This window comes from Sphingobium sp. (genome assembly GCA_023266575.1).
Lineage (GTDB): Bacteria > Pseudomonadota > Alphaproteobacteria > Sphingomonadales > Sphingomonadaceae > Sphingobium.
Genome location: JAHFPV010000001.1, coordinates 338,883 through 396,553, shown reverse-complemented (window position 1 = coordinate 396,553; position 57,671 = coordinate 338,883). Strand labels below are relative to the sequence as shown.

Sequence of the window (57,671 nt, the reverse complement as noted above, 5' to 3'; positions counted from 1 at the left end):
GAGCGTGTTGGGGTCGCCGCCCAGCGTCGACTTGACGATGACGTAAAGGCCCGCAGCGGCAGGATTGAGCTTGAACGTCGCGCTGTTGGTATAGCTCGCCCCCGGATCGAGCGGCGAGAGATTCTGGGAACTGCCAAGATCGAATATGTTGCGCGCATTTTCCAGCAACGGCGCATCGGACAGATAGACTTGGTCCATCCAGCCATTGGCCTGTGCATCCCCGGTTGACCGCACTGTCCAGTTGACGGTGAAATCATCGCCGCCCTTGGCCGAAACCGGGGCAGTTACATCCGTCACCGCAATGGCGCGCGTGCTGGAAACAGGCGGGGTGCCAACGATCTGGATCGCCCGGGCGCGATAATTGCTGCTCTGGATTTCGGCCGGATCGTCGGGATTGACGTTGATCGCCAGCGAATCTTCCAGCAGCGTCGCATAGGGATCGACCCAGGGCATGATATAATATGTGCCGGACACCACGCTGGCCGGCAGGGTCACGGTCAGTTCGCGGTCATAGCCCTGCCCTTCCACCAGCGGGCCGCCGGTGTAGGCAACGCTGGTGAGCAATATGTCGCCAAGGCCGGGATGCGGCCGGTTCTTGTCCCTGGTCAGCCAGATCTGCTCGGTCCATTGGCCAAGATTGCTGGTGCCCGCGCCACGATTGGTCACGGTATAGCGCACCGGCACGCTGTTGCCCTCGAACGCCTGGGCATTGGTGACGACATTGTCGACGACCAGATCGGCGAACGGCACCGGTTCGACATAAATCTGCTGCGCACGCACGTTGCTGGCGGTCGTGTCGTTCGGCCATTCGTCGATGGCGTTGCCGGTATCCGTGGCCACCAGCACGAACACATTGCCGCGGAATCGCAATGGCACGGTGAAGGTCGCGGAGCTGGACTCATAGCTTTCCAGCGAATCGAGCGCGATCGGATTGGCCAGCTGCGACACGAGAATGTCGTCGCCGCTGATCTTGTCATCCAGCGACAGCCAGACCTGATCGGTCCAGTTGCCATTGGCTTCGATCAGCCCCTGATTGATCACGGTGAAATCAACCGAGGCGGTGGCACCCGCTGTCACTCTGTCAGGCGCAATGATTTCGCTGATCTGCAAATCGGGACGCGGCAATACCGATACAAGGATGGATTGATCATCGACCGAACGGTTGTTCGCTTCTGCCGTATGCTCATAAACGGCGTCGGCTGCATCGGTGACGACAATCACCTCGAACCGGTCGCTGGTTTTGGCCGGCAGGCGCATTTCCTCGCGCCTTGTATAGCTGGTCCCCGCCGCCAGCGGGCCGGTATAGCTATAGGTGCCGATCAGCGTACCGGCGCCGCTATCGCCAGCCTTGCGCAGATAGACCCTGTCCACCCAGCTGCCTTCGGCTGCGCTCAGCCCTTCATTCTTCACCGTCCAGCTAATGTCGACCACGCCGCCCTCGACCCCATTGGTCGGCGCGGAGATGGCCGTGACGCGGAGATCGGGTGGCGGCGCAAGCGAGATGCTGATCGGGGCCGATGTACCGCTATTGTTGCCGGTAAAGGCAAATTCATAGGGCTGGTTGCCCGGATTTTCCCCGCCCGGCGCGATGACGACGATACGATAATCGCCCGCTATGCCATCTGGCAAAGTGAAGTTGGCGGTGCGGTCATAACTGTCCCCCACCCCTAAGAAACCGAGATGGTTGACGGAACCAAGCAGTATCCGGCCACTGCCGTCGGTCTTTTCCAGATAGACGCTGTCGAACCATTCGCCGGTGTTGGTCAGGCCGATGCCCTGATTGCTTTCCCGCCATGTCACATCGATGGACGTGCCCGATTGCGCCAATGTCGGCGCGACCACGCTTTCGATCTGGAGATCGGCCCAGGCAATGGGCGACACGTCAAAGAAGCCAGCCAATGCGGTCCGGTTCGCATCCGCGCCATTCTCAAACACCGCCTCCGTCGCGTCGGAACGGACGAACAGCGTGTAGCGACCATAGAATCCGGCAGGCAGAATCAGATCAAGGTTGGCGTCATAGCTATCGCCCAGTGCCAGCCCGCCCGAATGCACCAGCTCGCCCAGCAATATGTCATCGCCATCGCCAAATATATCATCACGCGACACATAGACGCGATCCGTCCAGCTGTCGGTGGTCCCCAGCCCGGTGCCGATATTGGTGACCGTCCAGCCGACAGTGACGCGCGCGGGATCGTTGATCGTCCGGGCTGGCGCGGTAACATTGCTGACCTCCAGGTCGGCATAAGGCGCAAGGCCCACAGTCAGCGCGACAGAGGCGCTATTGTTGGTTTCACCGACGTTGGTTTCAGGCACAGCGGCGGTGCTGTCGCTCTGCACGATGATGCGATATTCACCCGAAGCATCGATGGGCAGACGGACCGTGAGCGCGCCGTCGTACACTTCGCCAACGCCCAGGCTCGACCCGCGCACGACTTCGCCCAGTTTGATGTCCCCGGCACCCACTATGCCATCGCGGGAAAGCCAAAGGCTGTCGGTCCACCCGCCAATGCTGGCGCCGCTGCCGTCGTTGCGGACCTGCCAAGTCACGGCAATGTCGCTGTTGGATTGCGGATTGGCGCCGCCCGGCAGCGTGACGTTGATCGGCACCAGATCGGGATGGGTCAGAACAAGCGCGCCCGACGCGCCATCATTGTCCGCCTCTATGCCGCCTTCAAACACTTGCTGGCCCACATCGGCGCGGACAAGGATGTTATATGTGCCATCGGCGAGGTTCACCGGCAATGTGACCGACTGACGCACCTCATAGGTTTCACCCGGCGCAAGATCGAATGTGCGGACGATGCTGGCCAGCGTCGTCGCGCCCGAAACCGTCGTATCGTCATCCACATAGATGCGGTCGGCCCAGGGCGCGCTCGCGGTCACCGTGCCGCTGTTACGGATGATATAGCTGACCTCTACCGTTTCGCCCGGTCGCGCACCCGCAGGCGCAGTGACGCTTTCGACGACCAGATTGCCGGAAGGCGCGACAGCGAAGCGGACAGGGGTCGATACCCCGGCATTGTCGCCTTCAAGGCCATTTTCGAATACCGTGCTTCCGGCGTCCGTCACCAATATCAGGCGGTAATCGCCGCTGCGTCCGTCCTGCACGCGGGCCTGAACCGATACGGTATAGCTGTCGCCGATTGCCAGCCCGGCATCGCGCGACACTTCGGCCAACACCAGGTCATCCGCATCCGCGACGCCATCGGCCGACAGAACGAGCCGGTCGACATGACCGCCCGCAGCGGCGGCGTCACCGGTGTTGCGCACCCGCCACGACACCGTGAAGGGATCGCCGCCCAGCACGGTGGCAGTCGGGCCGGATATGGCCTCGGTCACCAGATTGGGCGCGCGGCTGGTAATGGCGAGGTTCGCAGGGCCACCGACATTGTCTGCCCGCGTATCCGGTTCGACAATGTCCTGCGCCGCATCGGCCACGACATAGATGCGATAATTGCCTGACGTGACGTTCGGCAGCGCCAGCGTGCCCGAACCATTATAGCTGCCACCTTCCGCAAGTCCGCCTGTTCGGGTCACATTGCCGAGTATGACATCGTCTGCATTGCCGATAACGGCGTCGCTGCTCAATATCACCCGGTCCGACCATGTAACACCGTCAGCCGTCGCCACACCGGCGTTCGTGACGGTCCAGCTGACCGTAATATTACCGCCGCCTAGGCCATTGGCGGGCGCGCTGACATTGCTGACGCGCAAATCTGCATATTGGCGCGCGGTAACGGCGACCGCCGCTTGCGCGCTATTATTACCCTCGGCGGCAACACCGGCCGCCGCCTCGCGCACGCTCGTCTGCCCGTTCGCATTGCTGTCGGCGATTATGGTGACGCGGATGTCGCCAACCGCGCGTTGCCCTTCGGGCAGGGTGAAGCTGGTGGTGCGGGCGCGGCTTTCCCCTGCCGCCAAAGCGCTGGTCGTGATGATCGTGCTGTTGAGCAGCGTCTCGCCGGTGGTGAGATTCTGCACCAGCAGGCGGTTGTCGAACCCTGCAAGGGTGCCGACATTGCCCAGATTGCTTTCGTTCCATGTCAGCGTGATGACGTCGCCCGAAGCGGGCGCGCTGTTGCTGATGGCCAGATTACGTATCTGGAGATCGGGCGCGGACGTGATGGTTTCCGCCGTGCTGTTGTTGGTTTCGCCAGTGGCGGTTATATTCGCTTCGGCGACCTGATCGAAAATATCGGTCACCACCGAAAATTCGAAAATGCCCTGCCCCACTATCCCGGCTGGCCATGTGATCTGTGCGGACCGTTGCGCCGCCTCCTCCGCGCCCAATGCGCCGGTGAAGCCCACCGTGGCGACCTGAACCTGCTGGCCGGTCATGACATTGCGCACGAAAACCCGTTCGCTAAAGTCCGCCGCCGTCGCACTGTTGCCCGCGTTTGTGGTGGTCCAGTTGACCGTGACGGTATCGCCGGGGTTCCAGCCGCCAGCCGGGTCCGCCGTAACGGCGGAAACGACAAGATCGCGGAACGGCGCCAGCTGGGACGTAAACTCCAGCGTCGCGGCATTGTTCGTTTCGGCGGTGCCCAGGATATTTTCTTCGCTGATCGTGTTGGCGACGTCGTTCGTCACCGTCACCCCGATCCGGCCAACGCCGCGATTGCCCGTGGGCAGCGTCAGCGTGGTTTGCCGCTGCCGTTCACCTTCCGCAGCGATCACTGTGCCGCTGTCATCCAGCAGGATGTTGCCGATAATCTCATTGGTATCCAGATTGCGCAGCAACACCCGGTCCTGCCACGCGCCATCGGTTGGTCGCGTCCCCTGATTGCGGGTTTTCCAGCTGATGGTAATCTCGCTGCCGGAACTGATCGTGCCGCTGCTGCTGACCGCAAGCTCGATCGGGATGAGGTCGGGCGAGGGCCGCACTTCCAGTGAGGAGATTCGGATAGGCGCGATCAACGTGTTTTCGATGACGTTGAAACTATAGGTCCCGACCGATGCGGCCTGCTGCACATAGCCCTCGATCAGCAGCGTGTAGGAACCGCTGTCGGGAAGGACCAGCGTGTCGACATCGTTCATGTCACCGGCAAAGAGCTGCCGGCCATTGGGCGCGATCAACCGCCAGTGGGTGGACACGCCCGCATAGCTGAGCCTGTCGAAGAAGAAGCGGTCGCCTGCTTCACCTTCAAACCGGTACATGTCGGTTTCGGCACCGGGGCTAAGCGTGCCATTGACCGGCACGCCCGGCGTGATCGGCAGCGCATCGGCGAGTTTTTGCAAACGGATGGAATAATCCCGGTCCGCCGTCGTGCCGCTTTCGATCCGCAGCACATGATCGCCTGCGGGCAGACGATAGACCACCTGGGCATTGGACCGGTCATAACTGTCCGTCTGGGTGAAGGGCAGCGCAGCAAAGTCACCGGCCGGGCCGGTCAGCCGCCAGCTGACATCGCCAAATGGCGACAGCGCATCGACATAGACCAGGGTTTCCTCGGTCAGCGTGAAAAGCAGATCTTCCCTTTGGCCGGGTTGATCGAGCTTGGAACTGATCGTCTCGCCCAGATCGATCGTGCGGCTCTTGTGGACCACCTTGTCGACCTGAAACTGGTAATCGACCGGGCCGCCTTCGCCGATCTGGCCTTCATAAGCCAGCGTGTAGACACCGGCCTTCTCAAGCGTGATGAAGCCGGTATCCGAGCGGTAATTGGCACTCATCGCCACCCGGCCATCGGGATCAAACAGCCGCCACTGCCCCGATCCGGGGCTGGAGATGAAATCGAAATAGATATTGTCACCGACAGCACCGGTGAATTTGTAAAGATTGGTGCTGTTGCCAGGCTCCAGCCGCCCGGTGGTCGGCGCGTTCAGCACAAGATCACTCGCCAGCGCCGTATCGAGCAGGCGGAAGGCAAAATCGCCGGTCAGATCATCATTGGCGTCGACCGTGATGGCGTAATCACCTGGCTCGAAAAATATCGCGCCCGGCGATGCGCCCGAATGAGCGTCGGCATTCTGGAAATGGCGCGAAAGGATCGTCCCGGAAGGTCCGGTCAAGGTCCATGCGAACTGGGTCGTATTGATCAGGCTGTCGAAGATCAGATATTGCGGGTCGCTGACGCTGAAGGTGTAACGCACCTTCGTGCCTGGCGCGGCGATCGTACCGTTGATCGTCTCACCGATGGTCAGCGGCGTGATGCTCTCGACCATGTCGACCACACGGAAACTCAGAGTCTGCGGCGCGGATGTGCCGACACGCCCTTCGATCAGGAGCGTATAGGTGCCGTCGAGCGGCAACAGCGGCTCCTCGACGTCGCCGACCCGCGTTGTGTTGAAAACCAGATTGCCGGCCGGGTCGATCAGCCGCCAGAAGGGATCGTTCGATCCGCTGAGCAGGTCGAAAAACAGCGCTTGTCCCGCCATAGCATCGAACCGGTATATTTCCGTCAGATTGCCGGGGGTGAGGGTGAGATCCTGCGTTTCGTTCAGGTTGATCGCTGTGCCGTCCGCCAGCGACGCCAGGCGGAATGAAAAGCTGCCGGTATTGGTGCCGGTAGCGGAAATGGCGACGCGATATGTGCCGGGGGCGAGCGTCATGACCGGATTGCCGGAAAATTCCGCAGAATCGGTGCCGTTGAAACTGCGCGGGGCGGGTGTCTGGGTCGGGCCGCTAATCTCCCAGCGCAGCGCGCCATTATTGGTCAGCGCATCGAAAACGACTGCGGTTTCTTCCGTCAGGGTAAATTCATAGCGCTGAACAGCGCCAGCCGCAGCAATCGAACCGCTGACTGCATCGTTGAGCGTCAGCGCCGTCATCGGCTGCGCCGCGGCGGTCATGGCGATGGCGAAATTATCGAAATCCTGATCGGCTGTCGCGCTGCCCTGACTGGCGCCCAGCACCAGCCGCCCGGCCTCCAATTCCATGCCGGCCACGAAGAAATCGGTGACAGCGGCGATGGTCGCGCCACCCTCCGGCGTGAGTTCGATCGTGACCAGCGATCCGCCATCGGTCCGCTCCACAACTATCCGCGCGCGCGCCCAATTGCCGCTCGCCAGCGTCAGGCCGGGATTGGCGATGTCGGTCAGCTTGACGCCATTATAATGGATGGAAATATGATTGGCGTTGACTTCGCCATTGCTCAGCGTGTCGAAACCGATGCCCAGCGCTCCGGCCAGATTGGCCTCCGGCGTCACCAGCATTCCCGGCCCGCCATTGCCATATTGGCTGACCGGCAGATAGAGCAGGCCAAAGCCGTCGGCATCTTCCGTCTGACCGGCGCGGCGGGTCAGGCGGAAATCGAAACCGAGATCGACGACATCCTGCCGCCCGCTGCCAGTGGCGGAGAAGGCTATCGAATTCTGGCTATTCACTTGCAGGGAATCGGTCAGCCTGATGACGTTATCCCCGCCATCAGCCAGTATTTGCGCCGCCGTCCCGCGATGATTGCCCAATATATAGGGCAGGCCCGCCACGTCGAAATTCTGGCTGGTCTGGCCACCGGCAGGCAGGATGGTCGGCTGATTGTAAATGAAGCTGTAGCTGCCATCCGTGGTCGCGGAACGCCGCCCTTCCACCAGCAAGGTGTAGGTGCCGGCCATCACCGCCGTCATCAGATCGGTATCGCCAAGACCCACAGGACCAAAAATCACCTGCCCCAGCGGGTCGATCAGACGCCAGCTATTGTTGCTGGACGAATTGCTGACCACATCGAAGCCGAAGCGCATACCGGCCGTCGCGGTGAAACGGAACATGTCCGTTTCCCGACCATTTTGGGCAATTGTGCGATTGAACGTGCCATCCGGCACCAGTTCCTCGGCAGATGCAAGGTCGAGCAGGCGGAAACTATAATCGCCGGTATTTTCCGCTGTCGCATCGATCGTCAGCGTATAGCTGCCCGCGCCAAGGCTCAGGACCGGATTGCCGCCAAAATCAAACCCGTCGGAATCATGCACATTGCGGCTGGCGACCTCGACACCATCGGGGCCACGCAACGTCCAGTTGAATATGGTCGCTGTCGTCAGCGCGTCGAATACCAGCTTGCTGGCCGCGCCGAGCGTGAAGCTGTAGGCGTCGCTTTCGCCGACCGTGCCGATCGATCCGTCCACACGCGACCCGATGGTCAGCGCCGCATTCTGCGTGGTGATGGGATAGACGCCAAACTGATAGTCGGCGACCGTCGCGGTATAGGCCCGTCCCTCGATCAGCAGCGAATAGACGCCGCTTATGGGGAGTTCCAGCCCGTCAATATTACCGACCGTATTGGGGCCGAATACTTCATTGCCGAACGGATCGATCAGCCGCCACCGCATGTCGTTGTGAACGGTGCCGCCGTCAAAGAAGAATGTTTCCCCCGCATTGGCAGCGAAGCGATAAATGTCGGTCTCGCTCGTGGGTGTCAGCGTTCCCGATACCGGCGAACCCAGCGTCAGTGGCGTACCAAGGGAAAGGTCACGCAAACGGAAGTTATAATTGCCCGTCACGCTGCCGACCGCGTCGATCTTCAGCTCATAATCCCCCGCACCCAGTCGCAGGACCGGCGACGCCGTGAAATCGGCGGAATCCGTGTCGCTAAAGCGCCGGGCACTCACAACCTCCCCTTGCGGGCCGGTCAGCGTCCAGTTGATGTCGCCCGAATTTGTCAGGCTGTCGAGCATGACCAACGTTTCGGCCGTCAGGCTGAAACTGTAGATATCGCTTTCGCCCGGCTGTGCGATGCGACCGGAAACACCATTTGGGTTGGTGGTGCGCAGCAGAGCGTCACCGCTCAATGCTATACTCTCAAAATCGAGCGCGTAGAGGAGACCGCTGGTCCCCGTCGCCGGCGGACTGGTCATCCCGGCGGCAACATCAGCCTCGCTGCGCGCAATGTCCCAGATGCGGAAGCTGTCGACTGCGCCTTCCCATTGGCCGTAGCTGGTCTCGACCTCCTCATACTGGCCGATCAGCAGCGGCTCGCCCGCATCGGCATTATTGCCGATCCTGATCGTTCCCGATGCCTGCTCCACCCCGTTCACGAGGATTTTCATCGCCCCGCCGTCACGGTCGGCCACCAGCGCGATATGCGCCCATTCACCTGCAGCGATCAGGCCGCCGCCAGTCTGGATCGACTGCACCCCGGACGCATCGCGCACCGCCGCCCAGACGGACCCGTTGCCGTTCACCGCAATCCGATAAGGTGACGTGCTATGGGTCGATTTGGCAACCAGCGACGTCCAGCTGTTGGTGAAGCGGTCGAGCTTAAACCAGCCTTCGACCGTCAGATTGCGGCTTGGCGATACCTCCGCACTGCTTGGCACTTCGACATAATCGACCCCACGCAGGGTGAGCGCATTGCCGCTCTTGCCGGGCTGAATCTGTGGTGCCTGGGGATTGGGGCCATCCAGCGTGATCGCCACCGGCGGAGTGGACGCAACCTTATAGGCAGCAAAGCGGAAATCCACCGGCCATTCACGCCAGACGCGCGGTTCGACGATCAGCGTATAGACGCCGCCGATCGCCAGTGCGCCACTTTCCCGTGACGCAAAGTCGACTGGGCCAAAAATCTGGCGGCCATAAGGATCGATCAGCCGATACGAAACCCTGTTGTTCGAATTGGTCACCTGCTGAACGTCGAGCAGCAGATTGTCGCCCGGATTGACGTTCAGCCGATAGGCGTAGCTTTCCGATGAACCGCTTGCCGTCTGCGAAATCGCGGTATCGAACGGCACCAGCGGCGCGGCGGACAGGTTGAGCAGGCGGAAGGCGAAGGCTCCGGTGGCAGCCCCCGTGCCATCGACCAATATGGTGTAGGTGCCCGGCTCAACCGTGAAAACGGGGTTGCGCCCGCCCAGTTCGTAACTGTCGCCATTGCGCAGATTGTTCGATATCGAAAAACCGCCCGGCCCGGTGACGGAAACGACCATCTGATCATTGTCATGCAGACTGTCGAACACCATCATCGTGCGTTCCGCGACGGTGAAAGTGTAGGTCCGCTTGTCGCCCGGCGTGTCGAGGCGTCCTTCGACCACGCCCTTGACGTTTGCAAGGTCGCGCAAAACCGGAATTGCCGCGCCGGTAACACTATTTGTCACGGCACCCGACGTCACCGCGTCCAGACCCAGTCGCAACGCCAGGCCTGTAGTGTCGGTCGGCGCGCCGACATTCATGGTCGCGGCGATCTGCGCCTCCGTGCGCCCGCTGCTCCAGACCCGCACCTCGTCCAGCCCGCCCTCGAACTTGCGATGGGCCTCATTATATTCGCTGGTGCCGCCAACAAACAAAGGCGTGGCAGGCGAACCGTTTGACAGCGCCGTGCTGACCGATCGGGAGGCTGCCAGCACGCCGTTGATATAGATTTTCATCGTCCCGGTGCTGCGTTCCAGCACCGCGGCGACATGGCTCCATTCGCCATAGGGAACCGCGCCGCTCGCCGTCTCCAGCGTGTCGTTCGATGCGCCGCGCATACTCGAAAAATGGATCTGGCCATTGGCGTTGAACCACACGGAATAGCCGCGCTGCCCCGCATCATCAGCCTTGTAAACGATCGGCGACCATGTGTCCGCCTGCCGATCGGGATTGATCCAGAATTCGACCGTCACATCCTGTCGCAGGTCAAGCGCGGGATCGACGATCTGAATCTGCTCATGGGCGGAAAATGACAGGGCGTTGCCGATCTTGCCCGGTCGCGTCAGCGCCGCGTTGGTCGTGCCGTCGATGACGATGGTCTGGGTGGGATTGGTCGGCTTTTGCAGGGTAAAGCCATAGCTCTGACTGGCGCTGGCATCCCACACCCGTCCTTCCACAAGGATGAGATAGCGCCCTGTCTTGGGCAAGACGATCTCGCGATTGTCCATGTTCGTCGGGCCGACGAACTGAAGGCCATCGGGATCAATGATCCGCAAAGAGGCGTTGGGCTGGCTTTGCAGATTCTGGTAGAATATCGTCTCGCCCGCCGTCCCTTCGAAACTGTAGACATCCGTTTCGCGCAATGGCGTAAGGTCGGAACGAACCGGCTGGCCAAAGTCAAGCGCGGTGGCGGACACCGTGTCGATCAGGCGGAATTCGGCACTGCCTGTCTTTCCGGCATTGCCGGAAATATCCAGGCTATAGTCGCCAGCGGGAAGCGTGAAGATGCGATCAGCGCTGTTTTCGTAGGAATCCGTGCTATAGAAATTGCTGCTGACAAGGTTCAGCCCGGCGCTTGAGATGGTCCAGGACATCTCGGTATCTGGCGTAAAACTGTCGAAATAGAAGGATTTTGGCGCGGTGAGTGTGAATGTATAACGCTGCTTCTGGGTCGGTTTGGCAATCGTCGCGGTCGTCCGCTCGCCAAAATTGAGCGCAATGGGCGCCGGGTCCGCCTCGATCCGCGACAGCGCAAACTGATAATTGATTGTGGCTGTATTGTCCCAGGGCCGCCCTTCCACCAGCAGCGTATAGGTGCCCGCACGCGGCATGGTGATGGCGGAATCGCGGAAGTCGGTGGGGCCATAAACGACCTGACCGAAGGCATCGAGGATTCTGACCGATCCATTGCCAGCCCCCTGAATACCGTCGAAAAATATCTTCTCGCCCGCGGTCGCCGTGAAGCGATAGACATCGGTTTCCCGACCCGGATCGAGCGTGCCGGACGTGCTGGAACCATCAACCGCGAGCAATGTCCCGGCGGCGGCATCAAGCAGGCGGAACTTATAGTCGCCCAGCGTCCGTCCGCCGGTTTCCACCTGCTGTGATCCACGGACCACCAGTTCATAATCGCCCGCCTCCAGCAGCATCGGGGTGCGGTTCTGCTGTTCGTAGCTGTCCGAATAATAGAAGCGGTTGCCAACCGAGGTCTGCGGCCCTGTCAGCGCCCATTCAAGATAGACCTCTGCGCTGAAATTGTCGAAAATCACGAGCTTCTGGGTATCGACCGTGAAGCGATAGCGCTGGACATCGCCGGTCTTGGCGATGGTGCCTTCAACGATGTCATTGAGCGTCAGATCGATCGGCGCGGGATCGGCCGGGCGATTGAGGATGAAGGCATAATTGTCGGATGCGCTGCTATCCCAGACACGCCCCTCCACGACAAAATAATAAGTGTCGGAAACGGGCATGGTGAGTTCGTGATAATCGAACCCGGCGGGACCGAACAATTGACGCCCGTTGCTCGAAAAAATGCGCCAGCTCGCGCTGTTGGGATAATCGCGCACGTCGAGGACGATCTTCTCGCCAGCGCTCGCGGTAAAACTGAAAATGTCAGACTCGCGCACGGGCGTGAGCGTGGAGGACGTAACGCTGCCATCCGCCGCGACGGGCGTGGCACTTGCAAAATCGAGCAGTCGAAAGCTGTAGGTGCCAGTGCTGCCCTGCACGCGGATCTGATAGTCGCCCGGTTGGGTCAGGTCGATAAATGTGTTTGCGTAATTCTCGAAACTGTCGGTGTAATAGAAGGCGCGATCCGGCGTGATGCGCCCGGATGGGCCAAACAGCGCCCAGGTCTTGCCCGTGTCGGGCGTCAGACTGTCGAAATAGACCCTGGTGGGTGCCGTTATGGTAAAGCTGTGGAGATCGATTTCGTCTGCGGCGCTCAGCGTATCGCTAACCGCAGCGCCGAGAGTGAACGCGGTGCCTGTACCCCTGTCGGGCGGTGCCGTGCTGCCGGTACGGCTGACCTTGAGCGCATAGTCGACCGGCGCGCCTTCCCACACCCGCCCTTCGAGGACCAGAACATAGGTTCCATCATAATCGAGCGTGAGCGGCACCGAACCATTGAACTGGCGCGCGGATGTGACGAGACGGCCCAGCGGATCATAGAGTCGCCAGAACGCATTGACGTTCGTACTCGAAATCCGCTCGACCGAGATCGCATCGCCTTCTTGCCCCGTGAACGCGAACATGTCGGTCTCGTTGCCCGGCTCCAGCCTGCCGGTGGTTTCTGCGTCAAGGGTCAGCGCAGTTGCGCTTGCAAGGTTGAGCAGGCGGAACTGATAATCGCCAGCCGTGTCCCCGGCACCGTCGACCGTCAGCGTATATGCGCCCGGCGCAAGATTGAGCAATTGGCTGCTACTGGTGTCGATCTCGGCTGAATCGGAATAGTAAAAATTGCGATTGGTGATTTCTGAGCCAAACGGCCCCGTCAGCGACCAACTCAGCGCGGAGTTTGCCGTCAGCGAGTCAAAGGCCAGCTTCGTCGCTTCGCTCAGCGTGAATGTGAAGCGATCGGCTTCTCCGGCATCGATCCGCCCGCTGGTCAGCGCGTTCAGCGTCAGCGCGGCAGCATCGTCCGACACCTTTAGCAGCTCTGCGGTAAATGCCGCGCTGCCCTGATTGTAGAGATAGCCTTCGACGGCAATCAGATATTCGCCCGTTTCGGGCAACTCCCCAAGGTCGATATCGCCCAGTCCCGAACCGTTGAGCAGCAGCGTGCCGTCGGGGCGATAGACCCGTATATACTGGTTGTTGCTGGCACTGAGCAGGTTGAAGAAATAATGGTCATCCTTCACCCCGTCGAACCGGAACAGCTTTGTCTCGGTCCCGCGCCGCAGGACACCGCTGGCGACCAGCGCGCCCGGCGCGATATCCGCAGCGGTCTGACCGGTCGCCTCGTCAAAGCGCCAATAGCCCGCAAGGCCGCTCTCGCTGCCCGTCAGCGGGCGCTGATATCCGCTGGCGATGTCGGCTGCGCTGCGCGCCATGCCCCATAGGCGGACATCGTCCACCTGCCCGTCAAATTGATAATTGCCGGTCGGTGCCGCACCGATGTTGAGCGCATTGGCGCTGTGGTTGATCGCGGCGTCATAGGCCTTTTCGGCAACCAGCGCGCCATCGACATAAAGCCGCAAGGTCGTGCCATCATAGGCACCGGCAACATGCTTCCATTGATCCGTCGCGAGCGGTGCTTCGACAAAGCCATCGTTCCAATTGTTGACGAAGAAGCGGACATTGCCCCCGACACGCACCAGCCCATAGCCGTTGCTCCATCCGGTATCGTTTATCTTGCTGACGATGCCCTGATAGAAGCCGCCGCCGCTGCGTGCGTTGACCCATGCCTCGACCGTGATCGCGGCCGGATTGAGTGCCGCATCGTTCGCGACTTCAAGCTCGCCGAGCGTGGCGACATCCCAACTGCGGTTGATCGTCCCGCCCTGCGCGGAATAGTCGAGCGGCGCGCCTGTGGGGTGCGCAATATTGGCCAGCGCGCCGCCATCCTCGATCGTCGCGCCAAAACTGTCCCCTGCGCTGATCGCGGTAGCGGTCGTCGAAAAATCGAGCAGGCGGAAGGCAAAATCACCGGTTGCGTCGCCATCGGCAAATACCGTCAGCTTATACTGCCCCGCGACCAGATTGAGCAGCGGGTCCCCGTTGAAGGAATCCGAACTGTTGAAATTCCGGTTGTTGATCACCTGACCACGCGGTCCGCTGAGCGACCATTTGAGGCTATCGCGGCGGATCAGATTGTCGAACAGCAGCTTGCTGTCGCTGGCGAGATCGAAATCGAACACCGTGCTGCTGCCTGCGGTCGCAAGGCGACCCTGCACCCGCTCGTTGATCGTCAGGGCAGCGCCGGTCTGCGTAATCTTGCCGAAGGTGAAGGAATAGCTGATGTCGGCCGTGGCCGAATTATACACCCGGCCTTCAATCTCCATCATGTACGTACCGCTGCGGTTCAGCAGATAGGCACCGGAATCGTCGAACCCATGTGGCCCGGTGACATATTCGCCGTCCGGGCCGATCAGCCGCCATGCTGTCGATTCAGCCGGATAGCTGTGCGCGTCGAAGAAGAAACTGTCCCCGGCCAACGCGTCGAACTTGTACAGCGCGGTTTCGTTCGCCTTGTGCAGCCCGTTGACGACATCACCCGGCGTAAAGACGTCGGCATTGGCTGTATCAAGCAAGCGGAATGCATAATTGCCGGTCGCGTCGGCCCGCCCATCAATGCTGAGCGTATATTCGCCCGCTTGCAAATCGAGGATGTTGCCCCCCGAAAAATCGTAGGAATCCGACTGGGCCAGATTGCGGTTCGAAACAATGCTGCCCTTCTGGTCCGCCAGTGCCCAGAACATATTGTTGGTGGCGGTAAGAGAATCGAACACCACCTTTTTGGGTTCGGTCAGGGTGAATGCGAAGCGATCGGTTTCGCCGGGCACTTCGATAGTGCCGGTGATCGGCGGCACGTCCGCCGCCAGCAGCAGGCGCGGCTCGACCGCTTCGAAATGGAGCCGGTTTGCCAGACTGGAGGAATTGCGCAGCGCGGCCCGGCGACGCAGACGCCAGTCCCCCGGCAACCGGTCCAAGGAGCGCCGCCCGCGGGCCAGCAAGTCGCCCAACTTGCGAAATGCCTTTACGTCCTGCTCCATAGCCCCCCCAAAACGGCATCCAGACTGAAATAATCGTCTGTTGTCCTGTTTTGGGACAAGAGGGTGGAACATACCCTCCGTTGAACCGGTCGGACCGTCGAACAGCGGAACCGGCAACGCGGACGACCGTTCCTGTCACGCCGGCTAGTTGATGCCGGGGCAACCAGAACGTGAGCGACGCGACCCGCTTTTTCTCAACATTTTCCGTGGAAACCTGACCGCGAATTATTGCGGTATGCTTATCTTCGAATCAACCTAACTAGTCTGTCAAACCTTGCAACTTATCGCAAGCTGATTACCAGCACCCGTTCCGGCGCGCAGCGGGTAAGCCGGCTGGCCAAGACCATCGGATGTCGGTTTTTCGGTCGGGCAATCTTCGCCCGCACCGCAGGCTAGATCACACCCCGGTCATCCCGGCCGTCGATGCGCCGTCAATGGCATATTCCGCGCCGGAAATGAAACCGGCCTCGTCGGATGCGAGGAAGGCGACGAGGGCGGCAATATCCTCGACGCTGCCCATACGGCCCATCGGCGACATGCTGTTATAGGCCGCGCGTGCGCCTTCGGGCGACTCGGACTTGGCGATGATGGCACTGATCATCTCCGTCTCCACCACGCCGGGCAGGATGGCGTTGCAACGGATCGGCAGTTTTTCGGTGGCGCAATGGATGGCGACCGACTTGGCCATGGCCAGCACGGCCGCCTTGGTCACCGAATAGGCCATGTAATTGCCCATCACCTTGTGCGCCGACATGGACGAGTTGATGATGATCGACCCGCACGGCCCGCCGGGATTGACGCGCATCAGATGCAGCGCCGTCCGGGCGGTCAGCATCACCCCGGTCTGGTTGACGCCGATGATCCCGGCCCAGCCTTCCATGCTGATCGATTCCACGCTGCCGTCGCCGCTTTCGGTCCCCGCATTGGCAAAGGCGATGTCGAGGCGGCCAAACTTGTCGCTGATGAAGGCGGCGACCTTGTCCCAGTCGCGCTCCTCCTGCACCCGCGCCTTGACGAAATGCGCGCCGGTTTGCGCGCACAGGGTGCTGGCCGCATCCTCATTTGATCCGGTGAACACGACCTGCGCCCCATCCCGCGCCAGCCGCTGGACGGTCGCGCGGCCTATGCCCGATGTGCCGCCGGTGACGATCGCCACCTTGCCCGAAAGATCAGCCATATCTTGTCCTCAATCCGCCATCAGCGTGCCGGTCGCCCGCGCGATCGATGCTGTATCGAAATAATAGGGGGTGATGCCACTGAACTTGTCACCGCGCAGATGAAATACCTCGCACAGCGGCATCGCCAGCCGCTGGCCATTGTGGCGTGAAGTAGCATGGACGGTCAGCATGACGATCGCATGATCCTCCGACACGGCGATATCGCTGGTTTCGAGCGACGCATCCTCCCAGAAGGCAAACACCTTGGTATAAAGATCGCGCAACGCGCCCTTGCCCAGATATTCCCCGGCATAGGGCAGGCTGTCAGCCTCCAGGATGCGGAAATCGTCGGTCATCATCGCCTCCGCCTCTTCCCAGCGGCCCGCAGCCGTCAGGGTATAGAGATTTTCGACCATCGCGCGAATGGCGGCATAGCGGTGCGAGTCCATGGCAATCACTCTCCTGTTCCAGCCTAGATGCGCGCTTGGGGAATAGTGCGAACCTGTAAAAAGCGGCAGGTGAAGCGAAGGACCAGTGGGCCGACAAGTCGATCAACAAGATGCAGCATGGCCCTGCGCGGGCATGACGGGAAAGGAATGCCCATGGCGGGACGGCTGGACGGACGGGTGGCGCTGGTATCGGGCGCGCTGCGGGGCATCGGGCGGGCCATAGCGCAATGCCTGGCCGCGGATGGTGCGACGACGATCATCACCGATCTGGATGCGGAGGATAGCGAGGCGGTAGCCGCCGCGATCGCCGCAATGCCGGGCTGTTCCTATATCCGGCTGGACGCGACATTGGAGGAAGCATGGCAGGCCGCGCGCGACCGGGTGGTGGCGGCGCATGGGCGGCTTGACATATTGGTCAATAATGTCGGCGCGGACCTGACCGGCAAGGTGCAGGATCTGGAACTGGCGACCTGGCGGCGACTGATGACGCTGAACATGGACACGGTGTTCCTGGGCACCAAGACGTTCCAGCCGCTGCTGGCCCAAAGCGGAGCGACGACCCCCTATGGCTCCAGCATCATCAATATCAGCTCGATCATGGGGCTGGTCGGCATGGGGGAAGTGTCGGCCTATAATGCGTCCAAGGGCGCGGTGCGGCTGTTCAGCAAGTCCAATGCGCTGGAATTTGCCGATGCGGGCGTCCCGATCCGCGTCAACAGCGTGCATCCCGGCTTTGTCGATACGCCGCTGCTGCGTCAGGGGATGGAGCGATGGGCCGCGCGCGACGGAACGCTAACGGCGGACGATTTGATCGACCAGATGGCGCAGACGACACCGGTCAAGCGGCTGGCCCAACCCATTGAGATCGGCAAGGTGGTTGCGTTTCTGGCAAGCGATGACGCCAGCTACATGACCGGCAGCGAGGTCGTGGTGGACGGAGGATGGACGGCGCGATGAGCAGTTTTGACCTGAGCGGCGCGGTGGCGCTGGTAACCGGGGCCGGTGGCGGGATCGGCGGGGCAACCGTTCAGGCGCTGGCCGACGCCGGAGCGACCGTGATCGGGACCGATATGGCGGCGAGCGCGACGGTGGGGGGCGCGGCGGACTATCGACCGCTCGACGTGACCGACGAAGCGGGCTGGGCCGCGCTGGCGGACCATGTGGCGGCAACCTATGGGCGGCTCGACATATTGGTGAATAATGCCGGAATTTCCGTCACCGATACGATCGCCAAAACCAGCCTGGCGACCTTTCGCAAGTGCATGAGCATCAATGTCGAGGGGATATTTCTGGGCACCCGCGCCATGGCGGACCTTCTCGCCCGCAGCGGCGCGGATCGGCGGGGCGGATCGTCGATCATCAATCTGTCCTCGGTCGGCGGGCTGGCGGGCGCGCCGTTCATGTCGGCCTATTGCGCGTCCAAGGGCGCGGTGCGGCTGTTCAGCAAATGCGCGGCGCTGGAATATGCCGCGCTCGGCCAGCCGATCCGCGTCAATAGCGTCCATCCCGGCGGCATCGACACCCATATGATGGACACCATCTACGCCCGCTATGTCGAAACCGGCGCCTTCCCCGATGAAGCGACCGCGCGGGCGACGGTATCAGCGGGCCATGCACTGGGACGGATGGGCACCGCGCAGGAGATTGCCGACGGCATCGTCTATCTCGCCGCGCCTGCCGCCAGTTTCGTGACCGGATCGGAACTGGTGATCGACGGCGGCATGACGGCGCATTGACACCCTAAAAAAGAACCCGGTCGCGCGATGCGACCGGGTCAATTTCCCCAGCTCCTGGAGAGCGAGCTGGCGGAAATATCGTCAGCTCTGGTGGATGATAGTGAAGGACCGGCTCTGGAAGAACCACTGTCCGTCCTGCTTCACCAGCCTGTCATTATAACAGGCCCGCGCGCGCTTATCCTTGCCGGTGCCCGGCTCGGCATAGACTTCGGAGAAATAGGCGCGCGCCTCCGCCCGGTCGCCATCGACCCGGATCATGCCGGGATTGAGCAGGAAGCTGAGCTGCGGATAATGGGGCATGGCGCTGGCCCACAGATCGACAATCGCGTCCTTGCCCGACACGATACCGAGTTCAGGATAATGCGACAGATCCCAGTGGCTGTCCTCTACCCAGAGCGAGGCCCATAAATCGCGATCGACGCGATTGACCGCATCGGCATAGGTTTCCAGCAGTTCGCGAATGGCCAGCCGGTCCTCCAGCGGGCCGGAAAAATTGCGAGGAAAATTCGCAGCCAAAACCTCTCTCCTCATTCTGTTTTGTGGGAGGATAGGCGGGGACCGGACGCCCCGAACCTGCCGGAAATCGCAGGTCTTACCGATACTCGTCGCGCAAAAGGCGGCGCAAAATCTTGCCCGAAGGGTTACGGGGCAGGTCGGTGCGAAACTCCACTGTCTTGGGTGCCTTATACGCCGCGATCCGTTCACGCGCCCAGGCGATGAGCGTCGCGGGATCGGGCGTCTCGCCCGCAACCGGCACGACGATCGCCTTAACCGCCTCCCCCCACTTCGCGTCCGGCACGCCGATCACCGCAACATCGGCAACGGCTGGGTGGCTGTAGAGCGCATTTTCCACCTCCGCCGGATAGACATTCTCGCCCCCGGTGATGATCATGTCCTTGATCCGGTCGGCCAGGTAGAGATAGCCGTCCGCGTCCATCCAGCCCGCGTCGCCGGTGCGCAGCCAGCCCTCGGCGTCGATCGCTTCGGCGGTCGCGTCGGGCCGGTCGAAATAGCCGATCATATTGGCCTGCGATGCGACCACTATCTCGCCGATCGCGCCGGGCGGCAGCGTATCACCGCCCTCGTCCGCGATCCGCACCTTGACGCCTGGCAGCGGCAGGCCGATGCCACGCATCCGCTCGCTCCCCTGCGGATCATGGTCCTGCGGTGGCAGGCCGATGATGGTGCCGGCGGTTTCGGTCATCCCGTACATTTGCGCAAAGCCGCAGCCGATCACCGCAATCGCCTGCCGCAACAGATCGAGCGGGATCGCCGATCCGCCATAGCAGATGGTCCGCAGGAAGCTGAAATCCGTATCAGCCGCAGCGGGATGATCGCACAATATGCGCAGCGCGGTCGGCACCAGCATGATCTTGCTGATGCGGAAGGTCACGAGCAGGTCCAGCACGCGCGCGGGATCGAACTCGGGCACGACAACGCCCTTCGCGCCGTGCTGAAGCGTCCACAGCCCCCATCCCGATCCGCTGATGTGGAAGATCGGCATGGCGATCAGCGACACGTCCGCCGCGGTCCAGCGATACCAGTCTGGCAAATCCGGCTCCGACGCGCGCAGGCCCAGCAGGCTGCGGTTGGACAGCATCGCCCCCTTGGGTTTGCCGGTGGTGCCGGACGTGTAGAGCATCAGCACTGCATCGTCATAGCCGCCGTCGCGGCGCGGATCAGTGTCGGACTGCGCATCCCGCCAGTCGGCAAAGATCAGGTGATCGCCGCAGGGATCGGTCAGCAGGATGGTCGCCTCCTGCCCCGCCACCCGATCGAGAAATTCCGGTTCGACCAGGATCAGGCAGGGGCGCGCATCGGCCACTATATAGGCGACCTCCGGCGGGGCGAGCCGCCAGTTGACCGGCACGGTGACCAGGCCCGCCTTTGCCGCGCCCAGCCAGAAGCCGAAATAATCGTCGCGATTCTTGCCGAGATAGGCGACCCGATCACCCGGCGCATAGCCCGCCGCGATCAGGGCATTGGCGACTTGGCTCGCCTGTCGGTCGAGCGCAGCATAGCTGGTTTCGCGCCTTTCGAAAATCAGGGCGACGGCATCGGGCGTCGCGGCGGCGTGCGCCCGGACATGATCCGCTATAGTGATGACGCTGCTCGACATGGCCCCTCCGCTTGAGACCTCTGCATAGCGCAAAAAGGCGCGCCGTCGCCCTGTCACAATCGCTAAGCAGGCCAGCTTACCCTGACGCTTTTGCCAGTGCAGCCCGACACATATGCCGGTAAACAGGCGGTCGATTGAAGAAAATTCAGGAAAAGGATGCCGTCATGGACATTGGTCTGAAAGGGCGCAAAGCCATATTGGCAGGCGCCAATGCCAGCATCGGCCGGGCGGTAGCGAAGGTCTTGGCCGCCGAGGGCTGCGACGTGGCGCTGTGCGGGCGGACGCAGGACAAGGTCGATACGGTCGTCGCCGAAGTGCAGGCGCTCGGCGTGCGCGGTATCGGCGCGTCGGTGGACGTGACCGATGCGGAGGCCTTCCCCAACTGGGTCGCCAGCGCCGCTGAGCAATTGGGCGGGTGCGACATCTTCATTTCCTTCGTCTCGGTCAATCCGGGGGTGGATACGCCCGAAGCCTGGACCACGGTGCTGAACGGCGACATTTTGCCGCTGGTACGCGGCATCCACGCCGCCCTGCCCGCGCTGGAACAATCCGATGCCGGGTCGATCGTCACCATATCCTCCACCGGCGCGCTGGAGGAGTTTATGGGGCCGCAGCCCTATAATGCGATGAAGGCCGCGGTGATCAACTACAGCGCCGCGCTGGCGCAGAAGCACGCGCCGCAGGGATTGCGGGTCAATTGCGTGTCCCCTGGCCCGGTCTATACCGATGACGGTCCGTGGGCCTATATCAAGGAACATATGGCCGATTTCCATGATGGCATCCTCAGGCAAATCCCGTTCGGCCGGATGGGTACGGGCGAGGAACTGGCCAAGGCCATCGCCTTCATCGCCTCGCCCGCCTGCCGCTACATGACCGGTGCCAATGTGCTGATCGACGGCGGCCTGACCAAGGGCGTGCAATATTGAGCGAGGCGGCAATGATGAGCGAGACGCAGCCTGCCCGCATCAATTGTGTGCTGATCGTCGGTGGTCTCTATCACGACATGGATTTCGCCCGGCTGGAATTGCTCAAGCTGCTGGCCGACGATCCGCGCGTGCGGACCCGCGTGTTCGAGGATTATGGCCATCTCGACGCCATCCTCGCCGCCGATATGCTCATCACCTATACCTGCGACGTCGTGCCGTCGCTATCCGCGCAGGAAGCACTGCGCCAGTGGGTGCAGGACGGCGGGCGCTGGTATGCGCTGCACGGCACCAATTCGGTGCTGCGCCTGTTCGACAATGGGCTGTATGGCAGCCCGCGCTGGGCGCCGCTGATGATGGAAACACTCGGCAGCCAGTTCATCGCCCACCCGCCGATCGCGCCCTACCGGGTCGATGTGGCCGACCCAGACCATATACTGACGCGCGGCATCGCACCGTTCGAGACCACCGACGAACTCTATCTGATGGAGCGGCATGGCGACCTGCACGTCCTGCTCGACACGGAATTTGCGGGCGAGGCGACCGGCTTTGACGAACATGACTGGGCGCAGGACCGGCATCCCGTGATGTATATCAAGGCGCAGGGCAAGGGCGCGGTGCTGTACAACACGCTAGGCCATTGTCGCAGCCATTATGACATGCAGCCATTTCTGGACTGGTGGCCCACCGTCGATCGCTGCGCCTGGGACCTGCCAGTCTTTTACGATCTGCTGCGGCGGGGGATAGACTGGTGCAAGGAGAAGGAAGCTTGAAACTCACTTATCCTTTTTATATCAATTGCTTAACCGGCATATCCTCCGCACCCGGCGCAGCATCCGGCACCGCGACCTCAATCCACCCATCCGCGCTTTCGCGCCAGGGGTAGAGTTTGAGTGGCTTATAGTCCGCCCCACCAAGACATGCGCCATTATCGAGCTTGAAGCGCGCGCCGTGCAGCGGACACATCACTGCGCCACGCCGCACCCGTCCACCCGGTGCCAGTTCCGCCGCGGCATGGCTGCAACGGTTGATCAGGGCATGGACCTTCCCCTCATCCTTGCAGATCAGCACGGGCCAGCCATTGACGACAAAGGGCAGCATCGCACGGTCCTCGACGGCACGCGCCTCTACCACACGATGATAGCTCTCCGTCATGGTCGATCCGCTGCGCGATTGGTGAGCGCAATATAAGCGACTATGTCATGGTCAGTGTCGCCCAGCAGCGTGGCCAGCGTCATTACCCGCTTGAACGCCTGCCCCACCATCAGTTCCTCGGTCGTGCCGATGCCGCCATGCAGCTGCACCGCTTCCTCGCCCACCTGCATCGCGCTCTGGGCGATATAGGCCTTGGCCCCCATGACCGCAGCGGCGACGGTCGCGCCATCGGCGGCGGCGCGGTAGAGATGCGATCGGCTGAGTTCGACGCGGGCATAGCAATCGGCCATGCGGTGCTGGATCGCCTGAAAGCTGCCGATCGGCTGGCCAAATTGCTGGCGCGTCTTGATATAGTCGAGCGTGGCAGCAAACATCATGTCCATCAGCCCCAGCAATTCGCCGCAAATGGCAAGCCGCGCCTGATCCAGAGTCTGCGCCAAAGCCGCTTCCCCGCCTGCCATGGGCTGGGCTGGCGTGTCGATAAATTGCACATCGGCGGCGATAGACCCATCGACCAGCCGGTAGGGAGTAATGGTGATGCCCGGAGCATCGGCCTTAACCAGATGGAGCGTCAGCGCGCCCTCACCCGTCCGTGCCGCCACCAGCAGATGATCGGCATAGCTGCCGCCCAGCACCATCTGCTTGGTGCCACTGATCCGGCCATCATGGACGCGGGTTTTGATGCCTTCCAGGTCGAAGCGCGCCTGCCGCTCGAACAGGGCAGCCGCGACGATCGCCTCGCCCGCTGCGATCGCAGGCAGCAGCTTCGCTTTCTGGCTGCCCGTCCCAGCCGCCGCGACCAGACCGGCCCCCAATATGATCGCAGGCAGCACCGGCTCTACAACGACACAGCGGCCCAGCGCCTCCATGACCGTAATGATATCCACAGCCGACCCGCCAAATCCGCCCGCTTCCTCCGGCAGGGCAAAGGCCAGCAGGCCGGTTTCCGCGAGCATTGCCCAGTTGGCGTCGGCAAAGCCGCGCGGTTCGCGCAGATAGGCAAGGCGGCGGGCGGGATCGTAACGGTCTGCGCCGAACCGGTCGACCAGATCGCGAAGCATGACCTGCTCTTCGCTGAGATCGAAATTCAAGCCACCATCCCCCGGTCTGTCATGGCTGGGGCGCGTCCTGCGCTGCCCCGCTGTTGCTGTTCCATGACGCTTTTATGCACGGTGGGCGGGCGCGGCGTTGACTGGGCTTTCCGCTAGGTTCTCGATCCTGTCGCGTGAGTGGAAAAACCTATCGCTAGTCATAGGTTTTGCCGCTTGTCGCAGCCGTGCAGCAGGAATAGCATCATCGCTATGGAGAGATCAGGTGACATGCTCGTCGCCGCCCGATCAGACAATGGGGACGCTGCAAAGACAGCGACCGATTTTCGTATGGGCAGGCAGGTTCCAACCGCGATTCAGACGGCCGCCGACATTCGGCCCGCTGCCGAAGCGCTACGCGACATTGCCCGCGATCTGGGCAATTTCCGCGTCGCCGCCTGCGCCAATATCGCCTCCCGATCCCCCATGACCGACGCCGATGGCAACGTACTGGCCAGCGGCGTGTTCGGTTGGCCCGCGACCAAGGAACAATGGTGGCAAAAGCCGCTGCTGGCGCTCAGCTCGCCGCTGACCTTCGCCTGTCGCTATGAAAACGAACCCTTTTGGGCCAACGCCCATGGCATCCACACCCGCGCGCCCAATCCCCTGCTCGATCAGATTGACCTCAGCCTCTTCCAGGGCGAGGTGAATGCGAATGCAGTCATCTGCGTGCCCGTCCATATGTCCTTCGGCCAGATCGCGGCGATCAGCTTCTCACCCTTCAACGACAAGCGCGACGATCTGAGCAAGGAATTCGATCTTTACAGCGATCAGCTGGAATATCACGCCCGGCGCTTCGTCCATGGTTATACCCGCGTATCGAGCCAGCGCCCATGGATTCCCAAAAATTGCCGCCTGTCCAAGCGCGAGGTCGAATGTCTGCGCTGGGCGGCCGTCGGCAAGACCGATGTGGAGATCGCCCTGATCCTGGAGCGCAGTTGCGCCACGGTGCGCTTCCATATCCATAACGCCGCGATCAAGCTGGAAGCCGTCAACCGCAGCCAGACCGTATTCAAGGCGACCCAGCTTGGCTATCTGGGGAATGTCGCCGCCGTGATGGTCCCCCATCCGCAGATCGAGGCGCAGGTCGCCGCGAAATAAGCTCCCTCCCCCTTTGGGACACCGCATGGGCCAGCCGGGCAACCGGCTGGTCTTTTTTTGTCTGAAGCGGGAGGCTGGCCGCCAACCTATGCTTTCTTACAGAAGCCTTTGCCCCATCTCCTTCCCATAGTGGCCCGACACAAGGATGAGAGGGTTAGGACGTTGGGCGCATCTGCCATTGCCGAAGGACTGTTCCGGGAAACGCCCGAACCGACCCTGATCGGCGGCCGCCATCGTGAGACAGGCCGGATCGTCTTTCCCTGCCCCGGCGATGCCACGCGCTGGGAGGCGGTTGACCTGCCGCGCCGCGGGACGCTTTGGTCCTGGACGGTGCAGCGGTTTCGTCCCAAGTCGCCGCCCTATACCGGGCCGGAGGATTTTACGCCCTTCGCCATCGGCTATGTCGAATTGCCCAGCGCGACGATCGTGGAGACGCAACTGAGCGGCGTGGATTTTGACCGGCTGACGATCGGCATGGCCATGGAATTGACGACCATGTCCTTCTCCACCGATGCGGATGGCAACGAAGTCCGCCTCTACGCCTTCACCCCCGTGACGGAGGGCTGAGCGGTGGAGGACGTCTATATCGTCGGGATCGGCATCCACCCCTTCGGGCGCACGAACGGGATGAGCGGACTACAGCAGGGCGCGAACGCGGCCCGCGCAGCCATGGCCGACGCGGGGCTGGAATGGCCCGATATGCAATTCGGTTTCGGCGGATCGGATTCGGCGGGCAATGCCGACACGATCGTCAACGAACTGGGGCTGACCGGCCTGCCCTTCATCAACGTCAAAAATGGCTGCGCCACCGGCGGGTCGGCGCTGATCGGGTCATGGCAGGCGATCGCGTCGGGCGCGCATGATGTCGGCATCGCCATCGGCTTCGACAAGCATCCGCGCGGCGCGTTCAACGCCCTGCCCGCCGAATATAGCCTGCCCGAATGGTATGGCGAAGCGGGCTTCATGGTGACGACCCAGTTTTTCGCGATGAAGCTGCAACGCTATATGGCGCTGCATGGCATCAGCCCTACGTCGCTGGGCCGCGTCGCGGAAAAGGCGTTTCGCAATGCCGTTCATGCCGACCATGCCTGGCGTCGATCGCCCGTGGATATCGACACCATCCTGAACGCCCAGATGATCAGCGACCCGCTGACCAAATATATGTTCTGTTCGCCTGCGGAAGGTGGCGTCGCGCTGGTGCTGGCAAGCGCGAAGAAGGCGCGCGAACTGGGGCGCGATCAGGTGCGGATCAAGGCCGCCGTCGTGCGGACGCGCCCGCCCGGATCGTTTGAGGTGTTCTCGCCCTGCATGGACATAGAAAGGGGCGGCGCGCCGACCCTGCTGGCCAGCAAGGCGGCCTATGAAATGGCCGGGATCGGCCCGCAGGACATTGATCTCGCCCAATTGCAGGACACCGAGTCCGGCGCGGAAATCATGCACATGGCCGAAAACGGCTTTTGTGGCGATGGCGATCAGGAAGAATGGCTGGCCAATGGCTGGACCAATATTGACGGGCGGCTGCCGGTGAACACCGATGGCGGGTGCCTCGCCTGTGGCGAGCCGATCGGCGCGTCGGGCCTGCGCCAGGTCTATGAAAATGCGCTGCAATTGCGCGGGCTTGGTGGCGGGCGGCAGGTGCCGGATAACCCGCGCACCGCCTATTCCCATGTTTACGGCGCACCGGGCATTTCCGGCGTGACCATATTGGAACGATAAGATGGACCTGGATTTTTCCCCGCAGGATCAGGCGTTCCGCGCCGAGGTTCGCCGCTTTCTGGACGAGCATCTGCCCCAGCATCTGCGCGAGGGGATGCGCGGCACGCCCGGCGTGTTCGTGGAACCGGACATTGGCGGCGAGTGGCAGGCGATCCTGCACGCGAAGGGGTGGCTCGCCTATAACTGGCCGGTCGCCTGCGGCGGCACTGGATGGACGCCGATCCAGCGCTATATTTTCGAGAAGGAATGTGCGCTGGCCGACGCGCCCAGCCTGCCGGTGCTGAGCCTGAAACTGCTGGGGCCGGTGATCTGCCAGTTCGGCACGGAGGAGCAAAAGACGCGCATTTTGCCGCGCATTTTGGACGGCACCGATTTCTGGTGTCAGGGCTTTTCCGAACCCGGTTCCGGCTCCGATCTCGCCAGCCTGCGGACGCGGGCGGAGCGGCGCGGGGATCATTATGTCGTCAACGGGCGCAAGCTGTGGACCACCCATGCCCATCATGCGACCCATATCTTCTGCCTCGCCAAGACCGACCCCGCCGCCAAGCCCCAGCGCGCGATCAGCTTCCTGTTGATCGACATGGCGCAGCCGGGGATAGAGGTGCGGCCGATCATCGGGCTGGCGGGCGATCATGAGGTCAATGAGGTGTTTCTGGACGACGCCATCACCCCGGCCAGCGAATTGGTGGGCGAAGAGGGGCAAGGCTGGACCATCGCCAAATTCCTGCTGGAAAATGAACGCGGCGGCGCGTGCCATGCGCCCAAATTGCTGTCCGACATCGCCCGGCTGCGCAAGGCGGCGGGTGCAGAGCCGGACGGCAAGGGCGGCTGCATGAGCGACGACCCCCATTATATGGCGCGGCTGGCGCGGGTCGAGCTGGAGGCGCAGGCGCTGGAAATGACCGAGATGCGGGTACTGGCGGAGATGGCCAAGGGACTGCCCCCCGGCCCGCAGACATCGCTGTCCAAACTGGTTGCCTCCACGCTGCGGCAACAGGTCGACGGGCTGGCGGTGCAGCTTTACGGCTATGCCGGGATCGCGCTGGAGGGGCAAAGGCCGCTCTATGGCAATCAGGCGCCGCCCGCGCTGCATGGCAAAGCCGCGCAACTCGCCGCGCCGCGCTATCTCAATTCACGCGCCTGGACCATCTTTGGCGGGACCAATGAGGTTCAGCGCAATATCATAGCAAAAACGGTTCTGGGGCTGTGACCGGCAGAATCAATCGATCGGGAGAGACGATATGCAATTGAGCCGCGAGGCATTGATCCGGGCCTATCGTCAGATGAAGACGATCCGCCTGTTCGAGGAGCGTCTGCACGACGAAATCGCGCTGGGCGAGATTGCCGGCTTCACCCATCTCTATGCGGGCCAGGAAGCCTGCGCCGTGGGCGTGTGCGAGCATCTGGGGCCGACCGATTATATCATCTCCACCCATCGCGGCCATGGCCATTGCATCGCTAAGGGGTGTGACGTCGTCGCGATGATGAAGGAGATTTACGGGTCACGCGATGGCCTGTGCAAGGGCAAGGGCGGGTCGATGCACATTGCCGACATGAATGTCGGGATGCTGGGCGCGAACGGCATTGTCGGCGCAGGCGCGCCGATCGCGGTCGGCGCGGGCATTACGGCCAAGAGCAACGGCACTGTCTCGATCGCCTTTTCCGGCGACGGCGCCTGCAACCAGGGCACGACGTTCGAGGCGATGAACATGGCGGTGGTGCTGAAACTGCCGGTCATCTTCGTGTTCGAGAATAACCATTATTCCGAACATACCGGCGAAGCCTATGCCGTCGGCGCTGAAAGCATGACGGCGCGGTCGGCCGCGTTCGGGATGAAGGCGATCAAGGCCAATGGCATCGACTTTTTCAGCGTCTATGAAGCGATGCGCGAGCTGATCAACTATTGCAAGGCAGGCAGCGGCCCCGCCTCGATCGAGCTGGATTGTGAGCGTTTCTACGGCCATTTCGAGGGCGATCCGCAGCGCTATCGCGGACCAGGCGAACTGGATCGCATCCGCGAGGAACGCGACTGCCTCAAGACATTCCGTACCAAGGTGACGGAGGCCAAGCTGCTGGAAGGGACCGATCTGGACAAGGTGGATGCGGAAGTCACCGACCTGATCGACCGAGCGGTCGCAGAAGCCAAACAGGCCGACCGGCCAACTCCGCAGGACGTCCTGCAAGACGTCTATATCAGCTACTGACGCCAGGAGGATCGACATATGGCAATCAAGATGATCCGCGACGTCATTCGCGACACGATCGACGCGGAAATGGCGCGCGACGACAGCCTGATCATGCTGGGCGAGGATATTGTCGGCGGCAATGGTGCGCCGGGCGGGCCGGAAGCGATCGGCGGCATCTGGGGCACGTCGGGCGGGCTATGGGCCAAATATGGCGCTGACCGGGTGATCGACACGCCGATTTCCGAAAGCGCCATCATCGGCGCGGCGGCAGGCGCGGCGCTGACCGGCAAGCGGGCGATCGCGGAGATCATGTTCGCCGACTTTATCGGCGTGTGCATGGACCAGATCTGGAATCAGGTCGCCAAGTTCCGCTACATGTTCGGCGGCAAGACCAGCTGCCCGCTGGTCATCCGTATGCCCTATGGCGCGGGCTTCAACGCCGCGCCCCAGCACAGCCAGGTGATCCACCAGTTCGTCACCGCCATGCCGGGGCTGAAGGTCGTGATGCCCTCCACCCCCGCCGACGCCAAGGGACTGCTAACCCAGGCGATCCGCGACGATGATCCGGTGATCTTCCTGGAGCATAAGGCGCTCTATGGCGTGAAGGGCGAGGTGCCGGATGGGGATTATGTCATCCCCTTCGGCCATGCCCGGCAGGTGACGCAGGGCGACGACATCACCATATTGGCCACCGGCATGATGGTGGGCTTTGCCGAGAAGGCCGCAGCGCAACTGGCGCAGGATGGCATCGGGTGCGACATACTCGACCTGCGCACCACCAGCCCGCTGGACGAGGAAGCGATCCTCGACAGTGTCGAGCGGACGGGACGGTTGCTGATCGTCGATGAAGCGCCACCGCGCTGTTCCTTCGCCACCGACCTGTCGGCGCTGGTCGCGCAGAAGGCGTTCGCATCATTGAAAGCACCGATCGACATGGTCACCGCGCCGCACAGTCCGGTGCCGTTCGCGCGCGAACTTGAGTCCGCCTATCTGCCTTCGCCCGACAAGATCGTGGCAAGTGCGGTGAAGCTCATGTCCTACCGGCGGGGATCAGCATAACATGGCCAATCTGCGCGCATTTGCGATGCCCAAATGGGGCATAGAGATGACCGAGGGCGTCGTTGCCGAATGGATGGTTGCCGAGGGCGTGCCGTTCAAGAAGGGCGACCTGCTCGCGCTCATCGAAACCGACAAGATCACCAATGAGGTCGAGGCGGAGGCCGACGGCATGTTCCCGCGCCTGATCGCCCAGACCGGCGGCACCTATGCCGTCGGCGAACTGATCGCCGTGCTGGCGGGGCCGGACGAGGCGATCAGCGCGGCTGACGTCGACGCCTTTGTCGCCGGATTCAGGCCCGCCGACAGCAAGGTCGCGTCCAAGGCTGGCGATGCGCCGCCGCCGCCGCCTGCCCCGGCCGCACCTGCAGCGGTCAAGGTTGCCATCGCCGCCGACGCACGGATCAGCCCGGCGGCGCGCGCCTTTGCGGAAGCGCAGGGCGTGGATATCAGCGCGATCATCGGGTCAGGGCCGGACGGGCGGATCACCTTTCAGGATGTGCAGCAGGCCAGCCTGCCGCCGGTCGCGATCGGTGGTGGCACATCGGTGGACCTGACGCCGGTGGGCGAGACGTTGGGCAATGTGTTTGCCAGTCCGCTGGCGAAACGGTTGGCGGTGCAGCATGGCGTGGACCTGACCGGCGTGACCGGCACGGGGCCAAAGGGGCGGATCGGCAAGGCGGACGTGCTGGCGCTGGTGAAGCCGGTGACGGTGGATAAGGCCGCGCCATCCGCACCGATCGCCTTTGCCCGTCCTGCCCCCGGCACGGCGGAGATCGTCAAAATGTCGCCAATGCGCAAGGCGATCGCCAAGGCGCTGAGCCACAGCAAATCGACCATCCCGCATTTCTATCTGCGCTCTGCTGTCAGGATCGACGCGATCCTGGGACTGCGGGCGCAGGCGAAGGCGGCAACCGGCGAAGCGCCCAGCATCAACGACTATATCGTACGCGCCTGCGCGCTGGCGCTGGCGCGGCACCCGGACGTCAATGTGCAGGTGCATGGTGAAGAGATCCATCGCTTCGGCAGCGCCGACATTTCGGTGGCGGTCGCGACCGACAAGGGGCTGATCACGCCCATCGTGAAGGGGGCCGACACGCTGTCGGTCGCGGCGATTTCGCGTGAGGTCAAGGCGCTGGCGGAAAAGGCGCGGACCGGACGGTTGCAGCCGGACGAGTTTCAGGGCGGCAGTTTCTCGGTCAGCAACCTCGGCATGTTCGGCATCGATCAGTTCGACGCGATCATAAACCCGCCGCAGGGCGCGATCCTGGCGGTGGGCGCTGGCACGCGCCAGCCGATCGAGATCGGCAATGCGCTGGCCTTTGCCACCATCGTTCAGCTCTCGCTCTCCTGCGACCATCGCGCGATCGATGGCGCAGTGGGCGCGGCCTTCATGCAGACGCTCAAAGGCCTGATCGAGGAACCGGCGCTGCTGGTGGGGTAAGGATGCGGGGGCCGTGGGAGCGGCCCCCGTATCGTTCAGAGCCTGACGATCTGCTTGCCGCGATTGGCACCGGTGAACAGGCGGGCGAGCGCAGCGGGCGCTGCCTCAAACCCCTGCTGCTCATCCACCTGCCAACGCAACCTGTCGGCCAGCACCAGCGCGGCGAGCCGGTCGCGCATCGCGGGCCACTGGTGTTGCTGGTCGAGGATGATGAACCCTTCCATCCGCGCGCGGCGCAGCACCAGATTGAAATAATTGCCCGGCCCGGCAATCTGCCCGCCCTGCTCGTAGCGACTGATCCCCCCGCACAGCACCACCCGCGCGCCAATGGCGAGGCGGGCGAGCATCGCGTCAAGCACAGCCCCGCCGACATTGTCATAGATGATGTCGCAACCCTTGGGGGCCAGCGCCTTGAGTTGCTCTGCGACCTTGCCCTTGCGATAGTCGATGGCCGCGTCGAACCCCGCTTCCTGCACCAGCCAGGCGCATTTGTCCGGCCCGCCCGCTATGCCGATGACATGGCAGCCCGCGACCTTGGCCAATTGCCCGGCGACCGATCCGGTCGCGCCAGCCGCGCCGGATACGACCACGACATCGCCTGCGACCGGGCGGCCAATCTGAAAAAAGCCGTGCCAGGCCGTCAGGCCAGGGATGCCCAGCACGCCCAGCATCGCATGGGGTGGCAGGTCGGGGTGACAGATGTCGAAACCTTCGCCATCGCTTACCAGATATTCGGTCCAGCCGGTCATTCCGGCGACCATCGTGCCGACGGGCCAGCGCCCGCCCCGGCTCTCGACCACTTCCGCCACGCCCATGCCGCGCATGACGTCGCCCAGTTCGATCGGCGCGACATAGCCGCCGAAATTTTCCATCCAGCCCTTTTGCGCCGGTTCAAAGCCCAGCCAGCGGACGGCAAGCAGCATCTGCCCCTCCCCCGGCACCGGCATCGGCGCATCGACCAGCGCAAAATCTCCGTCCGCCAGAGCGCGTCCGACCGGGCGATCTGCCAAAAGCCATTGCCGCATGTCCATACTGCTCCTTTTTAACCTGTCGGTGCCGTTGTCGTGGCGGCGATGCTGCGCCACAACTGCGCTTTCCGGCAGGCCTCGCCCGCGCCACGCCAGCGCGCGATGCTGGCGGCGTAATGGCGGGCTTGTTTGGCCTCGGCCTTCAGTTATTCGTTGCGCCTTCGCTGATCCAGCGGCGGATCAGGGCGATGGTTGCTGCGTCCAGTGGCGGCGCGGCGAAGGGCATACGCGCGCCCTTGCCGCCTTTCTTCAAGTGCGTGCCTTCCAGCTTCATGACCAGATAGCTGGTGTCCGGCTTTTTGGGATCGACCAGCAACCAACTGCTTTCGCCCGATTTGCGCCTGAACAGGCTGGCATAGGCTGCCTTCGGGTGGAGCGCGAGATTGCCTGCCTCCTGACCCGTCAGATGGCAGACGGCGCAGCGGGTCTTGAGCATCGGCGTGATGTCGGTGGCGAAGCTGACGGGCTTGGCCGTGGCCGGTGTCGCCAGCAGCGCGGCGAGAACGAAGGTCAGCCCTTTCATGCGCTGTTCCCCGTGGCATGGCGGGCGGCGATATAGCCATAGGTCAGGGCCAGGCCGATCGTGCCACCCGCGCCATAATAGGCCCCGCGCGATGGCGATGCGATGCAGTTGCCCGCGCCATAGAGGCCGGGGATCGGCGCGCCGCTGGTCGCCAACACCTGACCATGTTCGTTGATGCGCGGCCCGCCATTGGTATCTAGCGCGCCCGCCGCCAGGATGAAGGCATAATAGGGGCCTTTGTCAGCGAAGGGATGCATGGTGAGCGCAGGATAGGGATTGGCCGGGACTTTCGTGCCTTCGCGCACGGCGGAAAACAGTTTGTGCCATTGCGTGTCATACAGGCGCGCACCGCGCCCAAATTCAGGGTCGACGCCAGCCTTGGCATAGCCGTTGTACCGGGCGATACTGGCCTTGGTCTCCGCGCCGAACCCGGCATCGAGACGCACACCGCCAGTCTTGGGGGCTAGGCTTGCCAACCGCTTTTCGATATTGGCGACGAGCGCGTCCCAGCTGTCGCCGCTGATCAGATAGGGGCTTTCGGACACGTCCAGCGGATAGGGGAAAGCGCCACCAAACCGGTCGAGCGATCGGCCGTCGAACAGCATGAACATCAGCTGGTTGGGATATTCTTCCCTCGACGGATCATAAGTGAAATGGGCGCGGGTGCGGTCATTATAGCTGCGCTTTTCATTGACGACGCGCTGGCCATATTTGTTGACCAGGATCATCGAATCCCCCGGCAGGACGAACGCGCCCATGCCGATCGCCCGGTTGGCGAGCGCTTCCTCCAGCACCACCTGCGTCCGCCAGGCGGTGTCGAGCGCTCCCATCTTCGCGCCGACCGCGCCCGCAATGGCGATGAAGTCGCCGGTAGATCCAGGCATGGCACACGCCCCATAGAGTGCCGTCTGGTGCAGGCCCACCAGTTCCGTGTTGTGGGCATAGCCGCCCGTGCCGAAGATCACGCCCTTGGTCGCGCGGATGCGAATGATCTTGCCCTCGCTTTCCGCCTCCGCGCCGATGACGCGGTTCTTATCGACGATCAGCCGGGTGACGCGGGTGTCGGTCAGGATCGGCAGCTTGTTCTTTTCCAGCCAGGCGGCCAGTTGCGCCGCCAGACTGCCCCCGCCCGCCGAGGAGCCGGAGCCGACCGCCGGTTCCAACGCGCGGCCGGTGGGCACCTTGTTGGTCGGCAGATGATCGGCATAGTCGGGCGCTGGCTCATCGACCTGAAACAGGCGGAACTGCTTGAACTGCACCGCGTCAATGGCGCGCAGATGATCGACCGCCTTGTAACCATTGTCGTAAAAGGCCGCGATCAGTTGATAATCGAGCGGGTCGAGGCCCAGCGTCGGGCTGACGGGATCGAACAACTGCGGATAGCTATATTGCGCCATATAGGCGATGGCGTCGGCGCGCTTGTCGTCAATGCCCTGCTGGCGGAAGATGAAATGGTTGCAGATCCATGCGACCCCGCCCGACTTGCCGGTGGTGCCGCCGGTGATCGGCATTTTTTCCACCATCATGACCTTTGCGCCTGCACTGGCCGCCGTCACAGCAGCCGTCCCTGCCGCCGCGCCGCTGCCGACACAGAGAATGTCGACCTCATGGTCCCAACCTGCGGTAGCCGCCTCCGCCCCGGCCAGTGGGACCATCGCAGCAGCCGCGGCTAGCCCGGTGCCCGCCAGCATCGCACGACGGTCCATCATCAGGCGATCTGTCTCGCGCATCGTCTCTCTCCCATCCTGTTGTCGGGCGCGATGCTATGCCGGAGTGCCCTTTGCGGCGACTATTTCAAACGCTAGGGTGCAGCACGGATGATCTCTGCCGCGCGCCAGCCCAGCGCCATGGCGGGCGCATTGGTGTTGCCGGTGATCAGGCGCGGCATCACCGAACAATCGGCCACGCGCAGCCCCTCGACGCCATGGACGCGCAGCGATGGATCGACCACCGCGTCCCCCTCCGCGCCGATACGGCAGGTGCCAACACCATGCAGGCCGCTGGTCGAAAGCGAGCGGAATGTGTCCAGCAGAGCGTCGTCATCCTGCACCAGCGCGCCGGGGATCAGTTCCTGCCCGACATCGTCGGCCAGCGCCGCCTGCGCCACATAGTCGCGCATCAGGCGGATGGAGGCGATGGCGGACTGGCGATCCCCCTCGCTGTCCAGCCAGTTGGGCATGATCGCCGCGCCGTCGGCCGGTTCCTGACCCCTCACTTGAATCGTCCCCTCGCTGCTCTGGCGCAGCAGGGTGCCGGACACGGTGAGACCCGGTCGCTTGTCGATATTGCCCAGCGGCACCGGGTCATTATCATCACCCAGCGCGAACATATAGCCACTGAGATAGAGTTGCAGGTCGGTGCGCGGCCCGGTGACGCCAGTGGACAGGAAGGCGCCAACCTCGAACGGGCCAGTCGCCATCGGCCCGTCATGACGCAGATAATAGCGCGCAACCGACTGAACGAGACCAAGCCCGTAGAAGCGCTGGCCGATGCCGCTTTTGCGCTTCAGGCGGAACGGCATGGTGTAGGACAGATGCTCCAGCATGTGCCGCCCGACATGGGGGTTATGATGCCGCACCGCGATGCCGCTGGCAGAGAGGGCACCGCCGTCACCGATGCCGGACCGCTGAAGGATTTGCGGGCTTTCGACCGTCCCGGCGCAGACGATCACGTCGCCATCGCAATCGACGCTGAAACGCCCGCGCGCATCATTGACCAAAGCCACGCCGACCGCGCGCCCGTTGGACAGGCGCACATGGCGCACCAGCGTATCGGTCAGCACATGGAAATTGCGCCGTTTCATGGCTGGGCGCAGAAACACCTTCGCCCCGCTTTCGCGACGACCCTTGCGGATATTGTGGCAATAATAGCCGACCCGGTCGCCGACCACGCTGTTGAGATCGTCAGTGCGCGACAGGCCCATCTGCTCACCCGCCGCGATCAGCCGTTCGGCCAGCGGATAACGATAGGTGCGCGGCGTGACATGCACCGGGCCGCCCTGCCCCCGCAACGCACTGCTGCCCAGACCATGATCCTCGATAGCGCGATAGGCGGCGATCATCGACCCCGCGTTCCAGCCGGTCGCGCCCGCCGCTTCCCAATCGTCATAATCCTGCGGTTCGCCCCGGCTCCAGATCATGCCGTTGATGGATGATGATCCGCCCAGCCCCTTGCCCCGAATCCACACTTCATGCGCGGCTTCATCCGGGCGGCGCGGCTGTGCGATCTGATAGGCCCAGATATGGGCAGGGTTGGAGACGAGCTTGGCAATCCCCTTGGGCATGGCGATCAATGGCGAGCGATCCGGCCCGCCCGCCTCCACCAGCAGCACCCGGTTGCGCGGGTCGGCGGACAGGCGTTCGGCCAGCACGCAGCCGGCCGATCCTGCGCCGACGATGATATAGTCGAAACTTTCCGGCAGGTCCGCCATGGCGCTCTTCTCCGATCAGTTGGTGCGGTGGTCGCGCTTGATCTTCTTGGCGAGGCTCCATTTATGGACTTCGGTCGGGCCGTCATATATGCGGAAGGCACGGATTTCGCGGAACACCTGCTCGACGATCGTATCGCCGGTCACGCCAGTACCGCCCATAACCTGCACGCATTTGTCGGCGACCCGCATCAGCGCTTCGGAGACCGCCACCTTTGCCATCGAGCTTTCGACCGTGCCGAGCGCGCCGGTATCCAGCACCCCGGCGCACCAGTCGATCATCACTTCGCATTGCTGGAGGTCGATCAGATTTTCCGCCAGCATGAAGCCAACGCCTTCATGATCGATCAGCGGCTTGCCAAAGGCCATGCGGCGGCAGGCATAGGCAGACGCGATCTCCTGCGCACGGATACAGGCGCCCAGCCAGCGCATACAATGGGACAGGCGCGCGGGCGACAGGCGGACCTGGGCATATGTGAAACCCTCACCGCTTTGCCCCAGCATCTGGTCGGCAGGCACGCGCAGATTGTCGATGGTGACGACGGCATGGCCGCCCGGCATGGAACTGTCGATCGTGTCCAGCACCCGATCGATACGGATGGCAGGATCAGGCAGATCGACCAGGAACATGCAGGCGCCGTCGGTCGATTTGGCCATGACGATCCCGACCATCGCCCCCTGCGCCCCGGTGATGAACGCCTTGCGCCCGTTGATGACCCAATGATTACCGTCCTGATGGCAGGTCGTCTGCATCATCGACGGGTCGGACCCAGCGCCGCCATCGGCCGCCGGTTCGGTCATGAAGAAGGCGGAACGCCCGCGGCCTTCCAGCAGGGGTTTGAGGAAATGCGCCTTCTGCTGGGCCGTGCCGACCTTGCCCAGCAGATACATATTGCCCTCGTCAGGGGCCATGGTGTTGCAGGCCAGCGGGCCGAGCGGCGAGAGGCCCGACTTGATGAGGACGGTCGCCGTCTCGCGCTGGGTCAGGTGCGATCCGTCGGGCAGGACATGGGGGGTCAGCACGCCAGCCGCGCGCGCCTTTTCCCGCAACTCCATCACCAGGTCGTCGCTCGGACCATGAAAGCCGCAACGCGGGTCGCCCTCATAGGGGACGACAGTCGTGCGGACGAAGGCTTCGACCCTGTCGGCAATGGTCTGCGCGCGATCGGTGCTGAACATGGGACTTCCTCTCAAATATTGGATTGCGCCGTCGCGCGGGCGATGGCCGCCAGTTCGGGCAGGGTTTCGACCAGCGATTGCGCTTCGGGCGATGATGCCGTGCCGCGCGCCAGCCGCCCCTTGATGCCGTGAATGATCGCGGCGAAGCGGAACATGTTGAAGGCAAGATAGAAGGACAGATTGGCGATGCCGTCCCGTCCCGTGCGGGCGCAATAGGCCGCGACATAGTCAGCCTGCGACGGGATATTGAGCGTGCCAAGGTCCGCGCCCTTGAAACCACCAATGATGTGCGGCGGCAGATGATACATCATCAGATGATAGGTGAAATCGGCCAGCGGATGGCCCAGCGTCGACAATTCCCAGTCCAGCACCGCCAATATGCGCGGTTCGGCGGGGTGCCAGATCATATTGTCGGCGCGGAAATCGCCATGAACGATGCTGGTTTCGTCGCCTTCCGGTATCTGGCCCGGCAGCCAGTCGGCCAGCAAGTCCATATCAGCCAGCCGTCCCGCCGCCTCATCCTCCTGATATTGGCGCGACCAGCGGGCAATCTGCCGCGCGAAATAATTGCCCGGCTTGCCATAGTCGCCAAGGCCGATCGCCTGATAGTCGATGCCATGCAGCTGCGCGATGGCGCTGTTCATCGCGTCGAAATAGGCCGGGCGTTCGGATGCCGTCAGCGATGGCAGGGTGGAGTCCCAGAAGATGCGCCCCTCGACCATGTCCATGACATAGAAGGGCGTGCCGATGACGGCAGCATCCTCGCACAGGCCATGGACCGGGGCGACCGGAAATTTCGCCCGTCCAAGCGCCGCCAGCACACGATATTCGCGTTCCACGGCATGAGCGCCCGGTAGCAACTGCCCCGGTGGCTTGCGCCGCAGCACATAGGCGCGGGTCGGCGTGACCAGGCGATAGGTCGGATTGGACTGGCCGCCGTTAAACTGTTCGACGGCAAGCGGCCCGGCATAGCCCGGCACATTAGCCTGCATCCAGCGATCGAGCGCCGCGCTGTCGAAGCCATGCCCCGCGCGCACCGCGCCGGTGCCGCCGAATTTATCCTGCCGGTCAACGCCCACGGCCCCATCCCTCTCCCGCGCCAGATTGCATCCTGCCATGCGACGTCCCGCTGGCTTTGTCCCCTGTGCTTTGTTTCAGGTGCGCGCCGACCTCTCGAAAATCGCAGTTCGCAAGCTACCGATATTGGCGCATTTCTCACGCTCGGAACGAAGGCGCATTCGGCATTGCTTTCAGCAAGCGCAGCATAAGCGTCCGAATAACAGGGAGAGTATATGCGACAGAATCTAATCATGCGGCCGGTGATGCTGGCTCTGGGTGGAGCGATGCTGTGGGCCGCGCCTGCCATGGCGCAGGAACAGGCACCGCAGGCGGAGGCCGATGCCGTCGATCCCAACGCCATCATCGTCACCGCGCGCCGCCGCGAGGAAAGCCTGCAGGACACGCCGGTCGCGATCACGGCGGTCAACGCCGCGATGCTGGAAAACAAGGCGGCGGTGAATATCGGCGACCTGACCGGTGGCGTTCCCAACCTGCTGATCACCAACCAGAATAGCGGCGCGGCAGCCGCCAACCTCGCCATTCGCGGGCTGACCTATGCCGACGTCGAAAAGTCTCAGGAACCCACGGTGGGCGTCGTCGTAGATGGCGTGTTTATCGGCACCAGCACCGGGCAGTTTTTCGACTTTTTCGACATTGAACAGATCGAAGTGCTGCGCGGGCCGCAGGGCACATTGTTCGGACGCAACACGATCGGCGGTGTCATCAATATCCGCCGCACCCGCCCTACCGGTGAGTTTGGTGGCAAGGTGGAAGTCTCCTACGGCAAGTTCAACACGCTCGCGACCCGCGCGGTCGTCAACGTGCCATTGTCGGGCGACGGCAGCGTGGGTGCCAAATTCTTCCATTTCCACAATGAAACCGACGGCTGGTATCGCCAGTCGCAGACCGGCGACCGGCGCGGCTTCGCCAATAATGAGAATTTCGGCGGATCGGTCCTGATCGCGCCGCAGGGCAGCGATTTCGATGCGCTGTTCACCCTGGAAAAGCAGATCCAGAAATTCGATCCGGTCGTGTCCAACCTGACCAACAGCAGCGAGTTGTTCTGCGGGTTCATCCCAGCCATCGAGTGCAACCGCAACAATACGACCGATCTCTACACCGTGTTCGGCCAGCCCAATGTTTCCAACTATTCCGCGCCCGCCGCGACGCTGGAGATGAATTATGATCTGGGCGGGGTGAAGCTGACCTCCGTCACCGGCTGGCGCAAATCGCGCGAGAACCAGACGCAGGATTTCGACGGGTCATCGACCGACCTTTATTATGTCCGTCGCCTCCAACGCTACGAGCAATGGAGCCAGGAAGTGCGCGCCGCTGGCAAGTTCAGCGACAGTTTCGACTATGTCGTGGGTCTCTATTATTTCAGCTCCAAATATCAGCTGTCGCAATATAGCCGCGTATTCGGCTTCGCGCCGACGGTCGATCCGCTGATCTTCGACACCAACCCGCAGGTTGTGAATGGCAAGACCAAGTCGATCGCCGTGTTCGGCGATTTCAACTGGGCCTTTGCCGACCAGTGGCGCTTGTCCTTCGGCGGTCGCTTCACCCGCGACAAAAAGGCGCTCGACAACAGCTTTGGCGGGGTTGAGATCGGTCGCGGTTCCGACACGTTCAAGAAGTTCACGCCCAAGGTCGGCGTCGATTTCCGCCCGAACGACGATGTCATGTTCTATGGTAGCTGGTCGCAGGGCTACCGGTCGGGCGGCTTCTCGCCGCGCGCAGGCACCGCCGCCAGCGCCGGTGTCGCCTACCAGCCCGAAGTGGTCGACAGCTTTGAAGTCGGCGGCAAGTTCGATCTGTTCGACCGTAAAGTGCAGTTCAACGTCGCGGCCTTCTATTCCAGCTACAAGGATCTGCACCAGAACAACACGCTCAACTGCCCGTCCTGCGCCACCGGCAACGAGACGATCACGTCGAACGTCGGGTCGGCCAAGATCAAGGGGCTGGAGTTCGATTTCACCGCACGGCCAACGTCGCAACTCACGATCACCGGCTCGCTCGGCCTGCTCGACTCCAAGTTCAAGGGCTTTATCGTCGGCGGCATCTCGCCAGTGACGGGTGCGGTCGTTCCCTATGATTATTCGGGCAATGACCTGATCTACAACCCGAATATGACCGCATCGCTGGGGGCCGACTATAGCGTCCCGACCAGCTTTGGCGAAATCATAGCGAACCTGAGCTATCGCTATATCGGTCGCTATGACCAGCAAATCTCGATCGGCGGCCTGTCGGGCAATCTCAGCACCGGACCGATCACCGTCACCGGCAATGACCCGCGCGTGCGGACCGACAAGCAGGGCCTGATCGACGCCAGCCTGACCACCAAGTTCGATATTGGCGGGACGGAAGCACGGCTGACGGTCTTTGGCCGGAACCTCGCCAATGATCGCGGGCCAACCCATGGCTTCACCGTCGGTGGCCTCTGGTCCTTCGGCACCGCGCGCGAACCCCGCACCTATGGTGCGACGCTGGGGGTAAAGTTCTGAACGAAATGCCAAAGCGCAAAGAAGGAGGCCGGGGAGATGATCCCCGGCCTCTTTTTGTGTGCAACAGCGGGCTTTGATCACCGCCAAAAAAAAGCGCCGGAACCATCGCTCCGACGCCCTCCCTTTTACGCAACCTCCGATCAGAGTTCGTCGTTCAGATATTTCATGATCGTGTTCTGGAACTGGCGGATCTGGATTTCCTGATAATTGGCCAGTTGCACCTTGCCGTTGAGCGAGGCTTTAAGGCCGGTCTGGACGTAGGGCAGATTGTCCATATCCTGTTCAAACACGTCCCCCAATATCCCCAGCTCCGGCGCTTCGGTCCATTTTTGGTCGACCGACAGAAACTTCATTGGCGGCGCCTTGGGATGCGCCTGCCCCGGCGGGACGCGGGTCAGGACGCGCACTTCCATCAGGCAATGATCGACATCGTGCCAGGGACGCCAGCGATAGACAATGTTCGGCTGGAAACCGGCCCATGGGCTGAAATTGGGGAACACATTATAGAGCAGCGCGTCCATCATTTCAGCGTCGGTCGCGAAGCTGACGTCATGGCCGAACATGGCGGTCGTGGTATCGCGCAGCGATGCGCCCAATGCCGCACGTGCAGTCACGCCTTCTGGCACCTTGACGTTGTAGCCGCCTGCCGCTGTTTCCTTGTCCTCATAATTGTCGGACGACCGGCCATTATATTTGACGAATTCATCGACGATCCATTGCTCTGCCTTGCCCGCCGGATCGACATGGGGGGACATGGTGCCGAACGGCGTGACCGTCAGGTTCACATAGTCGCCATAGATATTGTACATCGAATTGGCGTCGCCGGTGAAGGGCAGCAATTGCGGATGGGTGACGACGGTGTGCCAGCTTTCCATGAAAGCCTCCATCACCACCTTCCAGTTGGCCGGAACCACTTTGCCGACCCACATGGCGGTCGCGCACTCCTCATGTCGCCAGCGCTGGAAATGCTCCGGCATGGGGGCGAGAAATTCCTCCAGCGTCGGGCCGTCGGCCGCTTCGCGGATGAAGATATAGCCGCCCCAGCGCCCTACGCTGATTTCCGGCAGCGCCATCTCCTCTTCCTTGAGGTGGGCGAAGTCCCAGCGGCAGGGGATTTTCTTGACCGACCCGTCATTATTCCAGGTAAAGCCATGGAAGGGGCATTGCAGTTCCGCCGACCAGCCGTCCCCGGTTTTGAGCTTGCGCCCGCGATGCAGGCAGACATTGGCAAAGGCGCGGACCGACCCGTCCTCCTGCCGGATCAGCAGAAAGGATTTGCCGACATTTTCATAGACGACATGGTCGCCCGCCTCCGGCAATTCTTCGTCCCGCGCGGCAAATTGCCAGGTGCGCGGCCACATTTTGCGATTTTCGGCCTCGAAAAATTCAAGGCTGGTGTAGCGGCTGGCCGGGATCGGTTCCGACCCCAGATTTTCATATTCGTCGGTATAGAGAAATTCAGGCACAGGGTTGGTATCCGCCAGCATCAGGTCGCGGACGCTGGTGCCGGGGCAGCGCGGCAAGGGCGCGCCTTTGATCCGGGGGTCGCTTTCAGCCATTAATGTCTCTCCTGCCATTCCGCCTGCTCTGCCGCACGGGCATAACCGCACGTTGAAACCTTGGTCGTTCGTTCAAACATAACGTCGTGGTCATTGCGCGACCATCCCCCCGTCGACGACAAATTCGCAGCCGGTGATGTAGCGCGCATCGTCGGACGCCAGAAAGGCGACCATAGAGCCGATGTCGGACGGTTCACCCATCCGGCCCATCGGTATGGCGGCGACGATCTGGTCGAAAACATCCTTGTTATCGGCGATTGCGACCTTCTGCATGTCAGTCCAGATCATGCCGGGATGGACCGTGTTGACGCGGATATTGTCGCGCGCGGTTTCCAGCGCCACCGATTTGGAAAAGAGCCGCACCCCGCCCTTGCTGGCGGCGTAGGCAGCCGTACCCTGTACGCCGACCAGTCCCGCAACCGATGACAGGTTGACAATCGATCCGCCATGCCCCTGCGCCCGCATCTGATCGACCGCCACCTTGGTGCCCAGATAGACGCTGTCCAGATTGACCGAAATCTGCTTGTGCCAGTCGGCAGAGGTCATCTCGCTCATTGCGCGCAGCACGGCGATACCCGCATTGTTGACGAGAATGTCGATCTTGCCGAACGCCGCGACCACCGCGTCGATCAGGGCCGTCCAGCCTGCTTCATCGGTGACGTCCTGCGCCATGGATTGGGCTGGCACCCCTTGCGCGCGCAATTCTTCGGCACGGGCGGCGACGGCGGTGCCGTCCAGATCGGTCAGGAACAGGCTGGCCCCCTGCCCCGCCATTTTGAGCGCAGCGGCAAAACCCAGTCCGTTCGCCGATGCTGCCCCCGTCACCACCGCTACCTTGCCCTTAAGGTCGATCATCATCCGCCAGACATCCTCTTCCGATAGTTTGCACCACAGAGTGACGCCTGTGCGGCGGGGTGCAACTAGCGCTAGTCAGAGTCCCCGTTGCGCAGACGCGCGCTACCTATGACCTTATCGAGTTCCGGCCTGGTCACGCGCGCGCTATGATGCGGGCAAAGCCATAGCGGCGAACGATAGAGAGGGCTTTGCATGGGCTATCATGACGTCATCGGCCAGGAAGCCGAAAAGATGCTGGAATATGTCGAGACCGGCACGACCGACAGCGCTCCTGACACGATGGAGGTGCCAGCATCCGCCTATACCGACCCCGCCTATTGCGCACGGGAGAAAGCGGAAATCTTCATGAAGATGCCGCTGCTGGCCGCTCTGACCGCCGAAATGCCTCATCCGGGCGATTACAAGGCGATGGACCTGATGGGTAAGCCGGTCCTCATCACCCGCAAGAGCGACGGCACGGTCGCGGCGATGCTGAACGTCTGCTCCCATCGTGGCATGATCCTGAAACCCGAAGGCCATGGCAATGCCAGGCGCTTTTCCTGTCCCTATCATGCCTGGACCTATGGCAATGACGGCAAGCTGATCGGCGTGGCCGAGCCGCAGAAATTCGGTCCCGTGTGCAAGGAAGAGCGTGGCCTGACGCAATTGCCGGTGGCCGAAGCGGGCGGGATCATCTGGGTGTGCCTGACGCCGGGCCTGGAGTTCGACATCACCGCGCATCTGGGCGGGATGCTGGATGATCTGGAAGCCTATGATCTGGGCAGCTGGCATTATTGCGGGTCGCGGCGGATTTACGGGCCGAACTGGAAGATCGCCTATGACGGCTATCTGGAGGGCTATCATTTCGCCGCCGCGCACCCGACCACCATCCATCCGCGCAGCTTCAGCAATATCATGAATTTCACCGCCTTCGGCCCGCATATGCGCGTGGGCTATCCGCAAGTGCGGATCAAGGAAGCGCTGAGCGCGATCCCGCGTGCAGATTGGGGCGAGCATGAGAATGAAGGCTATGACTTCGTCCGCACCATCTTCCCCAATATCAGCATCTTCTTCGCGCCCGAAATCACCCAGGTCGCGCAACTCATCCCCGGCGACACACCCGGCAGCAACACCACCAACCTGATGTTCATCCGCCGCCAACCGCCCAAGGACGATGCGGACGCAGCGGGCATCGAAGCCATGATGGACTGGCTGCGCGACGTCGTGAATGACGAGGATTATGGCGTTGGATTGCAGGTCCAGAAGGGGCTGGAGTCCGGCGCGATTCCCTCGGTGATCTTCGGCCGCAACGAGCGCGGAAACCAATATTTCCACAAATATGTGGACTATCTCCAGCGTGCCGACCCGAACGAGGCACCGCCAGTATTGTGAGGCGGGCTAAGCCCGAACGGCCTATCAGGCCGACGGCCCCTTGATACACTAACATGGGCTGTCAGAATCCTCCCCCTTGAGGGGGAGGTTGGGTGGGGGTGTGCTGCCGCCAGCGTCGACGCTCGGCTTCGCCTCACTCCCCCTCCCCCAACCCCTCCCCGGCGGGGAGGGGAGATGAAACCCAATTGTCATGTCTTGATATTACAACGTCGTCACGCCCTCATTCAGCCGCACCACCGTCTTCCCCGTGGTCTTGCCGGACATCAGGTTGATGAAAGCGCTCGGCGTATTTTCGATGCCGGTCGTGACATTTTCCTGCGCGATCAAAGCGCCCGATCTGATCCAGCCGCCCAGTTGCGCCTCCGCCTCGGCCAGCATGTCGAGATGCTCATATGCCAGGAAGCCGCGCATCGTGATGCGATTCACCAGCACCTGCCACAGGTTGCGGATCGGGTAGGGATCATTGTGGTTGTTATAATTGGCCATCATGCCGCAGGTCACGATCCGCCCGAACGCCGCCATATTGGGCAGCATCGCGTCGAGTATATGCCCGCCGACATTGTCGAAATAGACGCTGACGCCGTCGGGACAGGCCGCCTTGATCGCCGCATCCAGATCCGCCTCTGCGCGATAGTCGATCGCCGCGTCGATGCCGAAGGTGCCGGTGACCATCGCCGCCTTGTCCGGCGATCCGACGATTCCGACCGATCGGCAGCCTGACAATTTAGCGATCTGGCACCCGACGCTACCGACAGCCCCCGCCGCCGCGCTCATCACCACCGTGTCACCCGCCTTCATCTCGCCGATGCGCTTCAGGCCGACATAGGCGGTGATCCCCGACCAGCCGAGCGCCCCCATATAGGCGGTCAGCGGCACGGTGGGATCGACATGGACATTCTCGATCGCGAAATTGGCAGGGTTCAGGATCGAATATTCCTCCCAGCCGACAAAGCCGCGGCCATAATCGCCCTCCTTGAAGGCCGGATTGCGCGACTGGATGACACGGCCCAGCACCATTGTCGGGATCAGGCCACCAATCGCGACCGCAGGCAGATAGCTGTCATCATTGGCATCCAGCAGCCCGCGCACGGCAGGGTCGATGGCGAATACCTCATTCTGGATCAGGATTTCGCCATCCTCCAGCGCCCGCACCGGATTGTCGACCAGCGCGAAATTTTCTGGAACAGGGACACCGTGGGGACGCGAGGCAAGGACTATCTGGCGGTTGATCACGGCGTTTCTCTCCAGGGACTGCGCTTTGCGTTCGCTATGCCCCGCCCGGTTGATCCATGACACTGGCGAAAGGCACAGCTTGGCGCGAACGTCCCAAGAAAAAACGCGCGAAGCCGATGGCCTCGCGCGCTTCAAGGTTGCGCTATGGGAGAGGAAGTTCAGCGCGAAGCGAACTGGCGGCCCTTGGTCGCGATGGCCCAGCGCTGCGGCGTCGCGCCCGGCGCGCCTTCGCGCACGAAGCACTGGCCGCGCTGCGACTGGATGGCCAGGCAGGCTGTCATCGCATCGTTGCGGCTGGCAAAGCCGCTGATCGCGAGGCGGTGATAGGGCTTGCCCTTAACCGTCGCCTGGCTGGTGAGAACCGGGAAAGCCGCAAGCGTGCTGTTGCGGCCTGCCATGCTCATCCATTTTTCCTTGGCGATCGCCGCCGTGTCATAGGCACCGAGTTGGACAACCCAGTTGCTGGCACCGGCGCTGACCGGCTTGATGAAGGCGGCCTGCTGCATACGGGCGACTGACGCGGATGCGGTCACGGTCTGCGCCTTGGCGCGAGTCTTTGCCGCGACCGGCTTGGCCTTATGATCTTCGACGATGAAGTCGCGGGCAGTGACGCGGACCGGTGAGGGCTGGGCCACCGGCGCGGGTTCTGCAACCGGTGCAGCGACTGGTTCGACGGAGGCGGTCTGCACCGGCACTTCCGCCTGCGCAGCGGGCAGAGGCGCTGGGTCGGACGGCGCAGCAGCCATTTCGACCGGCGCGGACGTAGCTGGCGCAAGCGCCAGAGCCACCGGCTGGCCAGCATCGGCAGCATCGATCGTCACGCCCATCAGCGCAGCAACGCGCTGCGGCGCGGCGGAGGGTTCAGCGATCTGCGCCCAGTCGGAAATGCGCTTGTTGGCAGCGAGCGGATCAAGGTCCATGCCCACGATCATCCGCGCATCCTTCCAGCGGCCCGCCAGCGCATAGGCATAGGCCAGATTCTGGCGGGTGCGTGCGGTGGCGGACGGATCATGGATCGCTTCGGACAGGATGCGCACGCCTTCGGGCGCGTCACCGGCCATCGCCATCGCCAGACCATAGTCGCCAGCAGGAACGGTATCGGCATGGGCGAGCAGCAGGCTGCGCGCGCTATCGGCGCGACCCTGCGCGACCTGCACCAGCGCCAGGCTGACGATCGTGCGCGCGTCATTATTGCCCAGCGTCATGGCGTCGGTGAGCGCAGCTTCAGCCGATGCGAAACGACCGGCCAACACATAGGCCCGGCCCAGCATCTGGCGATAGGCGGCGTTCTGCGGCGCGAGTTGCACCGCTGCCTCAGCCGCCGCAATCGCCTTGCCGCCGTCGCGATCGGCCAGCGCCTTTTCAGCCGCGATGGCAAGCTTGGTCGGGTTGCCCTTTTGCTGGACGACCGATGCGGAAGGACGGAACGCCGCCCCGGTGCAGCCAACCATGGTGGTGGCGATGAGCAGCGATGAAATCGCCGCCTTTGCAAATGTGTTGCGCTTCATAGTCCTACCCACCCTTCAATCACTGGTTGCCGCGCATGTGCGGCAGCTGCTGTGTCAGCCGGTCAATTTCCGGCAGGCCGTTGAGAAAATTGTCGAGAGATTCGGTGACGATCTGCTGCGCCGAACGGCCGGTAATGGCGCAGGCGAACCGCAGTTTGAGATGACGATCCGCGTCGATCCGCAGCGTGAAGGCCGCCTTGCGGCTGGCCGTGGCTTTCGCCTTGGCCGGCGCTGGCTTGCCCGCGATGCGTTCAGCCAGTTCCTCACGCTCGATGACGACCGGCGGCACCGGTGCCGGGACTGGGACCGCCGCCGGCATCGGCGTCAGGCCGATCGCGACCGGCTGCTCGTCCACCGGCAATGGCGCAGGCTCCACGTCGAAACCCATGTCGTTCCAGCCCAGATCATCCTGCTGCACGGCAGCGCCCGCAGCACGGCCAAAGCCGAGCATGGGGCGGCGCATGGCGGGCTGCGCCGCGCCCTTGCGGGCGAGCAGGCCGGAGGTGAGCGATGCGAGGGGTTTGGGTTCGGCCATGATGCGTCCCCCTTACTGGCCGATCACGCGGCGACCGAAGCCCCCGCCGACCGGACGGGTTGCGACGGTGCCGACGCTGCCCTGGGGCACGGAAAAAACCGTGCGGCGGAAATTCTTTTCGAGCCGGTCGGAGATGTACGACCATAGCGCTACGACCTCCGCCGCCGACCGTCCCTTTGGATCGACCTCCATCACGGTGCGACCGTCGATCATTGATGCGGCAAAATCGGTGCGGTGGTGCAGGGTAATCGGCGCGACCGTGCCATGTTGCGACAGGGCGACGGCGGCTTCCGACGTGATCCGTGCCTTGGGCGTTGCGCCGTTCACCACGAAGATCAGCGGCTTGCCCGCGCGCTCGCACAGATCGACGGTCGCGCCCACGGCGCGCAGGTCATGCGGGCTGGGGCGGGTCGGCACGACGATGAGTTCGGCGACGAAAATGACGCTCTGGATCGCCATGGTGATGGCAGGCGGCGTGTCGATGACGGCCAGCTTGAAGCCCTGCTGCCGCAATATTTCCAGATCGGCGGCAAGCCGTGCGACGGTTGTTTGCGCGAAAGCGGGCAGTTCCGCCTCCCGCTCGTTCCACCAGTCGGCCAGCGACCCTTGCGGATCGATGTCGATCAGCACGACAGGACCGGCCCCGGCAATCTGCGCCTGCACGGCCAGATGGCCCGACAAGGTGGTCTTGCCCGATCCGCCCTTCTGCGATGCCAAAGCCAAAATCCGCACGCAAATCCCCCCAGAAAATCCAGTTCCGTCTGGGATTGCCATAACCGCGCCTAAAATTCGGTTAATGAGCGGGGAAGTTTGATTGACGAAGTGTCAACAGGGTTAAGCGCGTTTCAAGCATGATGTGCTTATGCTAATCAGACATTAACCTTGTTTCATCATAGCCGATGCAAATCTATTGGCGCAGGAGCATGTGCATATGAAGCGTATCTGGGGAGCTGTGGCTGTCGGCGCCATGATGGGCATCGCGGCACCGGTGTTGGCCGACGTAAAGACCGGGGTCGATGCCTGGCAGCAGGGCGATTATGCCAAGGCGATCGGCGAATGGCGGCCGCTGGCGCAAAATGGCGATCCCGACGCGCAGTTCAATCTGGGCCAGGCCTATAAGCTGGGCCGCGGCGTACAGCCGGACCTCAATGCCGCGATGGACTGGTATCGCAAGGCTGCGGTGCAGGGCCATTTGCGGGCAGAGGATAATCTGGGGCTGCTGATGTTCCAGCAAGGCGACCGGGCGGGGGCCATGCCCTATCTCCAGCGCGCTTCCGTGCGGGGTGAGCCGCGTGCGCAATATATTGTCGGCACCGCGCTGTTCAACGGCGACCTGATCGGCAAGGACTGGGTGCGCGCCTATGCGCTGATGACCCGCGCGTCGACATCTGGCCTGGCACAGGCGACGACCAGCCTGGAGCAGATGGACAAATATATTCCCGAAGATCAGCGCAAGCAGGGTCTGGCATTGGCAGCAACACTGGAACAATCGGAAAAGGGCGGCGCGCTGGCATCGGCCAGTCCCGCACCTGTTCGCCCGACGCCATCGAGCGTACGAACGACCGAGTTGCCGCCATCGACCATCGGCCAGCCGGTGCCCGCGCCGCCTGCCCCCAAGCCGGTTCCGGTCAAACCCAAGCCCTTGCCGCAGGTTGCTGTTGCCAAGCCCGCTCCGGCGCCACAAGTCGCGGTGGCCAAGCCCAAGCCGACGCCGCCAGCGCCCCGTCCTGCCAGCACCGTTCCTGCCCCCGCCAAATCGGGCGGATGGCGGGTCCAACTCGGCGCGTTCGGCGAGGAAGGCCGCGCCCGCGGCCTGTGGGGCCAGTTGACGGGCAAGGTCAGCGGCCTGTCCGCCTATCAACCCTATCTGGTCAAGGCAGGCGCAGTGACACGCTTGCAGGCCGGGCCGGTCGCCAGCAGCGACGACGCCAGCCGTCTGTGCAGCCGGATCAAGGCGGCAGGCGCGGACTGTATCCCGAAGAAAATGTAAAGGATCAGGCCGCCTTGGCCTGATCCACTATCCAGTCGCGAAACTGGCTGAGCGCCGGATGGGCCGGTGCGTCCAGCGGGCGGGCGAGATAATAGGCCTGGTCGCTCGACAATGGCCGGGCGAAGGGGATGACGAGGGTTCCCGCATCCAGCTCCGGCCTAATCAGGAAGCTGGGGATCAGCGCCACCCCTGCCCCCGCCGCCGCCGCCTGCGCCAGCATCAGGAAATGTTCAAAGGCTGGACCGGGCGGCAGCGTCCCCGCCTCCACCCCTGCCGCCGCGAACCAACGTGACCAGGCGTCACGCCGCGAACTCTGGCTGAGCAAGGGAGCGGTCAGCAGATCGGCGGGATGTCGCAATGGGTGTGCGGCCAGCCAGCCTGGCGCGCAGACCGGCACCGCTTCCTCGCGAAACAGAAAATCCGTCGTTGCGCCGGGCCATTCCTCCGGCATGCCGAAATGGATAGCGGCGTCAAATTCCTCCGGCCCGAAATCGAACGGTTGTGAGCGGGCGGCGAAATCCACCACCAGTTGCGGGTGCAGGGCGCTCAGATGCGGCAATCGCGGGGCGAGCCAGCGCATCCCAAAACTGGGCAGGGTCGCGATCTTTAGCGCCGTGGGCGATCGCCGCGTCGCCATGCGCGATGTGGCCCGGCGGATGCGGTCGAGCGCGGGCAGCAGTTCGTCGGCATAGGCGCGACCCGCCTCGTTCAGCCGCACGCGCCGTCCCACCCGGTCGAACAACGGGGTTTGCAGCCACTCCTCCAGCTGCGCGATCTGGCGGCTGACCGCGCTCTGGGTGAGGCCAATCTCTTCGCCCGCACGCGAAAAGCCGCCATGACGCACCGCCGCCTCGAAACTGGTCAGCGCGGTCATGGAGGGTAGCCATTTGCGATGGTCGTTCATTCGCGTCTCGCATCAACAGATGACAGGTCACCATTTGGAAAATCCTGCATAGGCTGAGATAATGCGCCTGTCACCGGGAGCCACCTATGTCGAATGAGAATGATAGCCATGTCGTTGCGCTGACGCTGGCGACGCTGGGCGAAGCGGCGGGACGGCAGGCGCTGAACGCGCTGGCGATCGACCCTGCCTTGCTGGCGGAGCGTGGCCCCACCGTATCGCGCGCAGCCTTTGCGATGGCGATGAACATCGCGCTGTTCGATGACCTGCTGAAACGGGTGCAAAGCGGCGCAGCCTATGTTGCCGACACGGTCGAGCGCGGCGGTCGGGTGACGTTCGACCATGGCGCCTTGCGGACGATACGCCTGCCCCATGGCCCTACCGGCGCACTGCCCGGCGGTGAAGATGCTTTCACCCGCATATTGCGGCCGCTGGGCTATCAAATGGCGGCCATCTATCCGCTCGATCGGCTGCGCATGACCGGGCGCGCCTATGTTCATGCCGACAGGCCGGAGGCGATACCGCAATTCTTCCTGTCCGAACTGCATGTCGACCGGTTCGACGCAGAATTTGGCGCGGTGGCGGCACGGGTGTTCGGCACGTCGCGCGACCCGCTGGGTGAGGCTGAGCAAAGGGTGCTGGCGCGTTTTGATGCCGGTGAAGCGGTGACGCTGAACGAAGCGGCAGCCGCGCTGCCGGGGATCGTCGCCGCGTTCGACCGGCAGCATGACATGCCAAGCTTTGCCGATTATCAGACGCTCCTGTCCCGCTCCAACGAGGCGGCGTGGATCGCGACCGAAGGTAATGCCTTCAACCATGCGACCGACCGCGTGGCCGATGTCGCCACGCTGGCAGACCGGCTGAAAGCGGACGGTCAGCCGATCAAGGAAAAGCTGGAGATTTCAGCGACAGGCCGGGTGCGCCAGACCGCATTCCGCGCCGACAGCGTGGAGCGGCTGTTCGGCGATGGCGAATTGCGCGACGTGCCCGGCTCCTTCTACGAATTTATCAGCCGGGACATTGATCCTACGACGGGCAGGCTGGACCTGGCGTTCGACACTGGCAATGCGACCGGCATTTTCGCGATGACCAGCGCGGGGGCATGAACATGGTGCTGCAATCCTTCGATCCGGCCTCGCGCGAACTGGTGTGGGAAGGACCGGTTGCCGATGCCGCTGCCTGTAACCGGGCGATCGCAACGGCACGGGCCGCCCTGCCCGGCTGGCGCGCGCTGGCGGTGGAGGATCGTATCGCCATCGCGCGGCGCTATGCCAAGGTATTGGGCGAACGGCGGGCGGCGCTGGCCGAGCTTATTTCGCGTGAAACGGGCAAATTGCTCTGGGAAAGCGACGCAGAAATCGGATCGATGATCGCCAAGGCCGAGGTCTCTGTCGCCGCCCATGCCGAACGCACCGGGGAGCGCGCTAGCGACATGCCCTTTGGCCGGGCAGTGCTGCGCCATCGCGGCCATGGCGTGATGGCGGTATTGGGTCCGTATAATTTCCCCGGCCATTTGCCCAACGGCCATATCGTCCCCGCCCTGATCGCGGGCAATGCTGTGCTGTTCAAGCCATCGGAGATCGCGCCCGCCACCGGCGCGGCGATGGCAGACGCCTGGGCAGCGGCAGGATTGCCCGACGGACTACTGAGCGTTGTGCAGGGTGGCCGGGCCACCGGCGAAGCGCTGGTGGCGGGCGATATTGACGGGCTGCTCTTTACCGGATCGGCGGGCGCTGGCGCGGCCCTGCGCCGCGCGCTGGTGGACCGGCCCCATGTCATCATGGCGCTGGAACTGGGCGGCAATAATCCGCTGATCGCCTGGGACAGCCCGGACGAAGCGGCCTCGATCATCATCAATTCCGCCTTCATCACCACCGGCCAGCGCTGCTCCTGCGCCAGGCGGCTGATCGTGCCTGAAGGCACAATAGGCGACCAGATCGTGGCAGCCGTCGACGCGCTGGCAGCACGACTGCCGATCGCAGCATGGAACGAGGCAGGCGATGCCTTCATGGGACCATTGGTGTCGGATCAGGCCGCCGCCACCGCCCATCGCGCCGTCAGCGACCTGATCGCGCGCGGCGCACAAGTGATCCGGCCTTTCGCCGGGGTCGAGGGGCGCAGCGCCGCCTTCGTCGCCCCCGGCCTGATCGACATGACCGGTGTGGATGGTCCCGATGCAGAGATTTTCGCGCCCTTGCTGTCGGTGGTCCGGGTGCCGGATTTCGATGCAGCGATGCGGGTCGCCAACGCCACCGTTTTTGGCCTGTCCGCCGGGCTGATCTCGCAGGACGCAGCGCTGTGGGACCGGATGGTGGAGGAAAGCCGCGCTGGCGTGGTCAACCGCAACCGGCCAACCACGGGCGCGGCGGGCAACATGCCCTTTGGCGGCTTGGGTGCATCGGGCAATCATCGGCCCAGCGCCTATTATGCCGCCGATTATTGCGCCTATCCGATCGCCAGTTTTGAAGCGAACGGGGTGCAGGCGGTTCCGGTCAACGGGCTGGACTGAGCGCGCTTACAGCGCCAACCGCGCCCAGAAATCATCGGGTGCGATCAACGCGGTGCCGCCGCGCGATCGGTCGATCCGCGACCAGCTGCTGTGGGGGATGGTGACGCGCGGCGCGCTTTCGGCGACACGCGACTGGCGGGAACCGCTGGCTTTACTGGTCATCGTTTTCTCCTTTCATCAAGGGAACACGAAACCGGGCGTGGACGCTTTGGCACCGTGCGCTTTAGCCGTTGGTGACGCGGAGCAAGCTGATCCTTCAAAAGCCGCGAAGCATGATGCTTGCGACTTTATCTAGCGATGTAGTTGGGAATGTCTAAATAGCTTTGCTTGGGGGCAGTATAACGCTGGCTTTTATGGCGCTTTGCGATCAACCGATGCGGTGAACGGCGCAGAGTTTGTTGCCCGACGGGTCGCGCAGATAGGCAAGATAGAGGTTGCCAAAGCTGCGTTCGCGTATGCCCGGCGGATCTTCGCAGGTCGTCCCGCCTGCTGCGACACCGGCTGCATGCCAGGCGTCGGTCTGTTCGAGCGAAGCCATGGTAAAGCCGATCGTTCCACCATTGGCGCAACTGGCGGACTGGCCGTCGATCGGCCTGCTCACCATGAACAGCGCGCCATTATGCATGTAGATCAGGCGACCCTCATCATCAGTAAAGGCAGGCTTGCCGCCGACCGCCTGAAACAGCGCATCGTAAAAGATTTTGGCACCGTCGATGTCATCGGCACCGACCATGACGTGACTGAACATGAGATTGCCTCTTATCGTGGAGATCAGCGTTGAACCAACTGTGGCCACGCTTCAGACGCAAGAAAAGGGCCAGCTGCACCGGCCCGGCCTGCGTCGCTCCAGCGCGACAGGATCAGAAGATCGTGCTGTAGAGAAACCAGCCGACGATCAGCAGGCTCGACACGATGCAGATACGATCACCAAAGACGTCGATACGAGACATCAAAAACATCCTTCCACCATGGGCGATCTTCGTCGCCTCGATAGAAAGATTACATCAGTTTTTACCGAACTGAAACATCAAAATTGCGACGAAGCCGCCCATGCCTGCGATAAGCCGCATTTAGCGGCCCTTGAACGCTATCTTTGGTCGCACGTTTACAGGATTAGCGAAAAGCCGGGCCGCGATGGCGCAGGTAAGAATCGGTTGCCTCCTGCGGCCCACGATAGGCTTCCTGAAATTCCGCGCTCCAATATTTCAAATCGTCCAGATCGATCCGCGCGCCGGACACCGCGCACAGGACGAACTGCCCCGGCCGCACGACATCGAAATGCGGCGTGTCATAATGCAGCACCGCCAACCCCTGAATATCCGCCATCAGTCGCCCGTCAGGATACGGTCGACCAGTTGCTTGACGGTCGGGACAAAGCCGTTGGAGTAGAAAGGGTCCTGCTTGAACTTGTAAGCGCCATGGCCAGCAAACACCAGATTTTGGTCCAGATCGCCGCCATGGACGGCTTCCTGCAATGCCTTCTGGATGCAGAAGCTGCGCGGATCGGCCAGGCGACCGGTCGAGTTGGTCTCGCTATCCATCCAGCTGGAGAAGGCGCATTGGCTAAGGCACCCCATGCAGTCGGTCTGGTCCTTGCGGATCACCGCCCGCTCTTCGTCGCCGACGAACACCAGCGTATTGTCCGGCGTCTTGAGCGCGGAGGTAAAGCCCTGCCCGAACCACTCCCGCGCACGATTGAGGTCACCCAGCGTCACCCAGAAATGCTTGCCCTTCACGCCCACGTCGAGCTGGTGGGTATGGTCGCCCGCCTGTTCGGTGCTGAACGCGATCTGCCGTTCCGAACGCGCTTCCAGGCTGCGGAGGAAGGGATTGCGCACCGCCGAGCTGTAGAAGCCGGTGGGCGAAAAACGGTGCAGCAGAATGTCGCCGGGGTTCAGCTCGGTCAGCAACGCCTTCCACGCCTGCGGGATCGGGCTTTCCTGCGTCAGCAATGGGCGGGTGCCAAACTGGAACGCGATTGCGCCCAATTCGGGATTGTCGATCCAGTCGTTCCAGTCCTTGAGCGCCCAAACGCCGCCCGCCATCACGATCGGCACATCATCCGAAATGCCGCCTTCGCGCATGGTTGCCCGCAGATCGCGGACGCGGGGATAAGGATCCTGCGGCATTTTAGGGTCTTCGGCGTTGGACAGGCCGTTATGGCCCCCGGCCAGCCAGGGATCTTCATAGACCACCGCCGCCAGCCATTCCGCCGCCTTGGAATAGGCGCGCTTCCAGAGCGCGCGGAAGGCGCGGCCGGAGGAGACGATCGGCAGATAGCTGACATTGTAGGAGGCTGCGATTTCCGACAGCTTGTAGGGCATACCCGCGCCGCAGGTGACGCCCGCGACCATGCCTTTGGTCCTCTCCAGCACGCCGTGAAGCACGCGCTGCGCTCCGCCCATTTCCCACAGGACGTTGATGTTGATCGCGCCCTTGCCACCGGCAATTTCATAGGCGCGCTTCACCTGTTCGACCGCGCCGTCAATCGCGTAGGCGACCAGTTCTTCATGGCGGTCGCGGCGGGTGCGGCCATGATAGATTTGGGGGATGACATTGCCGAAACTGTCATAGCTGTCGGCATTGACCGCCGACACCGTACCGATGCCGCCAGCCGCCGCCCAGGCACCCGAACTGGCATGGTTGGACACCGCAACGCCCTTGCCGCCCTCGACCAGCGGCCAGACTTCGCGGCCACCATAGACGATAGGCTTCAACCCCTTGAACAACGACATCTCCCGCGAAAAAGCGACACCGGACCCGACCGGGCAAAGGCCACTGCTATAGCAGCCTTTGCAGTGATTGACGAATTTCCGCGCGCCTTAGCGCAAAATGTCGGGGCTGGCCAGTGCCTCCCCGTACAGCTTGGCATAAGCATCGACCATCGCCTGTTCGGCATAGTCGCGGACGGCGCGATCGCGGTTGGCAGCGCCCAGCCGGCCGCGCAGGTCAGGGTCGGCGGCGAGCGCGCCAAGCGCTGCGGCCAGGCCTGCCTCGTCCGGTACAACGAAAGCGCGATTCTCCGGCGCGACCATATTGATGACGTCGCCGACATCCATCGAGGCAACCGGCAAGCCCGCCGCCATCGCCTCCACCAGCGAGATCGGGAATTGTTCGCTGTCCGAAGAAAGCGCGAAAATATCGAACAGGCCGACGAAGCGCCAGGGCCGGTCCATGAAGCCCGCCATGTGGAGATCGTCGAGACCATGGGTGGCGGCTTGCGCCAATATGGCGTCGCGTTCCGGCCCCTCCCCTACGACCACCAGTTGCAGCCGATCCTTGTGCGCGGCGACCGCGCGGACCAGGCGGGGGATATTCTTGACCGGACGCAACCCCGCCAGTGTTCCGACAAGCAGTTTGCCCGGCGACCGACGCAGGCCGGGAATGGCGTCGGGCGCTGGCGGGTCGGCATAGCGGGCGGTGTCGATGCCGTTGCGGATCAGATGAACCTTGGCCGCGGGCTGTTTCCAGACGTGCCGGGCGATACCCTCCAGCCGGACGGAGGGAACGACCAGCGCGCTGGCGCGACCGAGGGCGACACGGCGATAGAGGTTGCGCTGGGGCTTGAGACCGGCGGCTTCATCGGCGTTGAAACCATCTTCATGATGGATGAGCGGCGGCATGGCCGACACTGAGCTGGACACTCTGTGCGCCATCGCAGCGTCCATCGCCCCCCAATTATAGGTCAGAATTAAATCGTATTTTTTCAAGAAGTTAGCTATATCGCGAAAACGCCCTACCCCCGGACGACCGGCAAACGGGGGGGATGCGGGGAAATCCGCCTGAACAGCCGGGTCGATCGCCGCGCGGGCGCCGAGTGCATCCGGCGCAGCGCTGACGATGCTGTGGCGCGCCTTGTCGCCCCAGATGTTCATCAGGCGGATGGCGCGTGCTTCCTTGCCGCCCAGAGTGAAGCTGCCATGGACGTGCAATATGTGCGGCTGACTGTCAGCCATGCAGGACGCGGGCCAGCAACCGGTCGATCGCGGCGATGCTTTCCGGCTCGTCCAGCGCGGGGGCATGGCCGACACCCGGCACCGTCACCAGTTCCGCCTTTGCGCCGATGTCGGCCACCATTCGCTGCGCC

The 57,671-nt window shown here is 62.9% G+C and carries 42 protein-coding genes (2 of these 42 cut by a window edge); 16 read left to right on the top strand and 26 right to left on the bottom strand.

Annotated features, from left to right (window positions below):
* From Q0D44_RS01860 to Q0D44_RS01850, 3 genes are all read right to left on the bottom strand, one after another.
* A protein-coding gene (locus Q0D44_RS01860; RefSeq protein ID WP_294131524.1) for a putative Ig domain-containing protein crosses the window boundary here: on the bottom strand, nucleotides 1–15,273 show its beginning. The gene continues 21,915 nt to the left of window position 1, outside the view; 15,273 of the gene's 37,188 nt are visible here — the first part of the coding sequence; the start codon lies at nucleotides 15,271–15,273; the stop codon falls past the left edge of the window.
* A 397-nt stretch (nucleotides 15,274–15,670) separates the two neighbouring features.
* Nucleotides 15,671–16,450, bottom strand: coding sequence for an SDR family oxidoreductase (locus Q0D44_RS01855; protein ID WP_294131521.1), 780 nt, complete (start codon nucleotides 16,448–16,450; stop codon nucleotides 15,671–15,673).
* 9 nt (nucleotides 16,451–16,459) lie between these two features.
* Entirely contained in the window at nucleotides 16,460–16,879 is a 420-nt protein-coding gene (locus tag Q0D44_RS01850) for a nuclear transport factor 2 family protein (protein WP_294131518.1), read from the bottom strand.
* A gap of 153 nt (nucleotides 16,880–17,032) precedes the next feature.
* Here Q0D44_RS01850 and Q0D44_RS01845 point away from each other — a divergent pair, with 153 nt between their 5' ends.
* Nucleotides 17,033–17,836, top strand: coding sequence for an SDR family oxidoreductase (locus Q0D44_RS01845; protein WP_294131515.1), 804 nt, complete (start codon nucleotides 17,033–17,035; stop codon nucleotides 17,834–17,836).
* A complete protein-coding gene (locus Q0D44_RS01840; protein ID WP_294131513.1) occupies nucleotides 17,833–18,615 on the top strand; it encodes an SDR family oxidoreductase in 783 nt (260 codons plus the stop codon). Before Q0D44_RS01845 ends, Q0D44_RS01840 begins: the two co-directional genes overlap by 4 nt.
* Nucleotides 18,616–18,696: 81 nt before the next feature.
* Here Q0D44_RS01840 and Q0D44_RS01835 read toward each other — a convergent pair whose 3' ends face one another.
* Nucleotides 18,697–19,131 (bottom strand): nuclear transport factor 2 family protein, encoded by a 435-nt coding sequence (locus tag Q0D44_RS01835; RefSeq protein ID WP_294131512.1) that lies wholly within the window; start codon nucleotides 19,129–19,131, stop codon nucleotides 18,697–18,699.
* Between the two features lie 76 nt (nucleotides 19,132–19,207).
* Nucleotides 19,208–20,734, bottom strand: coding sequence for a fatty acid--CoA ligase (locus Q0D44_RS01830; RefSeq protein WP_294131510.1), 1,527 nt, complete (start codon nucleotides 20,732–20,734; stop codon nucleotides 19,208–19,210).
* Between the two features lie 164 nt (nucleotides 20,735–20,898).
* Here Q0D44_RS01830 and Q0D44_RS01825 point away from each other — a divergent pair, with 164 nt between their 5' ends.
* Together Q0D44_RS01825 and Q0D44_RS01820 are read left to right on the top strand one after the other, a co-directional pair.
* A complete protein-coding gene (locus tag Q0D44_RS01825) occupies nucleotides 20,899–21,660 on the top strand; it encodes an SDR family oxidoreductase (RefSeq protein WP_294131507.1) in 762 nt (253 codons plus the stop codon).
* Between the two features lie 14 nt (nucleotides 21,661–21,674).
* Nucleotides 21,675–22,430, top strand: coding sequence for a ThuA domain-containing protein (locus Q0D44_RS01820; RefSeq protein WP_294131825.1), 756 nt, complete (start codon nucleotides 21,675–21,677; stop codon nucleotides 22,428–22,430).
* Between the two features lie 16 nt (nucleotides 22,431–22,446).
* Here Q0D44_RS01820 and Q0D44_RS01815 read toward each other — a convergent pair whose 3' ends face one another.
* Both Q0D44_RS01815 and Q0D44_RS01810 read right to left on the bottom strand, forming a co-directional pair.
* The gene (locus tag Q0D44_RS01815; RefSeq protein ID WP_294131505.1) at nucleotides 22,447–22,812 is read right to left on the bottom strand and encodes a Rieske 2Fe-2S domain-containing protein; all 366 of its coding nucleotides are present in this window, start codon (nucleotides 22,810–22,812) and stop codon (nucleotides 22,447–22,449) included.
* Nucleotides 22,809–23,903, bottom strand: a complete 1,095-nt coding sequence (locus Q0D44_RS01810; RefSeq protein ID WP_294131502.1) for an acyl-CoA dehydrogenase family protein — start codon at nucleotides 23,901–23,903, stop codon at nucleotides 22,809–22,811. The genes Q0D44_RS01815 and Q0D44_RS01810 overlap by 4 nt, the downstream gene beginning before the upstream one ends.
* Nucleotides 23,904–24,191: 288 nt before the next feature.
* Here Q0D44_RS01810 and Q0D44_RS01805 point away from each other — a divergent pair, with 288 nt between their 5' ends.
* The 7 genes from Q0D44_RS01805 to Q0D44_RS01775 all read left to right on the top strand — a co-directional run bounded on the left by Q0D44_RS01805 (nucleotide 24,192) and on the right by Q0D44_RS01775 (nucleotide 31,403).
* Complete coding sequence (locus tag Q0D44_RS01805) at nucleotides 24,192–25,001, top strand: helix-turn-helix transcriptional regulator (protein WP_294131499.1); 810 nt, start codon at nucleotides 24,192–24,194, stop codon at nucleotides 24,999–25,001.
* 162 nt (nucleotides 25,002–25,163) lie between these two features.
* A complete protein-coding gene (locus Q0D44_RS01800) occupies nucleotides 25,164–25,568 on the top strand; it encodes an OB-fold domain-containing protein (protein WP_294131493.1) in 405 nt (134 codons plus the stop codon).
* Nucleotides 25,569–25,628: 60 nt separating this feature from the next.
* Complete coding sequence (locus Q0D44_RS01795; RefSeq protein WP_294131821.1) at nucleotides 25,629–26,717, top strand: thiolase family protein; 1,089 nt, start codon at nucleotides 25,629–25,631, stop codon at nucleotides 26,715–26,717.
* Between the two features lies 1 nt (nucleotide 26,718).
* Nucleotides 26,719–27,927: an acyl-CoA dehydrogenase family protein gene (locus tag Q0D44_RS01790; RefSeq protein ID WP_294131490.1), complete on the top strand. Its 1,209-nt coding sequence runs from the start codon at nucleotides 26,719–26,721 to the stop codon at nucleotides 27,925–27,927.
* A 31-nt stretch (nucleotides 27,928–27,958) separates the two neighbouring features.
* Nucleotides 27,959–28,921 (top strand): thiamine pyrophosphate-dependent dehydrogenase E1 component subunit alpha, encoded by a 963-nt coding sequence (locus Q0D44_RS01785; protein WP_294131488.1) that lies wholly within the window; start codon nucleotides 27,959–27,961, stop codon nucleotides 28,919–28,921.
* 18 nt (nucleotides 28,922–28,939) lie between these two features.
* On the top strand, nucleotides 28,940–29,962 hold the full coding sequence (locus Q0D44_RS01780) for an alpha-ketoacid dehydrogenase subunit beta (protein WP_294131485.1): 1,023 nt from the start codon (nucleotides 28,940–28,942) through the stop codon (nucleotides 29,960–29,962).
* 1 nt (nucleotide 29,963) lies between these two features.
* Complete coding sequence (locus Q0D44_RS01775; protein ID WP_294131483.1) at nucleotides 29,964–31,403, top strand: dihydrolipoamide acetyltransferase family protein; 1,440 nt, start codon at nucleotides 29,964–29,966, stop codon at nucleotides 31,401–31,403.
* Between the two features lie 35 nt (nucleotides 31,404–31,438).
* On the opposite strand, the gene Q0D44_RS01770 is transcribed toward Q0D44_RS01775, so the two are convergent.
* The 6 genes from Q0D44_RS01770 to Q0D44_RS01745 all read right to left on the bottom strand — a co-directional run bounded on the left by Q0D44_RS01770 (nucleotide 31,439) and on the right by Q0D44_RS01745 (nucleotide 38,678).
* Nucleotides 31,439–32,428 (bottom strand): NADP-dependent oxidoreductase, encoded by a 990-nt coding sequence (locus Q0D44_RS01770; RefSeq protein WP_294131480.1) that lies wholly within the window; start codon nucleotides 32,426–32,428, stop codon nucleotides 31,439–31,441.
* 145 nt (nucleotides 32,429–32,573) lie between these two features.
* Nucleotides 32,574–32,954, bottom strand: coding sequence for a hypothetical protein (locus Q0D44_RS01765; protein WP_294131475.1), 381 nt, complete (start codon nucleotides 32,952–32,954; stop codon nucleotides 32,574–32,576).
* Nucleotides 32,951–34,684, bottom strand: a complete 1,734-nt coding sequence (locus Q0D44_RS01760; protein WP_294131472.1) for an FAD-dependent oxidoreductase — start codon at nucleotides 34,682–34,684, stop codon at nucleotides 32,951–32,953. The genes Q0D44_RS01765 and Q0D44_RS01760 overlap by 4 nt, the downstream gene beginning before the upstream one ends.
* Before the next feature lie 71 nt (nucleotides 34,685–34,755).
* Nucleotides 34,756–36,384, bottom strand: coding sequence for a GMC family oxidoreductase N-terminal domain-containing protein (locus Q0D44_RS01755; protein ID WP_294131470.1), 1,629 nt, complete (start codon nucleotides 36,382–36,384; stop codon nucleotides 34,756–34,758).
* Between the two features lie 15 nt (nucleotides 36,385–36,399).
* On the bottom strand, nucleotides 36,400–37,560 hold the full coding sequence (locus Q0D44_RS01750) for an acyl-CoA dehydrogenase family protein (RefSeq protein ID WP_294131467.1): 1,161 nt from the start codon (nucleotides 37,558–37,560) through the stop codon (nucleotides 36,400–36,402).
* A gap of 11 nt (nucleotides 37,561–37,571) precedes the next feature.
* Entirely contained in the window at nucleotides 37,572–38,678 is a 1,107-nt protein-coding gene (locus Q0D44_RS01745) for a phosphotransferase (RefSeq protein ID WP_294131464.1), read from the bottom strand.
* A 174-nt stretch (nucleotides 38,679–38,852) separates the two neighbouring features.
* Between Q0D44_RS01745 and Q0D44_RS01740 the strand changes: the two genes are divergently transcribed.
* The gene (locus Q0D44_RS01740) at nucleotides 38,853–41,123 is read left to right on the top strand and encodes a TonB-dependent receptor (RefSeq protein ID WP_294131461.1); all 2,271 of its coding nucleotides are present in this window, start codon (nucleotides 38,853–38,855) and stop codon (nucleotides 41,121–41,123) included.
* Between the two features lie 140 nt (nucleotides 41,124–41,263).
* Here Q0D44_RS01740 and Q0D44_RS01735 read toward each other — a convergent pair whose 3' ends face one another.
* Together Q0D44_RS01735 and Q0D44_RS01730 are read right to left on the bottom strand one after the other, a co-directional pair.
* Nucleotides 41,264–42,682 carry an aromatic ring-hydroxylating dioxygenase subunit alpha gene (locus Q0D44_RS01735; protein ID WP_294131458.1) on the bottom strand — a complete coding sequence of 473 codons (1,419 nt, stop codon included), beginning with the start codon at nucleotides 42,680–42,682 and terminating at the stop codon, nucleotides 41,264–41,266.
* A gap of 90 nt (nucleotides 42,683–42,772) precedes the next feature.
* Nucleotides 42,773–43,540 (bottom strand): SDR family NAD(P)-dependent oxidoreductase, encoded by a 768-nt coding sequence (locus tag Q0D44_RS01730; protein ID WP_294131455.1) that lies wholly within the window; start codon nucleotides 43,538–43,540, stop codon nucleotides 42,773–42,775.
* A gap of 189 nt (nucleotides 43,541–43,729) precedes the next feature.
* Here Q0D44_RS01730 and Q0D44_RS01725 point away from each other — a divergent pair, with 189 nt between their 5' ends.
* The gene (locus Q0D44_RS01725) at nucleotides 43,730–44,908 is read left to right on the top strand and encodes an SRPBCC family protein (RefSeq protein WP_294131453.1); all 1,179 of its coding nucleotides are present in this window, start codon (nucleotides 43,730–43,732) and stop codon (nucleotides 44,906–44,908) included.
* Nucleotides 44,909–45,109: 201 nt separating this feature from the next.
* Here the strand turns inward: Q0D44_RS01725 and Q0D44_RS01720 are convergent, their stop codons facing one another.
* The 4 genes from Q0D44_RS01720 to Q0D44_RS01705 all read right to left on the bottom strand — a co-directional run bounded on the left by Q0D44_RS01720 (nucleotide 45,110) and on the right by Q0D44_RS01705 (nucleotide 48,916).
* Nucleotides 45,110–46,141, bottom strand: coding sequence for an NADP-dependent oxidoreductase (locus tag Q0D44_RS01720; RefSeq protein WP_294131450.1), 1,032 nt, complete (start codon nucleotides 46,139–46,141; stop codon nucleotides 45,110–45,112).
* Between the two features lie 158 nt (nucleotides 46,142–46,299).
* Nucleotides 46,300–47,649, bottom strand: a complete 1,350-nt coding sequence (locus tag Q0D44_RS01715) for an SPOR domain-containing protein (protein WP_294131448.1) — start codon at nucleotides 47,647–47,649, stop codon at nucleotides 46,300–46,302.
* A gap of 19 nt (nucleotides 47,650–47,668) precedes the next feature.
* Nucleotides 47,669–48,184, bottom strand: coding sequence for a hypothetical protein (locus tag Q0D44_RS01710; protein ID WP_294131445.1), 516 nt, complete (start codon nucleotides 48,182–48,184; stop codon nucleotides 47,669–47,671).
* Between the two features lie 12 nt (nucleotides 48,185–48,196).
* The gene (locus Q0D44_RS01705) at nucleotides 48,197–48,916 is read right to left on the bottom strand and encodes a ParA family protein (protein WP_294131439.1); all 720 of its coding nucleotides are present in this window, start codon (nucleotides 48,914–48,916) and stop codon (nucleotides 48,197–48,199) included.
* Between the two features lie 199 nt (nucleotides 48,917–49,115).
* Here Q0D44_RS01705 and Q0D44_RS01700 point away from each other — a divergent pair, with 199 nt between their 5' ends.
* Nucleotides 49,116–50,174, top strand: a complete 1,059-nt coding sequence (locus tag Q0D44_RS01700) for an SPOR domain-containing protein (RefSeq protein WP_294131437.1) — start codon at nucleotides 49,116–49,118, stop codon at nucleotides 50,172–50,174.
* A 4-nt stretch (nucleotides 50,175–50,178) separates the two neighbouring features.
* On the opposite strand, the gene Q0D44_RS01695 is transcribed toward Q0D44_RS01700, so the two are convergent.
* Complete coding sequence (locus tag Q0D44_RS01695) at nucleotides 50,179–51,078, bottom strand: LysR substrate-binding domain-containing protein (protein ID WP_294131434.1); 900 nt, start codon at nucleotides 51,076–51,078, stop codon at nucleotides 50,179–50,181.
* Between the two features lie 86 nt (nucleotides 51,079–51,164).
* Between Q0D44_RS01695 and Q0D44_RS01690 the strand changes: the two genes are divergently transcribed.
* Both Q0D44_RS01690 and astD read left to right on the top strand, forming a co-directional pair.
* Nucleotides 51,165–52,181, top strand: coding sequence for a DUF1338 family protein (locus Q0D44_RS01690; RefSeq protein WP_294131433.1), 1,017 nt, complete (start codon nucleotides 51,165–51,167; stop codon nucleotides 52,179–52,181).
* Between the two features lie 2 nt (nucleotides 52,182–52,183).
* Complete coding sequence (astD, locus tag Q0D44_RS01685) at nucleotides 52,184–53,584, top strand: succinylglutamate-semialdehyde dehydrogenase (protein WP_294131431.1); 1,401 nt, start codon at nucleotides 52,184–52,186, stop codon at nucleotides 53,582–53,584.
* A 6-nt stretch (nucleotides 53,585–53,590) separates the two neighbouring features.
* On the opposite strand, the gene Q0D44_RS01680 is transcribed toward astD, so the two are convergent.
* From Q0D44_RS01680 to Q0D44_RS01655, 6 genes are all read right to left on the bottom strand, one after another.
* Nucleotides 53,591–53,746: a hypothetical protein gene (locus tag Q0D44_RS01680; protein ID WP_294131429.1), complete on the bottom strand. Its 156-nt coding sequence runs from the start codon at nucleotides 53,744–53,746 to the stop codon at nucleotides 53,591–53,593.
* Between the two features lie 205 nt (nucleotides 53,747–53,951).
* Nucleotides 53,952–54,332: a VOC family protein gene (locus Q0D44_RS01675; RefSeq protein ID WP_294131427.1), complete on the bottom strand. Its 381-nt coding sequence runs from the start codon at nucleotides 54,330–54,332 to the stop codon at nucleotides 53,952–53,954.
* Between the two features lie 365 nt (nucleotides 54,333–54,697).
* A complete protein-coding gene (locus Q0D44_RS01670; protein WP_294131426.1) occupies nucleotides 54,698–54,910 on the bottom strand; it encodes a DUF2093 domain-containing protein in 213 nt (70 codons plus the stop codon).
* Entirely contained in the window at nucleotides 54,910–56,313 is a 1,404-nt protein-coding gene (locus Q0D44_RS01665; protein ID WP_217675184.1) for a nitronate monooxygenase, read from the bottom strand. Before Q0D44_RS01665 ends, Q0D44_RS01670 begins: the two co-directional genes overlap by 1 nt.
* A 93-nt stretch (nucleotides 56,314–56,406) precedes the next feature.
* The gene (locus Q0D44_RS01660) at nucleotides 56,407–57,540 is read right to left on the bottom strand and encodes a glycosyltransferase (protein ID WP_294131419.1); all 1,134 of its coding nucleotides are present in this window, start codon (nucleotides 57,538–57,540) and stop codon (nucleotides 56,407–56,409) included.
* Nucleotides 57,533–57,671, bottom strand: partial view of an alpha/beta hydrolase gene (locus tag Q0D44_RS01655; protein ID WP_294131416.1) — the final stretch only. Its footprint extends 731 nt past the window's final position; only the last 139 of its 870 coding nucleotides appear in the window; its start codon lies beyond the right edge, outside the window; the stop codon is at nucleotides 57,533–57,535. The genes Q0D44_RS01660 and Q0D44_RS01655 overlap by 8 nt, the downstream gene beginning before the upstream one ends.

Bases quoted from the DNA above. Each gene is read 5' to 3' on its own strand.
- Q0D44_RS01830 (WP_294131510.1), bottom strand. From the start codon at position 20,734: ATGTCGAGCAGCGTCATCACTATAGCGGATCATGTCCGGGCGCACGCC.
- Q0D44_RS01775 (WP_294131483.1), top strand. From the start codon at position 29,964: ATGGCCAATCTGCGCGCATTTGCGATGCCCAAATGGGGCATAGAGATG.
- Q0D44_RS01850 (WP_294131518.1), bottom strand. From the start codon at position 16,879: ATGGACTCGCACCGCTATGCCGCCATTCGCGCGATGGTCGAAAATCTC.
- Q0D44_RS01660 (WP_294131419.1), bottom strand. From the start codon at position 57,540: ATGGCTGACAGTCAGCCGCACATATTGCACGTCCATGGCAGCTTCACT.
- Q0D44_RS01735 (WP_294131458.1), bottom strand. From the start codon at position 42,682: ATGGCTGAAAGCGACCCCCGGATCAAAGGCGCGCCCTTGCCGCGCTGC.
- Q0D44_RS01855 (WP_294131521.1), bottom strand. From the start codon at position 16,450: ATGGCTGATCTTTCGGGCAAGGTGGCGATCGTCACCGGCGGCACATCG.
- Q0D44_RS01765 (WP_294131475.1), bottom strand. From the start codon at position 32,954: ATGAAAGGGCTGACCTTCGTTCTCGCCGCGCTGCTGGCGACACCGGCC.
- astD (WP_294131431.1), top strand. From the start codon at position 52,184: ATGGTGCTGCAATCCTTCGATCCGGCCTCGCGCGAACTGGTGTGGGAA.
- Q0D44_RS01780 (WP_294131485.1), top strand. From the start codon at position 28,940: ATGGCAATCAAGATGATCCGCGACGTCATTCGCGACACGATCGACGCG.
- Q0D44_RS01695 (WP_294131434.1), bottom strand. From the start codon at position 51,078: ATGAACGACCATCGCAAATGGCTACCCTCCATGACCGCGCTGACCAGT.
- Q0D44_RS01795 (WP_294131821.1), top strand. From the start codon at position 25,629: ATGAGCGGACTACAGCAGGGCGCGAACGCGGCCCGCGCAGCCATGGCC.
- Q0D44_RS01785 (WP_294131488.1), top strand. From the start codon at position 27,959: ATGCAATTGAGCCGCGAGGCATTGATCCGGGCCTATCGTCAGATGAAG.
- Q0D44_RS01680 (WP_294131429.1), bottom strand. From the start codon at position 53,746: ATGACCAGTAAAGCCAGCGGTTCCCGCCAGTCGCGTGTCGCCGAAAGC.
- Q0D44_RS01725 (WP_294131453.1), top strand. From the start codon at position 43,730: ATGGGCTATCATGACGTCATCGGCCAGGAAGCCGAAAAGATGCTGGAA.
- Q0D44_RS01745 (WP_294131464.1), bottom strand. From the start codon at position 38,678: ATGGCAGGATGCAATCTGGCGCGGGAGAGGGATGGGGCCGTGGGCGTT.
- Q0D44_RS01845 (WP_294131515.1), top strand. From the start codon at position 17,033: ATGGCGGGACGGCTGGACGGACGGGTGGCGCTGGTATCGGGCGCGCTG.
- Q0D44_RS01755 (WP_294131470.1), bottom strand. From the start codon at position 36,384: ATGGCGGACCTGCCGGAAAGTTTCGACTATATCATCGTCGGCGCAGGA.
- Q0D44_RS01750 (WP_294131467.1), bottom strand. From the start codon at position 37,560: ATGTTCAGCACCGATCGCGCGCAGACCATTGCCGACAGGGTCGAAGCC.
- Q0D44_RS01825 (WP_294131507.1), top strand. From the start codon at position 20,899: ATGGACATTGGTCTGAAAGGGCGCAAAGCCATATTGGCAGGCGCCAAT.
- Q0D44_RS01805 (WP_294131499.1), top strand. From the start codon at position 24,192: ATGGGCAGGCAGGTTCCAACCGCGATTCAGACGGCCGCCGACATTCGG.
- Q0D44_RS01790 (WP_294131490.1), top strand. From the start codon at position 26,719: ATGGACCTGGATTTTTCCCCGCAGGATCAGGCGTTCCGCGCCGAGGTT.
- Q0D44_RS01690 (WP_294131433.1), top strand. From the start codon at position 51,165: ATGTCGAATGAGAATGATAGCCATGTCGTTGCGCTGACGCTGGCGACG.
- Q0D44_RS01675 (WP_294131427.1), bottom strand. From the start codon at position 54,332: ATGTTCAGTCACGTCATGGTCGGTGCCGATGACATCGACGGTGCCAAA.
- Q0D44_RS01815 (WP_294131505.1), bottom strand. From the start codon at position 22,812: ATGACGGAGAGCTATCATCGTGTGGTAGAGGCGCGTGCCGTCGAGGAC.
- Q0D44_RS01760 (WP_294131472.1), bottom strand. From the start codon at position 34,684: ATGCGCGAGACAGATCGCCTGATGATGGACCGTCGTGCGATGCTGGCG.
- Q0D44_RS01670 (WP_294131426.1), bottom strand. From the start codon at position 54,910: ATGGCGGATATTCAGGGGTTGGCGGTGCTGCATTATGACACGCCGCAT.
- Q0D44_RS01715 (WP_294131448.1), bottom strand. From the start codon at position 47,649: ATGAAGCGCAACACATTTGCAAAGGCGGCGATTTCATCGCTGCTCATC.
- Q0D44_RS01730 (WP_294131455.1), bottom strand. From the start codon at position 43,540: ATGATGATCGACCTTAAGGGCAAGGTAGCGGTGGTGACGGGGGCAGCA.
- Q0D44_RS01740 (WP_294131461.1), top strand. From the start codon at position 38,853: ATGCGACAGAATCTAATCATGCGGCCGGTGATGCTGGCTCTGGGTGGA.
- Q0D44_RS01770 (WP_294131480.1), bottom strand. From the start codon at position 32,428: ATGCGGCAATGGCTTTTGGCAGATCGCCCGGTCGGACGCGCTCTGGCG.
- Q0D44_RS01840 (WP_294131513.1), top strand. From the start codon at position 17,833: ATGAGCAGTTTTGACCTGAGCGGCGCGGTGGCGCTGGTAACCGGGGCC.
- Q0D44_RS01710 (WP_294131445.1), bottom strand. From the start codon at position 48,184: ATGGCCGAACCCAAACCCCTCGCATCGCTCACCTCCGGCCTGCTCGCC.
- Q0D44_RS01820 (WP_294131825.1), top strand. From the start codon at position 21,675: ATGAGCGAGACGCAGCCTGCCCGCATCAATTGTGTGCTGATCGTCGGT.
- Q0D44_RS01700 (WP_294131437.1), top strand. From the start codon at position 49,116: ATGAAGCGTATCTGGGGAGCTGTGGCTGTCGGCGCCATGATGGGCATC.